The 55426-nt window shown below is 50.0% G+C and carries 61 protein-coding genes, 3 pseudogenes and 1 other annotated feature (2 of these 65 only partly in view); of the genes and pseudogenes, 48 read left to right on the top strand and 16 right to left on the bottom strand.

The window, feature by feature from the left end; genetic code table 11:
- The 9 genes and pseudogenes from ACFVVF_RS14655 to ACFVVF_RS14695 form a co-directional block, all read left to right on the top strand.
- Positions 1-158: the 3' end of an ABC transporter substrate-binding protein gene (locus tag ACFVVF_RS14655; RefSeq protein WP_387810605.1), read on the top strand. It extends 1447 nt beyond the left edge of the window; only the last 158 of its 1605 coding nucleotides appear in the window; the start codon falls outside the window, past its left edge; the stop codon is at positions 156-158.
- Positions 159-176: 18 nt separating this feature from the next.
- Positions 177-1118 (top strand): ABC transporter permease, encoded by a 942-nt coding sequence (locus ACFVVF_RS14660; RefSeq protein ID WP_387810608.1) that lies wholly within the window; start codon positions 177-179, stop codon positions 1116-1118.
- A 10-nt stretch (positions 1119-1128) separates the two neighbouring features.
- Entirely contained in the window at positions 1129-1938 is an 810-nt protein-coding gene (locus ACFVVF_RS14665; RefSeq protein ID WP_387810611.1) for an ABC transporter permease, read from the top strand.
- Between the two features lie 26 nt (positions 1939-1964).
- On the top strand, positions 1965-2969 hold the full coding sequence (locus ACFVVF_RS14670) for an ABC transporter ATP-binding protein (RefSeq protein ID WP_387810613.1): 1005 nt from the start codon (positions 1965-1967) through the stop codon (positions 2967-2969).
- Positions 2953-3930, top strand: a complete 978-nt coding sequence (locus ACFVVF_RS14675; RefSeq protein WP_387810616.1) for an ABC transporter ATP-binding protein — start codon at positions 2953-2955, stop codon at positions 3928-3930. The genes ACFVVF_RS14670 and ACFVVF_RS14675 overlap by 17 nt, the downstream gene beginning before the upstream one ends.
- A 128-nt stretch (positions 3931-4058) precedes the next feature.
- Positions 4059-5729, top strand: a complete 1671-nt coding sequence (locus ACFVVF_RS14680) for a GAF domain-containing sensor histidine kinase (protein WP_387810619.1) — start codon at positions 4059-4061, stop codon at positions 5727-5729.
- Positions 5726-6149 (top strand): annotated as a pseudogene (locus ACFVVF_RS14685) (response regulator); the annotation flags it as partial. The gene ACFVVF_RS14680 and the pseudogene ACFVVF_RS14685, both read left to right, overlap by 4 nt.
- Positions 6150-6217: 68 nt before the next feature.
- Positions 6218-6415: pseudogene (locus ACFVVF_RS14690) on the top strand (response regulator transcription factor); the annotation flags it as partial.
- Positions 6416-6636: 221 nt separating this feature from the next.
- Positions 6637-7263: an FMN-dependent NADH-azoreductase gene (locus ACFVVF_RS14695; protein WP_387810622.1), complete on the top strand. Its 627-nt coding sequence runs from the start codon at positions 6637-6639 to the stop codon at positions 7261-7263.
- 93 nt (positions 7264-7356) lie between these two features.
- Here ACFVVF_RS14695 and ACFVVF_RS14700 read toward each other — a convergent pair whose 3' ends face one another.
- The gene (locus ACFVVF_RS14700) at positions 7357-8238 is read right to left on the bottom strand and encodes a LysR family transcriptional regulator (RefSeq protein ID WP_387810625.1); all 882 of its coding nucleotides are present in this window, start codon (positions 8236-8238) and stop codon (positions 7357-7359) included.
- A 144-nt stretch (positions 8239-8382) separates the two neighbouring features.
- Here ACFVVF_RS14700 and ACFVVF_RS14705 point away from each other — a divergent pair, with 144 nt between their 5' ends.
- The 8 genes from ACFVVF_RS14705 to ACFVVF_RS14740 all read left to right on the top strand — a co-directional run bounded on the left by ACFVVF_RS14705 (position 8383) and on the right by ACFVVF_RS14740 (position 16242).
- Positions 8383-9684, top strand: coding sequence for a purine/pyrimidine permease (locus tag ACFVVF_RS14705; protein WP_387810628.1), 1302 nt, complete (start codon positions 8383-8385; stop codon positions 9682-9684).
- Between the two features lie 124 nt (positions 9685-9808).
- A complete protein-coding gene (locus ACFVVF_RS14710) occupies positions 9809-10000 on the top strand; it encodes a hypothetical protein (RefSeq protein ID WP_387810631.1) in 192 nt (63 codons plus the stop codon).
- A gap of 86 nt (positions 10001-10086) precedes the next feature.
- The gene (gene hflK / locus ACFVVF_RS14715; RefSeq protein ID WP_387810634.1) at positions 10087-11127 is read left to right on the top strand and encodes an FtsH protease activity modulator HflK; all 1041 of its coding nucleotides are present in this window, start codon (positions 10087-10089) and stop codon (positions 11125-11127) included.
- Positions 11124-11990, top strand: coding sequence for a protease modulator HflC (hflC, locus tag ACFVVF_RS14720; RefSeq protein ID WP_387810636.1), 867 nt, complete (start codon positions 11124-11126; stop codon positions 11988-11990). The genes hflK and hflC overlap by 4 nt, the downstream gene beginning before the upstream one ends.
- A 234-nt stretch (positions 11991-12224) precedes the next feature.
- Positions 12225-13388, top strand: a complete 1164-nt coding sequence (locus ACFVVF_RS14725) for a Gfo/Idh/MocA family protein (protein WP_387810639.1) — start codon at positions 12225-12227, stop codon at positions 13386-13388.
- A gap of 53 nt (positions 13389-13441) precedes the next feature.
- The gene (locus tag ACFVVF_RS14730) at positions 13442-14515 is read left to right on the top strand and encodes a Gfo/Idh/MocA family protein (protein WP_387810641.1); all 1074 of its coding nucleotides are present in this window, start codon (positions 13442-13444) and stop codon (positions 14513-14515) included.
- A 31-nt stretch (positions 14516-14546) separates the two neighbouring features.
- Positions 14547-15410, top strand: a complete 864-nt coding sequence (locus ACFVVF_RS14735) for a sugar phosphate isomerase/epimerase family protein (protein ID WP_387810643.1) — start codon at positions 14547-14549, stop codon at positions 15408-15410.
- Positions 15411-15414: 4 nt separating this feature from the next.
- A complete protein-coding gene (locus ACFVVF_RS14740; protein WP_387810646.1) occupies positions 15415-16242 on the top strand; it encodes a helix-turn-helix transcriptional regulator in 828 nt (275 codons plus the stop codon).
- Between the two features lie 117 nt (positions 16243-16359).
- On the opposite strand, the gene ACFVVF_RS14745 is transcribed toward ACFVVF_RS14740, so the two are convergent.
- A complete protein-coding gene (locus ACFVVF_RS14745) occupies positions 16360-16506 on the bottom strand; it encodes a hypothetical protein (RefSeq protein WP_188888474.1) in 147 nt (48 codons plus the stop codon).
- A gap of 132 nt (positions 16507-16638) precedes the next feature.
- Here ACFVVF_RS14745 and ACFVVF_RS14750 point away from each other — a divergent pair, with 132 nt between their 5' ends.
- The 6 genes from ACFVVF_RS14750 (at position 16639) to ACFVVF_RS14775 (ending at position 20768) form a co-directional block, all read left to right on the top strand.
- Positions 16639-16851 (top strand): helix-turn-helix domain-containing protein, encoded by a 213-nt coding sequence (locus tag ACFVVF_RS14750; RefSeq protein WP_387810649.1) that lies wholly within the window; start codon positions 16639-16641, stop codon positions 16849-16851.
- A gap of 80 nt (positions 16852-16931) precedes the next feature.
- On the top strand, positions 16932-17645 hold the full coding sequence (locus ACFVVF_RS14755; protein ID WP_387810652.1) for an MBL fold metallo-hydrolase: 714 nt from the start codon (positions 16932-16934) through the stop codon (positions 17643-17645).
- A 36-nt stretch (positions 17646-17681) separates the two neighbouring features.
- Positions 17682-18254 (top strand): TetR/AcrR family transcriptional regulator, encoded by a 573-nt coding sequence (locus tag ACFVVF_RS14760; protein ID WP_387810655.1) that lies wholly within the window; start codon positions 17682-17684, stop codon positions 18252-18254.
- 95 nt (positions 18255-18349) lie between these two features.
- A complete protein-coding gene (locus ACFVVF_RS14765) occupies positions 18350-18676 on the top strand; it encodes a hypothetical protein (protein ID WP_387810658.1) in 327 nt (108 codons plus the stop codon).
- 109 nt (positions 18677-18785) lie between these two features.
- Positions 18786-20030: an MFS transporter gene (locus ACFVVF_RS14770; protein ID WP_387810660.1), complete on the top strand. Its 1245-nt coding sequence runs from the start codon at positions 18786-18788 to the stop codon at positions 20028-20030.
- 114 nt (positions 20031-20144) lie between these two features.
- Entirely contained in the window at positions 20145-20768 is a 624-nt protein-coding gene (locus ACFVVF_RS14775) for a hypothetical protein (protein ID WP_387810663.1), read from the top strand.
- A 90-nt stretch (positions 20769-20858) separates the two neighbouring features.
- Here ACFVVF_RS14775 and ACFVVF_RS14780 read toward each other — a convergent pair whose 3' ends face one another.
- Complete coding sequence (locus ACFVVF_RS14780; protein WP_042165606.1) at positions 20859-21086, bottom strand: hypothetical protein; 228 nt, start codon at positions 21084-21086, stop codon at positions 20859-20861.
- Between the two features lie 646 nt (positions 21087-21732).
- Here ACFVVF_RS14780 and ACFVVF_RS14785 point away from each other — a divergent pair.
- From ACFVVF_RS14785 to ACFVVF_RS14815, 7 genes are all read left to right on the top strand, one after another.
- The gene (locus tag ACFVVF_RS14785; RefSeq protein ID WP_387810666.1) at positions 21733-22497 is read left to right on the top strand and encodes a sugar phosphate isomerase/epimerase family protein; all 765 of its coding nucleotides are present in this window, start codon (positions 21733-21735) and stop codon (positions 22495-22497) included.
- 27 nt (positions 22498-22524) lie between these two features.
- Positions 22525-23544 carry a Gfo/Idh/MocA family protein gene (locus tag ACFVVF_RS14790; protein ID WP_387810669.1) on the top strand — a complete coding sequence of 340 codons (1020 nt, stop codon included), beginning with the start codon at positions 22525-22527 and terminating at the stop codon, positions 23542-23544.
- Between the two features lie 117 nt (positions 23545-23661).
- A complete protein-coding gene (locus ACFVVF_RS14795; protein ID WP_387810671.1) occupies positions 23662-23982 on the top strand; it encodes a PadR family transcriptional regulator in 321 nt (106 codons plus the stop codon).
- Positions 23983-24005: 23 nt separating this feature from the next.
- Complete coding sequence (locus ACFVVF_RS14800; RefSeq protein WP_387810674.1) at positions 24006-24542, top strand: HAAS signaling domain-containing protein; 537 nt, start codon at positions 24006-24008, stop codon at positions 24540-24542.
- Complete coding sequence (locus ACFVVF_RS14805; protein WP_387810676.1) at positions 24539-25375, top strand: DUF4097 family beta strand repeat-containing protein; 837 nt, start codon at positions 24539-24541, stop codon at positions 25373-25375. Before ACFVVF_RS14800 ends, ACFVVF_RS14805 begins: the two co-directional genes overlap by 4 nt.
- 418 nt (positions 25376-25793) lie before the next feature.
- Positions 25794-26696, top strand: coding sequence for a CAP domain-containing protein (locus ACFVVF_RS14810; protein WP_387810679.1), 903 nt, complete (start codon positions 25794-25796; stop codon positions 26694-26696).
- A 125-nt stretch (positions 26697-26821) separates the two neighbouring features.
- Positions 26822-27490, top strand: coding sequence for a 3D domain-containing protein (locus tag ACFVVF_RS14815; RefSeq protein WP_387810682.1), 669 nt, complete (start codon positions 26822-26824; stop codon positions 27488-27490).
- 59 nt (positions 27491-27549) lie between these two features.
- Here the strand turns inward: ACFVVF_RS14815 and ACFVVF_RS14820 are convergent, their stop codons facing one another.
- Together ACFVVF_RS14820 and ACFVVF_RS14825 are read right to left on the bottom strand one after the other, a co-directional pair.
- The gene (locus tag ACFVVF_RS14820; protein WP_387810685.1) at positions 27550-28413 is read right to left on the bottom strand and encodes a polysaccharide deacetylase family protein; all 864 of its coding nucleotides are present in this window, start codon (positions 28411-28413) and stop codon (positions 27550-27552) included.
- A 127-nt stretch (positions 28414-28540) separates the two neighbouring features.
- On the bottom strand, positions 28541-29800 hold the full coding sequence (locus ACFVVF_RS14825; protein ID WP_387811504.1) for a methyl-accepting chemotaxis protein: 1260 nt from the start codon (positions 29798-29800) through the stop codon (positions 28541-28543).
- A gap of 260 nt (positions 29801-30060) precedes the next feature.
- Between ACFVVF_RS14825 and ACFVVF_RS14830 the strand changes: the two genes are divergently transcribed.
- Complete coding sequence (locus ACFVVF_RS14830; protein ID WP_387810687.1) at positions 30061-30483, top strand: O-methyltransferase; 423 nt, start codon at positions 30061-30063, stop codon at positions 30481-30483.
- Positions 30484-30517: 34 nt separating this feature from the next.
- On the opposite strand, the gene ACFVVF_RS14835 is transcribed toward ACFVVF_RS14830, so the two are convergent.
- Complete coding sequence (locus ACFVVF_RS14835; protein ID WP_387810690.1) at positions 30518-30979, bottom strand: DUF1980 domain-containing protein; 462 nt, start codon at positions 30977-30979, stop codon at positions 30518-30520.
- Positions 30976-32004: a permease gene (locus ACFVVF_RS14840; RefSeq protein ID WP_387810693.1), complete on the bottom strand. Its 1029-nt coding sequence runs from the start codon at positions 32002-32004 to the stop codon at positions 30976-30978. Before ACFVVF_RS14840 ends, ACFVVF_RS14835 begins: the two co-directional genes overlap by 4 nt.
- 142 nt (positions 32005-32146) lie before the next feature.
- Positions 32147-32408 (top strand) — a binding site (T-box leader).
- A gap of 62 nt (positions 32409-32470) precedes the next feature.
- Here ACFVVF_RS14840 and trpS point away from each other — a divergent pair.
- On the top strand, positions 32471-33457 hold the full coding sequence (gene trpS / locus ACFVVF_RS14845) for a tryptophan--tRNA ligase (RefSeq protein WP_387810696.1): 987 nt from the start codon (positions 32471-32473) through the stop codon (positions 33455-33457).
- Positions 33458-33514: 57 nt separating this feature from the next.
- Here trpS and ACFVVF_RS14850 read toward each other — a convergent pair whose 3' ends face one another.
- Positions 33515-33685: a DUF5325 family protein gene (locus ACFVVF_RS14850; RefSeq protein WP_387810698.1), complete on the bottom strand. Its 171-nt coding sequence runs from the start codon at positions 33683-33685 to the stop codon at positions 33515-33517.
- A 130-nt stretch (positions 33686-33815) separates the two neighbouring features.
- Between ACFVVF_RS14850 and ACFVVF_RS14855 the strand changes: the two genes are divergently transcribed.
- Entirely contained in the window at positions 33816-34043 is a 228-nt protein-coding gene (locus tag ACFVVF_RS14855; protein WP_387810701.1) for an alpha/beta-type small acid-soluble spore protein, read from the top strand.
- 143 nt (positions 34044-34186) lie between these two features.
- On the opposite strand, the gene ACFVVF_RS14860 is transcribed toward ACFVVF_RS14855, so the two are convergent.
- Positions 34187-35173: a metal-dependent hydrolase gene (locus ACFVVF_RS14860; RefSeq protein WP_387810704.1), complete on the bottom strand. Its 987-nt coding sequence runs from the start codon at positions 35171-35173 to the stop codon at positions 34187-34189.
- Positions 35174-35300: 127 nt separating this feature from the next.
- On the opposite strand from ACFVVF_RS14860, the gene ACFVVF_RS14865 reads away from it, so the two are divergent.
- Entirely contained in the window at positions 35301-35597 is a 297-nt protein-coding gene (locus ACFVVF_RS14865) for a hypothetical protein (RefSeq protein WP_387810707.1), read from the top strand.
- On the opposite strand, the gene gerQ is transcribed toward ACFVVF_RS14865, so the two are convergent.
- Together gerQ and ACFVVF_RS14875 are read right to left on the bottom strand one after the other, a co-directional pair.
- Positions 35594-36073, bottom strand: a complete 480-nt coding sequence (gene gerQ / locus ACFVVF_RS14870; protein ID WP_387811507.1) for a spore coat protein GerQ — start codon at positions 36071-36073, stop codon at positions 35594-35596. The genes ACFVVF_RS14865 and gerQ overlap by 4 nt on opposite strands.
- A gap of 350 nt (positions 36074-36423) precedes the next feature.
- Positions 36424-36631 (bottom strand): annotated as a pseudogene (locus ACFVVF_RS14875) (cell wall hydrolase); the annotation flags it as partial.
- Positions 36632-36890: 259 nt separating this feature from the next.
- Here ACFVVF_RS14875 and cyoE point away from each other — a divergent pair.
- Genes cyoE through ACFVVF_RS14890 form a run of 3 tightly spaced genes read left to right on the top strand, consistent with a single transcriptional unit; the run spans position 36891 to position 39335 of the window.
- Positions 36891-37745 carry a heme o synthase gene (gene cyoE, locus ACFVVF_RS14880; protein ID WP_387810709.1) on the top strand — a complete coding sequence of 285 codons (855 nt, stop codon included), beginning with the start codon at positions 36891-36893 and terminating at the stop codon, positions 37743-37745.
- A 30-nt stretch (positions 37746-37775) separates the two neighbouring features.
- Positions 37776-38393, top strand: coding sequence for an SCO family protein (locus ACFVVF_RS14885; protein WP_387810712.1), 618 nt, complete (start codon positions 37776-37778; stop codon positions 38391-38393).
- Between the two features lie 3 nt (positions 38394-38396).
- Positions 38397-39335 carry an AEC family transporter gene (locus ACFVVF_RS14890; protein WP_387810715.1) on the top strand — a complete coding sequence of 313 codons (939 nt, stop codon included), beginning with the start codon at positions 38397-38399 and terminating at the stop codon, positions 39333-39335.
- On the opposite strand, the gene ACFVVF_RS14895 is transcribed toward ACFVVF_RS14890, so the two are convergent.
- The 3 genes from ACFVVF_RS14895 to ACFVVF_RS14905 form a co-directional block, all read right to left on the bottom strand.
- Complete coding sequence (locus ACFVVF_RS14895) at positions 39326-39694, bottom strand: toprim domain-containing protein (RefSeq protein ID WP_387810718.1); 369 nt, start codon at positions 39692-39694, stop codon at positions 39326-39328. The two genes, ACFVVF_RS14890 and ACFVVF_RS14895, sit on opposite strands and share 10 nt — an antisense overlap.
- 133 nt (positions 39695-39827) lie before the next feature.
- Positions 39828-39968 (bottom strand): hypothetical protein, encoded by a 141-nt coding sequence (locus ACFVVF_RS14900; RefSeq protein ID WP_387810721.1) that lies wholly within the window; start codon positions 39966-39968, stop codon positions 39828-39830.
- Between the two features lie 105 nt (positions 39969-40073).
- Positions 40074-41240 (bottom strand): MFS transporter, encoded by a 1167-nt coding sequence (locus ACFVVF_RS14905; protein ID WP_387810723.1) that lies wholly within the window; start codon positions 41238-41240, stop codon positions 40074-40076.
- Between the two features lie 161 nt (positions 41241-41401).
- Here ACFVVF_RS14905 and ACFVVF_RS14910 point away from each other — a divergent pair, with 161 nt between their 5' ends.
- The 9 genes from ACFVVF_RS14910 to ACFVVF_RS14950 all read left to right on the top strand — a co-directional run bounded on the left by ACFVVF_RS14910 (position 41402) and on the right by ACFVVF_RS14950 (position 50963).
- Positions 41402-41857 carry a hypothetical protein gene (locus ACFVVF_RS14910; protein WP_052350570.1) on the top strand — a complete coding sequence of 152 codons (456 nt, stop codon included), beginning with the start codon at positions 41402-41404 and terminating at the stop codon, positions 41855-41857.
- Positions 41858-41902: 45 nt separating this feature from the next.
- A complete protein-coding gene (locus tag ACFVVF_RS14915; protein ID WP_387810727.1) occupies positions 41903-43063 on the top strand; it encodes a transglutaminase domain-containing protein in 1161 nt (386 codons plus the stop codon).
- Between the two features lie 24 nt (positions 43064-43087).
- Positions 43088-45178, top strand: a complete 2091-nt coding sequence (locus tag ACFVVF_RS14920; protein ID WP_387810730.1) for a peptidoglycan D,D-transpeptidase FtsI family protein — start codon at positions 43088-43090, stop codon at positions 45176-45178.
- A gap of 519 nt (positions 45179-45697) precedes the next feature.
- Entirely contained in the window at positions 45698-46390 is a 693-nt protein-coding gene (locus tag ACFVVF_RS14925; RefSeq protein ID WP_387810732.1) for a PDDEXK family nuclease, read from the top strand.
- A gap of 189 nt (positions 46391-46579) precedes the next feature.
- A complete protein-coding gene (locus ACFVVF_RS14930) occupies positions 46580-47119 on the top strand; it encodes a GNAT family N-acetyltransferase (protein WP_387810735.1) in 540 nt (179 codons plus the stop codon).
- A 240-nt stretch (positions 47120-47359) separates the two neighbouring features.
- Complete coding sequence (locus tag ACFVVF_RS14935) at positions 47360-48316, top strand: metal ABC transporter solute-binding protein, Zn/Mn family (protein ID WP_387811509.1); 957 nt, start codon at positions 47360-47362, stop codon at positions 48314-48316.
- Between the two features lie 17 nt (positions 48317-48333).
- Complete coding sequence (locus ACFVVF_RS14940; RefSeq protein ID WP_387810738.1) at positions 48334-49122, top strand: metal ABC transporter ATP-binding protein; 789 nt, start codon at positions 48334-48336, stop codon at positions 49120-49122.
- 6 nt (positions 49123-49128) lie between these two features.
- On the top strand, positions 49129-50088 hold the full coding sequence (locus ACFVVF_RS14945; protein WP_387810741.1) for a metal ABC transporter permease: 960 nt from the start codon (positions 49129-49131) through the stop codon (positions 50086-50088).
- Positions 50085-50963 (top strand): metal ABC transporter permease, encoded by an 879-nt coding sequence (locus ACFVVF_RS14950; RefSeq protein ID WP_387810744.1) that lies wholly within the window; start codon positions 50085-50087, stop codon positions 50961-50963. The genes ACFVVF_RS14945 and ACFVVF_RS14950 overlap by 4 nt, the downstream gene beginning before the upstream one ends.
- A gap of 64 nt (positions 50964-51027) precedes the next feature.
- Here the strand turns inward: ACFVVF_RS14950 and ACFVVF_RS14955 are convergent, their stop codons facing one another.
- Both ACFVVF_RS14955 and ACFVVF_RS14960 read right to left on the bottom strand, forming a co-directional pair.
- Complete coding sequence (locus tag ACFVVF_RS14955) at positions 51028-51627, bottom strand: acyl-CoA-like ligand-binding transcription factor (RefSeq protein WP_387810746.1); 600 nt, start codon at positions 51625-51627, stop codon at positions 51028-51030.
- A gap of 69 nt (positions 51628-51696) precedes the next feature.
- Positions 51697-53208 carry an MFS transporter gene (locus ACFVVF_RS14960; protein WP_387810749.1) on the bottom strand — a complete coding sequence of 504 codons (1512 nt, stop codon included), beginning with the start codon at positions 53206-53208 and terminating at the stop codon, positions 51697-51699.
- A 246-nt stretch (positions 53209-53454) separates the two neighbouring features.
- On the opposite strand from ACFVVF_RS14960, the gene ACFVVF_RS14965 reads away from it, so the two are divergent.
- Together ACFVVF_RS14965 and ACFVVF_RS14970 are read left to right on the top strand one after the other, a co-directional pair.
- Positions 53455-54903, top strand: a complete 1449-nt coding sequence (locus ACFVVF_RS14965) for an ABC transporter substrate-binding protein (protein ID WP_387810752.1) — start codon at positions 53455-53457, stop codon at positions 54901-54903.
- Between the two features lie 97 nt (positions 54904-55000).
- A protein-coding gene (locus ACFVVF_RS14970) for a Cof-type HAD-IIB family hydrolase (protein ID WP_387810755.1) crosses the window boundary here: on the top strand, positions 55001-55426 show its 5' portion. The gene runs 321 nt beyond the window's last position; 426 of the gene's 747 nt are visible here — the first part of the coding sequence; it begins with the start codon at positions 55001-55003; its stop codon lies beyond the right edge, outside the window.

Raw genomic sequence — 55426 nt, forward strand, 5'->3', positions numbered from 1 at the left:
CGCTGTACAAAAAAGCGCAAACGATACTCGCCCAGGATGCGGCAGCTGTATACATTATGGACCCGAATTTGAATGTCGCGATTAACAAGAAGCTGGCTGGCTATAAGCAATATCCGCTATATGTACAGGATTTGTCGACCGTTTACTTTACGAACTAACGGGAAGGGAAGCTAAGGATGAATTACTATGTGCGGCGGCTTCTAACGCTTCTGTTGACGGTGTTTTTTGTCGTGACGCTAACCTTTGCAGCTTTTCGGATCATACCGGGCAATCCGGCGCTTACCATACTGGGCACGGAAGCCTCCGATGAGCAAATTGCACTGCTGGAGGCGAAGCTTGGCATCGACCGGCCGCTGCCTGAGCAATTTGTTGCTTGGCTGAAGGGAGCGGTGGCGCTTGATTTCGGACAATCGCTCCGTTTCTCTGAACCCGTACTGAAGCTGATTCAGGACCGGTTTCCCGTCACGATCAGCTTGGCGGTGCTCGCTCTGGCGATTACCGTTGCAGTTGCCGTGCCGCTCGGCATTGCAGCGGCACGCTCGAAGGGCAAGGCGGCGGACATGATCATTTCAATCGGCACGCAGCTTGGCCTTGCGATTCCATCCTTTTGGATGGGGATTGCGCTTATTCTCGTGTTCGGCCTGGCGCTTCGCTGGTTTTCCGTCAGCACTTACGTGCCATGGTCGGAGAGTCCATATTTGGCCTTGAAGTCGCTGCTGCTGCCTGCCATAGCGCTTGCTGTACCCCAAATAGCCATTGTTGTCCGTTATTTGCGCACGGCGCTGCTGGAGCAATTGAATCTGGATTATGTAAGAACGGCGCGAAGCAAAGGGTTGAAGGATCATTCGGTGCTGTTCAGGCATGTGCTGCGCAACGCCTTGCTTCCCGTTATTACAGTCGTCGGAATCAACTTTGGAGAGCTGCTTGCCGGCAGTCTCGTCGTCGAGCAAGTGTTCACGCTGCCCGGGTTCGGCAGCCTGCTCATTACGGCAATCGGCAACCGCGACTATCCGCTGGTGCAGGGGATGGTTCTTCTCATCGCTTTTATCGTCGTGACGGTGAACTTTGTCGTCGATCTGTCATATCGGGTGCTTGATCCAAAAATCAGAATGAAATAGGGGCTATGCAATGAACAAAAAAGCGAGCTTCAGCCTGCTGCTCGGCATAGCTTTCGTCGCGCTGCTGCTGGCCGTTATGCTGATCAGTTTGTTTTATACGCCATATGACGCCAATGAAATGAGTCTTACCGAACGGCTGCAGGCGCCCAGCGCCAAACATTGGCTGGGCACCGACAATTTCGGCCGCGACGTGCTCAGCCGGGTTATGGTAGGGGCACAGACGGCGTTTTTGGTCGGCTTGCTGTCTGCTGGCATCGGGCTGGTGTTCGGCTTCATTATCGGAACGGCAGCCGGGTATACCGGCAAATGGCTGGATGAGCTGCTGATGCGCGGTATCGACGGGCTGTTAGCTTTTCCCGGCATTTTGCTGGCCCTGCTGCTTGTGTCTATCTTTAAGCCAAGCATGTCGCAAACGATATTGGCAATAGGCGTCTTATCGATTCCGTCGTTCGCCCGTGTCGTACGCAGCGGCGTGCTTCAGCAGAAGGAAGCGGAGTATGTGAAGGCAGCCAAGGGGCTGGGCGCAGGCCACTTGCATCTTATTTTCAAGCAAATACTACCGAATATCATCTCGTCGATACTGACGACGGCGGCGCTCAGCTTCTCGGCCGCTATTTTAATTGAAGCCGCGCTCAGCTATCTGGGCTTAGGCGTACAGCCTCCTGATCCAAGCTGGGGGCGCATGCTGAATGAAGCGCAAAGCTTTATCCGCAAAGCGCCGTGGTTTACGCTGGCGCCGGGCCTATTTATTATGCTGACGGTGCTTGGCTTTAATCTGTTAAGCGACGGTATTCGCGATTTAAGGGATACCCGGCAATGATCGTTAAAAGGGAGAGAGGTGAAGCTGTGAATTCGCTGCTCGACATTCGCGGTCTGCATCTGGAGCTGCAGCGTACGCGCAAGGAAAGCGTGGCTGTTCTGGACGGTGTATCGCTTTCGGTCGGAAAAGGAGAAACGGTTGGCATCGTTGGTGAATCCGGATGCGGCAAAAGCGTGCTGTCGTTGTCCATCCTTGGCCTGCAGCCGAATGCGATGCGCATTACCAGCGGTGAGATGTGGTATAAGGAGGAGCATCCGCTGCATGGGCTGAAGCCTCGTGATATAAGGCGTTACCGGGGAAGCGAGATCGCGATGGTGTTCCAGGATCCGATGAGCTCCCTCAACAATGGCTTGACGGTGGGCGCTCAAGTAACGGAGATGTTCCGGCTTCATGCCGGCTGCTCCCGCGCGGAAGCAAAAGAAAGGGCCGTTGCGCTATTTCGCAGAGTTGGCTTGGCCCGTCCCGAAGCGCTGCTGAAGGAATACCCTCATCAGCTGTCGGGCGGCATGCGGCAGCGGATTATGATTGCGATCGCAATCAGCTGCAATCCGGGCTTGCTCATAGCCGATGAACCGACGACAGCGCTGGATGTTACGATTCAAGCGCAAATTCTGGATCTGATGCGGCAGATTCGGGAAGAGAATGATACGGCTATTATGCTCATCTCTCATGATCTGGGTGTCATTGCAGATATGTGCGACCGTATCGCCGTCATGTATGCTGGACAGATTGTAGAAGAAGGACCGGTCGATACGATCTTCGAGGAGCCGCGGCATCCGTACACGATTGGCTTGCTGCAGTCGCTCCCTGCGCCGTCCAAGAAGCAGGAGAAGCTGTTTTCGATTCCCGGCACCGTGCCTGGGCTTGCGGAACGACAGAGCTTGGGATGCCGTTTCGCGCCCCGCTGCGGAATGGCTGTGAAGCATTGTTACACAGAGGCCCCGCCATTGTTCGGAGCATCGCCAGGCCATGCGGCAAGATGCTGGCTGCTGGCCGAAAGAGGAGGGCAAGCCGATGCTGTCGTCAGTTGAGCCGCCGATTATGGAATTAATCGATATTCGTAAGCAATACGGAAGCAGCGTTCTGCGCCGCAAGCATGCGGTCCGCGCCGTAGACGGCGTATCGCTGGCGATTAAGCCGGGGGAAACGCTGGGGCTTGTCGGGGAAAGCGGCTGCGGCAAATCGACGGTTGGTCAAATCGCCGCAAGACTGCTGGAGCCAAACGGCGGCAAGCTGCATTTTAAAGGCCGGACGCTAGCTGGGCGGCAGAAGGAAGCGAAGCGGCTTCGCCAGCAAATTCAATATGTATTCCAAGATCCGTATACTTCGCTGAATCCGAGCCATACGATCGGCAAGATACTGGAGCAGCCTCTCCTTATTAACCGTCTGGGAGACGGCAGCAAGGAAAGAAAACACCTTGTTACAGAGATGCTTCGCAAAATCGGCCTGGATGACTGGCATGCCGGCAGCTATCCGCATCAGCTCAGCGGCGGACAAAGACAGCGGGTCGGCATTGCCCGGGCGCTGATGCTGAATCCGGAGTTCATTGTGCTGGATGAGCCGGTATCTGCGCTTGACGTATCGGTGCAGGCGCAAATATTGAACTTGTTGAAAGAGCTGCAGCAGGAATTGTCATTGACTTATTTGTTCATCTCGCATGATCTTAATGTCGTTCATTATATGAGCGATCGGGTAGCGGTCATGTATTTGGGTCAAATCGTTGAGCTGGCGGACGTTCAGCAATTGTATGAGCGTCCCCTGCATCCTTATGCGCAAGCGCTTGTATCGGCGATTCCAGCGGAGAACAGACAGGCTAAGCGAGAGCGTATTGTCCTGCATGGCGAGCTTCCTGCCGCTGCTGAGCGGCTGAGCGGCTGTTCATTCCGAACGAGATGTCTTCATGCACATGAGCGCTGCGTTTCCGAGCAGCCGAATCTGGCCGAGGTGGAGCCGGGCCACTGGGTCCGCTGCCATTTGCATTCCCTTGCTTGAATCGCTGGAGCCAACAAGGCTGAGATTCCCGTTTTATAGCGGAATCTCAGCCTTGTTTTCCTCTTTTGTACAAGCGGTGTATAATGGGGAACGAATAGCCAGATCGGTATAGAAAAGGAGTCGATGGGATGTCCCGGGAAATTCGCTCGAATGAGCTCACGGCGCTGAAGGAAATTGCAGAAATGCTCAATACGTCGAATGAGATGGATCTCATCCTTAATGATGTGCTCGTGAAGCTGCTGGATGTAACCGGCTTTTCGACGGGCTGGATTTTTTTGCTTGATGATGACACGCCCGGCAACGAGTGCGCGGCGTCGCATAATTTGCCGGAGGCGCTGACCGTCGGCAACTATGCGCTTATGTGCGGTGAGGACTGCTGGTGTGTAGAGCGCTACCGCGAACGCCAGCTGCATCAAGCCGTCAACATTATTGAATGCCGGCGGATTAATTATGCCGTCGCCCATCAAATAGGAAGCACAGAGGGCATTTCACATCATGCGACAGTGCCGCTGACGGCAGGCAAAGACCGGTTCGGCTTGCTGAATGTAGCCCAAGCAGGCAAGGATCATTTCAATGAAGAGGAGCTTGCGCTGCTGCAAGCGGTCGCGTTCCAGATCGGAACGGCGATCAAGCGGATACGCTTATATCAGGCGCAGGAGAAAAATGCGATGCTGTACGCCAAGCTTGGCGACGTCATCCAGGCGTTGAATGCGATTCAGAATGGCGATCAGCTGCCGCTTCAGGCTGTTAAGCTAATAGGAGAGGCATTCAATTGGCCGCATGTCTCCTTCTTTATATATGAAAGAGGATTGTCGCTGCGCGCCCATTATACGAATGGACGGACGAACAAGGACTGGCGCTCGCTGGAGCTTCATGAGGCGGGGCCGGTCAGCACTGCCTTTCACGAAAATAGTCTTGTGATTGAATCAAACGGTACATTGGAATCCTGTCATTCGCTGGCGGCCATTGGCATTCCGCCTTATGTTTCAGCGGCAGCTATTCCGCTGCGGATTCGGAACCGGACGATTGGGGTGCTGTTTGTCAGCAGTCCAAGCAGCCAGCAATTTGATGAGCTTCATGAGGACTTCATGTATTCGCTTGGCGATCATTTCACTTTGAGTATGGAAAACCTGAGGGTTTATGAGCAAAGGCGCGAGCTTGCCCGTATGGAGGAGAGGAACCGGATGGCGCGGGATTTGCATGATTCGGTCATCCAGAAAGTATTTTCTCTCTCTTTTCTCGCGAAAGGTGCGGAGACGGTGCTGTCCGGCTCTGGCGGAGCGCCTGTCGTGAAGGAATCTCTGCAGGAGATTCAGCAATTGGCTCAAGAGGCGCTGAAGGAGATGCGAGGCCTGATCTGGCAGCTTCATCCTCCCGGCCTTGAGAACGGTCTGCTTCCTGCCTTGAAGCAATACGGGCAAGGAATGAACCTTGACGTATATGCTCAGGTGGACGGGGTGAAGGAGCTGCCCCGCGCTGTCGAGGAAGCATTATGGCGAATTGGTCAAGAGGCGCTTAATAATGTAAGAAAGCATGCCGGAACCACTGAAGCCTATGTTCGTCTTGTGAAGACGGATTTGATGGCGAGTCTGGAAATTATGGACAAAGGCCGCGGATTTTCGATGGAACGCAAAAAGCCGGACTTGACGATGGGCATGATGTCGATGAGGGAACGTGCGGAATCGCTTAATGGCCAATTAACGATCAACAGCGGCAAGGGAAAACCGACAATTGTGCGAGCGGAAATTCCGATTACGGCAGCGGAAGAAATATGCAGCGAGAATGAGGGCTTAGTGTGAAAATAAAAATACTTCTGGTCGACGACCATCAAATTGTGCTGAAAGGCATCTCCTTTTTTCTAAGCATGCAGCCTGATTTTGAATTGGTTGGCGAGGCGCAGAACGGCAAGGAAGCAGTGGAAAAAGCAGGAGAGCTGCAGCCGGATATCGTATTGATGGACCTGAACATGCCGGTTATGGATGGCATCGAAGCTAGCGCGCAAATTGCGGAGCAGCATCCTCATATTAAAGTGCTCGTATTGACGAGCTTCTCCGACCGCGGCCACATCCTGCCTGCACTCCAGACGGGAGCTATCGGCTATATGCTGAAGGATGTGGAGCCCGAGCAGCTGGCGGAGGCGATCCGCAGCGCTTATATGGGTAATATTCAGCTGCATCCCGATATATCGGCTGCACTGCTCCATCAATTGCAGCCGCAGCCCGCGCAGCATCCGAACAGTGGCGGAGCCCCTGTTATGCCGATGCCGCCTACAGGAGCGGAGGCGATTGAATCGTTAACGCCGCGGGAGCAGGAAGTGCTGCAGCTGCTCACGAAAGGGCTGAGCAACAAAGAAATTGCGCAAACGCTGGTCGTCGCCGAGAAAACGGTGAAAACGCATGTGAGCAATATATTAAGCAAATTGCGATTGTCCGACCGGACGCAGGCGGCGCTTTATGCCGTACATGCCCTTCATCCGCAAGAGTGAACAGCTTGCCCGCACCGGTCTTACGTCTATAGTCTTACGACTGGTCCTCCGTCTTCGGAGGGCTTTTTTATGCGATATTTCCGCCTAATTGCCGATGTGCGGCTGCTATTTTCGTACTAAACTACAGGTAGTTACAAAAAGTTAGTGCAACTATCGCTAACTACAATAATTGCTTGATGCAATTAAAATTAAAATCACATTATGTGGAGGGAATTACTATCATGAGTACTGTACTGTTCGTCAAAGCAAACGATCGTGACATCGAGCAAGCGGTTAGCGTTAAATTGTATCACGCATTTTTGGATAGCTACAAAAAGAGCCATCCTGAAGATACAGTAATCGAGCTTGACCTGTTCCAGCAAGAGCTTCCTTACATGAATGCCGACATGATCAACGGCAACTTCAAAGCAGCTCGCGGTTATGACCTGACGCCTGCTGAGCAAGCGCAAGTTGAAGTGGCTGGCAAATATATCGATCAATTTCTGGCGGCAGACAAAGTCGTATTCGGCTTCCCGCTCTGGAACCTGACGATCCCTGCAGTACTGCACACTTATATCGACTACATCTACCAAGCAGGCAAAACGTTCAAATATACCGAGCAAGGTCCAGTAGGCCTTATTCCGGACAAGAAAGTCGCATTGCTTAACGCACGCGGCGGTATCTATTCCGAGGGTCCAGCCGCTGCTGCGGAAATGTCCCACAACTACGTAAAAAATATCATGAGCTTCTTCGGCGTAACGCAATTTACTGACGTTATCGCAGAAGGTCATAACCAACTGCCGGCTCAAGCGGCTGAAATTGTAGCTAACGGTGTTGCTGCTGCTGAGAAAGCTGCAGTAAGCTTCTAATTGGCTGTTCACGAACGGATAATAGCGAGGGGACAAGCGGGTGTCTTTAGACATCCTGCTTGTCCTTTTTCCTCTTTGGAGGAATGGAGATGATCAGTGGAGCTCGGAGACGAGGCTGATGAAATGGCGCCCTGCCTGGGACAGGTAATGATCCTTGAGCCAAATGAGGCCGGACGTGGAGACATGCGGTGATACTTCGATCTCAAAAGCATGGATGCGGGGCGTGTGGTGCAGCTTAAGAACGGTAGCGGGCACAATCGACGAAGCGAAGCCGGTGGAGACGAATTCCATCAGCAGGGCGATATCGGAGCATTCGCCGAGCAGGCGCGGCGTAATTTTGACACTGGCGAACTGTTCAACGATGCGATGGTAAATGCCCAGTCCCTCCGTGCTTGGCAGCATGAGCGGATAAGGCTCGATCGTCTGGTAGTTTACCGGTTTGCCCTCCAGCCCGCTTGGATCGGAGGTGACGAAGTAAAACGGCTCACCTTGCAGATGCAGTACAGAGAACTCGCTCAGCTCCAGCGGCAGCCGGACGATAGCCAGTTCGATTTCTCTGGACCGGACGAGTCTGCACAGCTGGGAAGATTCATTTTGCTGAATTTTGTATGTAATGTTGGGAAACTGCTGTTTATAGCGGAGCATCAGCTCGGGAAGCCGGGCATCCGACAGCGTATTAATTCCAATCGTCAGCTTGCCCCGGACGCCTTGTCCCGTTTCTTGCACTTCCTTCTGGCATTCTTCCATTTCCTTCGTGATCTTAAGTGCTTGCCGGTACAGCGTTTTGCCGGCGTCGGTCAGCTCGATTGTCTTGCCGATACGATGAATGAGCTGTACGCCAAGCTCGTTTTCCATTTTTTTGAGCTGCTGGCTTAGCGGAGGCTGTGCCATATGCAGCTTTTTGGCAGCGGCGGTAATGCCGCCCTCTTCTGTAATCGCAATGAAATAACGCAGCTGGCGAAGATCAAGTCCCATTTTACCCGGCCTCCAATTGGTGTGAATCCATATGTTAAAAGTATTGTACTTCAATTTTAATAATATTTTTCATATTGGTATGCCTATGGTAGCATGGTTGCAGCATAAAAACAAAAGGAGCGCTGCACCAGTATGAGGCATCTTATGAATAACAGCTTAAGCACGTTGCAATGGTTTATATTTATGATTACCAGCTCCATTGCGCTTCCGATCGTGATCGGCAGCGCATTTCATTTGTCTGCGGGAGAAATCGAAGGGCTTGTGCAAAGAACGCTGTTCATCGTTGGCCTGAGCTCGTTTCTGCAAGGCTGGATCGGCCATCGCATGCCGCTGATGGACGGGCCCGCAGGCTCCTGGGTTAGCGTATTTGTATTGTTCGCGGATGTTGCTGTCAGGCATGGCCAGCAGCCCTCGCAGTCGCTGCAACTGCTGGAGGGAGGCTTGCTCGTAGCCGGACTGCTGCTTATATTGCTTGGTGCAACCGGAGCGATCTATAAAATATTGCCCTTGTTTACACCGCTTGTTACCGGCACCTTCCTGCTGCTGCTCGTCGTACAGCTTAGCGGCGTGTTTTTGAAAGGGATGCTTGGCATCCATAATGATACAGACGTTCCGAATTACGGCGCCTCGCTCGTCGCTTTCGGCATTTTTGGCCTCGTCGTCTGGCTGTCGGCAAAAGGGAAGGGCTGGCGTAAAACGTATGCGATTCTCATCGGCATAGCGGGAGGCTGGATTCTCTTCGCTTTAATGGGCAAGGCGCCATTTTCGCTTTCGAACGGACATACGCCATTCGTTAAGCTGCCGGAGGCTTTCGCCTGGGGAGCGCCTGAATTTAATGCCGGCATCATTACAACGGCAGTGTTATTTACAATTACACTCGTATCGAATACAATAGCGGCCGTAACGGCGGTTAGTGAGCAGCTTCCCGAGGCAAGCAAGGATACGATGAAGAAAAGAATGAACCGGGCAAGCTTGCTTGGCGGTGTCTCGCATATGCTGACGGCTTCGGCCTCTACAGTAGGCGTCGTGCCGCTTCCGGTATCTGCCGGTTTCATCCGGATGACCGGGCAGCGGTCAAGAGGGCCTTTCCTCGCCGCATGTCTGCTGCTAGCAGGAATCGGGATGCTGCCTGTCGTGCTGCGCATCCTTTCACAGATTCCAGGACAGGTGGCAAGCGCTGTGCTGCTCGCTTCGTTCGTGCAGCTGGCAGGAATATCGTTCGCAAGCTTGTCCAAGGAAACAAACAGCCAGCGCGGGTTGACGATTCTAGGCGTCGCCGTGCTTGTCGGCATCGGCATTATGTTTCTGCCGTCCAATGCGCTGGCCGGACTGCCGCCTACTTTACAGGATGTTGTCGGGAACGGGCTGCTCGTTGGCACGCTAATCGTAATTGCCTTGGAACGGCTTTGGAAAAAGCCATCCGACGTCTTTAAAGAAGCGTCATGAGGCAGAGAATGTGTGAAGAACGACAAATTTTGACAACAGTAGTTCTTAAGTAGTACGATAGTAGTCTAATCAACCTAGACGGCTAACGGAGATGATAGGGATGGACAAGCAGTTTTTTGAAGAGATGAGAAAAATTAGCCATGAGGACGAAATGCGCTCCAAGCTGATGATGCATGGCATGAAAAGGCTGCTGGAGGAGAGGCAGGAGAAGAAAGTGTACCGCGGGCCGCTCGCTTTTTGGGCTCGCCGAAAGGCGCTGCGACAAGCTGAAACCTATGTCGCCCCGTGGAATTCGAACGACTCTATGACCCCTTAAAATACGGCAACACAAAAAAGTTGTGACTTTATGCCCGTGAATACGTATACAATCCTATAATATCCAATCGAGGGGAGATATGCGTATTGAGCAACTTTGGGTCACAGCCAGATTTGGAAGTCGTCAAGCCAAACCCTAAGACAGGCGGGAACGGGCCGATGAAGCCGGCAACGGTCGTTAAAATCGTCGTTGGCATCGCCGCTGCCATCATTATTGTAATGGCATTGTTCACATCATTTTACACGGTACAGGAACAGGAGAGGGCAGCGATTTTAACCTTCGGCACTTACACGGAGGAGAAAACCGCCGGTCTTCATTTCAAATGGCCTTATCCGATTCAAGACGTCGTCATCGTACCGGCAGAGCTTATCCAAAGTATTACGATCGGCTATCGTCAGCAGGGCGACAAAGTCGTACCGATTGATGAGGAAGCCATGATGATTACGGGGGACGAAAATCTCGTATCTGCAGATGCCGTCGTTCAGTGGAAAATAAGCAACATTGAAAAATACTTATTCAATATGGACAAACCCGAGCAGTTTCTGCGTAACTCGGCTTCGGCTTCCATTCGCTCTGTAATTGGCTCCGAGAAGCTGGATTACGCCATTACGGACGGCAAAACCGTCATTCAGGAGAAAGTGCGTGAACGGCTGGTGGAGCTTCAGGCGAAATACGATACGGGCATTCAAATACTCGGCGTGAAATTCCAGGATATTGAGCCTCCAAGCGGCCAAGTCGAGGAAGCGTTCCGTGAAGTAACGAATGCACGCGAAGAGAAGAATACAAAGATCAACAATGCTGCTAAGTATGAAAACGACCGGATTCCGAAAGCAAGGGGCGAAGCCCAAGCGCTTATCGAGAATGCGGAGGCGGAGAAAAAATCACGGATTTTGAACGCGCAGGGCGATGTGGCCAAATTTAATGCCATTTACAGCGAGTACGCGAAAAATCCTTCTGTAACAGAAAGCCGGCTAGTGCTGGAGACGCTGGAGAAAATTTTGCCGAACGCGCAAATTTTCATCACCAATACGAACAGCGATACGGTCAGCTATTTGCCATTGAATGAATTGATGAAGTCGAAATCTTCAAGCTCGCCATCCTCCACACAGGGAGGTGCGGCGCAATGAAGAATAAACAATGGATAATTATAGCAGGTGTTATTATAGTAGCGGTTCTGTTGTCCGGCTCGATGTTTGTCGTGAAGGAAGGCCAGTACAAGGTCGTCCTGAAGTTCGGCGAAGCCGTCCGCTATGCCGAAACGCCTGGGCTCAAATTCAAGCTGCCGTTCATTGAGAACGTCGTTGAATTGCCGAAGTACCAAATGACGTACGAGAGCAGCCCGACGAACATGCTGACGAAAGATAAGAAGCCGATCATTGTCGACAATTACACCGTATGGAGAATCAACAATCCGAAGCAGTTCAATCAGAAGGTGAAATCGGTTGGCGTCGGCATCCAGCGGATTGACGAAGCCGTCTACAACTCGGTGCGCCGTAAGCTGGCGGAGATCAACTTCGATGCTATTATTAGCGAGAACACAGCCCGCGGCAACATTAATGACGAGATCACGAAGGATGTAGCGGATGCGCTCACCCGTGATGAATACGGAATTGAGATTATCGACGTCCGGATTAAGCGTACCGACTTGCCGGAGAGCAACAAGCAAAGCGTATTCAACCGGATGATATCCGACCGTCAGTCGATCGCTGCGCGCTACTTGTCCGAAGGTGATGAGGAGTCGCGTAAAATTACTTCCAAGGCTGACCGCTCAGCGACGGAAATTTTAGCGCAGGCGGAAGCGGACGCGAAGAAAATTATCGCGGAAGGCGAGAACGAGGCAGCGAAGATCTATAATAACGCCTACGGTAAAAATCCGGAGTTCTACAGTCTGTACCGGACACTGGAGAGCTATGTGACGACGCTGCAAAATGAACCGGTCATTATGCTGCCGATCGATTCGCCATATGCAAAAATATTGTTAGGCAAGTAACAGCTATTAACCAGCAGTTGGCTTATCGCCAATAACAGGCGGTCTGCCCCGAATACAATCGGGAGCAGGCCGTCTTTTTATGTACACTCCTAGTTAAATGGAAGAGATTTAGAACAACCACAGTTAAATGGAGCGTATAATTGGCTCATTTCAATCAAGCGCTTACAAAGGCTGCATGATACAATAATACATAAGATAACAGATTAAATTCGAAACAGGAGAGGGTGTTCGAGTTTGGCTACATTTAGAATCGGCTTAGTCGGCTTAGGAAATATGGGTACGGGACATGCGAATTATTTGATTGAGGGCGGCATTAAAGGAGCTGAATTGACAGCAGTTACCGACGTTCGTCCGGAACGTCTGGAAGAAATTGCTGAGCAATGGGGCGAGCATATCCACCGCTTTGAATCGCCGGAGGAAATGTTCCGTTCCGGAACGGTAGACGGCGTTATCATTTGTACTCCACATTACGATCACCCGGCACAGGCGATTGCAGCATTCGAGCATGGGCTGCATGTGCTGATTGAAAAGCCAGCCGGCGTCTATACGCGCCAAGTGCGCGAGATGAACGAAGCTGCTGCCAAGAGCGGCAAAGTGTTCGGCATTATGTACAATCAGCGGACGAATCCGCTTTATGCGAAGCTGAAGGATCTGATTTCTTCGGGCGAGCTGGGCGAGGTGCGCCGTACGAACTGGATCATTACGGACTGGTACCGGACGCAAAGCTATTACAATTCCGGCGGCTGGCGTGCGACTTGGGCCGGCGAAGGCGGCGGCGTTCTGATCAATCAGGACCCTCACCAGCTTGATCTGTGGCAGTGGACGACCGGCATGATGCCGACCCGCGTACGCGCATTTTGCCAATTCGGCAAGCATCGCGACATTGAGGTGGAGAATGACGTTACTGCCTACGTGGAGTACGAGAACGGTGCAACGGGCGTATTCGTTACCTCTACGTTTGAATCGCCGGGCACGAACCGCTTTGAAGTATCGGGTGACCGCGGCAAGATCGTCATTGAGAACGGCAAGCTGACCTTCTGGCGCTTGCGCACACCGGAGTCTGAATTCAATGCTAATTTCAAGAGCGGCTTTGGTCAGCCGGAATGCTGGAAGTTTGATATTCCGGTACAGCATGGCGGCGGACAGCATAAGGAGATTACAGAAAACTGGGTAAGTGCAATCGTGAACGGTACGCCGCTTCTTGCCCCGGGTGAAGAGGGAATCAAAGGGCTGACGCTGTCGAATGCGATGCTGCTGTCCACTTGGACCGACAACTGGGTTGACCTGCCGATCGATGAAGATTTGTTCTATGAGAAGCTTCAAGAGCAGATCGCCAAATCGGAGTCGGCGAAAAAAGCTGATCATTATGAGACGTTAAGCGTGAAGGGCACGCATTAATATAACTTAACTTGCTGACGGACTCGTGTCGGCACCGGGAGGAGATTCAAGCAATGTCCACAGCAAACGGAATGAACTATGCGCCGCAAGGCAAGCCCCGTCCTGTCGTAAAGGCAGGTGAGTTCCCGTTCGCCGCCATGTCGCTTGACCATGGCCATATTTACGGCATGGTCAATGGCTTGCGGGAAGCGGGGGGCACGCTGAAATGGGTTTATGACCCGGACCCTGCAAAGCTTAAGGCCTTCCGGGACGTCTATCCGGAAGCGCAAGCGGCCGAGTCGCAGCAGCAGATTTTGCAGGATGCTGAAATTCAGCTTGTTGCAGCGGCGGCAGTGCCTAATGAGAGAGGTCCGCTTGGCATTAAAGTGATGGAGAGCGGCAAGCATTATTTTACCGACAAAACGCCGTTTACGACGCTGGAGCAGCTGGCTGCAGCTAAGACAGCCGCTAAGGCGACAGGGAAAAAATATGCGGTGTATTATAGCGAGCGGCTTCATGTGGAAAGCGCGGAATTCGCGGGCCAGCTCGTCCATGACGGGGCGATTGGCCGTGTAATTCACGTCATGGGGCTTGGCCCTCATCGGCTGAATGCGGCGATGCGCCCGGACTGGTTTTTCCAAAAGGAGAAATACGGCGGCATTCTATGCGATATCGGCAGTCATCAAATCGAGCAATTTCTATACTATGCAGGCTGTAAGGATGCAGTTGTACAGCACAGCAAGGTAGCCAACTACAACAATAAACAGTACCCGGAGCTTGAGGATTACGGTGATGCAACGCTGGTCGGCGACAATGGCGCGAACAATTATTTCCGCGTGGACTGGTTCACGCCGGACGGGCTGTCGGCATGGGGCGACGGGCGGACGATGATTGTCGGCACAAACGGTTATATCGAGCTGCGTAAATATGTGGATATCGCCCGCAGCGCATCGAAGGATCATCTGTTTCTCGTGAACGGGGAAGGCGAATTTAAAATCGATGTGCAGGATAAGGTCGGATTTCCGTATTTCGGAGCGCTTATTCTGGACTGCTTGAACGGTACGGAGCTGGCGATGACGCAGGAGCATACGTTCAAGGCGGCAGAGCTGTGCCTGCAGGCGCAGAAGCAAGCGATTCGGGTGGAATAGCGAAGCGATGACGAGAAGAGGAGAATGCACAATGAAGCTATCCGTATTTACAGTAGCGACTCCGGAATTGACGCCGGAAGAGCTGGCGGTTGCAGCACGCGAAGCCGGTCTGCATGCGATCGAGTGGCGGTACAAGGAAGCGCCGGAAGGTGCGGAAGGCATGCAGCCCTCGTATTGGGGGCATAATCGGAGTACGCTGCTGCCATCGGGCGGCGATGCGATGATCGACAGGCTGCGTCAGGCTGCGGAAGCACACGGGCTGAAATCGATCAGCGTCACTCCTTACCTGCAAGCGGGTGATCTGGAAGCGACGGAGGAAGTGTTGAAGGCGGCAAGCCGGATGGGCGCGTTGTATATCCGTCTCGGCGTGCCGGGCTATGACCGGAGCCGGCCGTTTGGCGAGCTGTTTGAGCTGGCCCGCCGCTATTTGCGCGAATCGGAGCAGCTTTGCAAGAAATACGGCGTCAAAGGGCTCGTGGAGACGCATCATCAGACGATCGCAGCCAGCGCATCCGCTGCATACCGTCTGGTCGAGGGGCTAGATCCGAACCATATCGGCGTTCTGTATGATCCGGGCAACATGGTTCATGAAGGCTATGAAAACTACCGGATGGGCATGGAGCTGTTAGGGCCTTATTTGGCACATGTTCATGTGAAGAACGCCGGTTGGCGGGAAGACGGCATCTCAGAAGAGGATGGCAGCGTTCGCTGGAAGTCGGAGTGGATCGGCTTGAAGAATGGCGTAGTGCCGTGGAAGCAGGTCATTGATGATTTGAAAGCGATTGGTTATGACGGATATCTTGGCGTTGAGGATTTCAGCGGCCAATTCCAGCAGTCTCCCACCATGCTGCAGCATTTCACTGAATATGTGAACGGATTGCTTCAGGAGAGCTAATCGTATGATGGATTACGGATATCGCTCGGAAGGGCCGATTGAACCGGTCTTTCATTCCCACACCAACTACGAGGTGTATTACTTTCATGAAGGCCAATGCAACTATTTGATTGGCGACAACATTTATCATATGGCTCCTGGAGATTTGATCATTATGTATGGCATGACGCTGCATTGTGCCAAAATCGATCCGTCCTTTCCCTACGTCAGGTCGATCATTCATTTCGATCCCGGAATTGTAAGGCCCTATGCGGAATTGCCGCATGGGGTCAATCTGCTGGAGCCCTTCGAGCAGTTGAGAAATTACCGCCTTCGCCTTCGCGGCGAAGATAAGGCGGAGGTTGAACGAATATTGGAGCTGATGCGCAGCTATCAGCTTCGTCAGGATGCAATCGGCGAGAACAGGCTTCGGCTTGCTTTCGTCGATTTGCTCTATTTTATTTTCGATTTATGCGCGCAGCCTCTGAAGGATCGTCAGGAGTACTCTTCCGATAAGGAAGCTTCAGTACAACGAATTATTTCGCTTTTGGAGCAAAGCTACAAGGATGATCTCCATATGGAGCAGCTTGAGGAGCAGCTGCATATGAGCAAATCCTATCTCTCGAAGCTGTTCAAGGAAGTAACGGGGGTTACGATTTTCCATTATATTTACCGGCGGCGGATTAACGAGGCCAAGATCCTGTTTCTGATGGAGCCGGAGCTGTCGGTTACAGAAGTGGCTTTCCGATTGGGCTTTAAACATCTGGCCCATTTCAGCCGGTTGTTCAAGCAGTTCGCCGGGATCACGCCAGAGCAGTTCAGACGCGGCGGCGAAGCACGGACTTTTGAATAAGCCGGCTGCCCTAGTCAGACGACAGGACCCTTTTTCCTGTAAAGGAGAGGGTCCTATTCGTGCTGCCTTGGTCAAGCGATTGCTTCAGTTTGCATAAATGCAGGGATCTCAGTCCGTCTAGCCCGTGGACGGGTTGTTCGGGGTATGGCCCTTCTGGTTCCGGTTGACAGCGGCTGAAGCGGCGACATTATTTTCGGCTTCGGCCGAGTTGACGCGGAACGCATGCATCTTGCCTTGGAAAGAACGTTTTTTGTTATGAGACATGGACGTTTCCTCCTTATGAAGCGATTGCCCGGACGAGCCGGGACAATTATAGAATGGCCTTTATGGACAGTTAATATCGGGGGTAAAATAAGTATGGACCGCCATCTGAACGGAAACAGGAAGTGATACTGAATGAAATATGAACTTGGCCCTTGCTTGCTGGCTCTCCGATTGTCGGAAGCCGGCATGACGGCAGAGCAACTGGCACAATTGCTGCAGTATAAGCCGGAGAGGCTTGTTGATTACATAGATAACAAAAGAATAATGCCTCTAAAAACGGCGATTGCCATTGCTGACACCTTAGGCTGCCGTGAACGTGATCTGTATGAGTTAAAACCACTTTAAAAAATCAGTTGCAAAAACTAATGTCATTAGTTATTATAAAACTAACGATATTAGTTTATAAGAGAAGGTGGTTAGCTATCATGCGAATGACAAAGTCCAATCAGGTTTATCAGCTCACCTACTTGCCGCATATATTTCCTGTAAATTGCTACCTCATTGAAGAAGAGGATGGTCTTACACTAGTGGATGCTGCACTCCCCAACAATACGGAGGCGATTATGAAAGCTGCTGAAGCCATTGGCAAGCCGATTGTCCGAATCGTGTTAACCCATGCGCACAGTGATCATATCGGCGCTTTGGACCCGCTCAAGGCCCGTCTTCCAGATGCGAAGGTCTATATTTCGGCAAGAGACGCCCGCCTATTGGCGGGAGATGCTTCGCTTGAACCGGGTGAAGAGCAGCTTCCGGTCAGAGGCGGTGTGCCAAAGCCGGGAGCCATTAAGACCGTGCCCGATGTGCAGCTGCTGGAAGGAGACCGGATCGGGTCGCTGCTGGCGATAGCAACTCCGGGTCATACACCAGGCTCGATGTCTTTTCTGGATACGCGCAGCCACACGCTAATAGCAGGAGATGCGTTTCAGCTTCGGGGAGGACTCGCTGTAAGCGGACAGCTTAGACCATGGTTTCCGTTCCCCGCCTTGGCAACCTGGAATAAACGGGCTTCATTGGAGAGCGCTCGCAAGCTGCTGGCTTACAAGCCTGCGGTTTTAGCAGTCGGGCATGGCAATTTGCTTCAGCAGCCTAGCGCTGCTTTGGTAAAGGCGATTGCGGAGGCCGAGCGAATACTGAAATAATGAAGATGAAATATCTAATGAATAGAGGGAATATAGATGTCGCCACGACAAGGACTGGATTTGCAGACAATATTGCAGGCAGCGGCAGAAATAGCCGACGAACGGGGGCTGCAGGAAGTAACGATGGCGCTGCTGTCGCAGAAGCTGGGCATCCGCTCGCCGTCGCTGTACAATCATGTGGAAAGTTTGAGCGGCTTGCGATTCAAGCTGACGCTGCACGGTTTGAAAAGCTTGAACGAGAAGATGCTGCGTTCGGCATTTGGCCGGTCGGGCGATGATGCCGTATTCGCTTGCGCCAAAGCATATATTGAATTTGCAAGGGAGCATCCCGGATTATATGAAGCGACGCTTGCCTCGCAAATCCATACCGATGATCCCGAGTGGAAAGCTTTAAGCAGTGAGCTGGTTCAGCAAATGATCGACCTGCTTCGGGCTTATGATTTGGAGCGGGAGGAAGCGATTCATCTCGTCCGCGGCTTGCGCAGCATTTTGCACGGCTTCGCTTCGTTAGAAAGAGCCGGCGGCTTCGGTATGCCGATCCAGCTCGATGACAGTATTAACCGGGTGCTTAGCGTTTATTTGCGCGGCATTCACCATCCGACCAAATAAATGCCTCTCTTTTCCGTCATATAACGTCAGTCCTCTGCAGTAAGTATAAGAAGCAGAATGGCGTTATAACGACTGGAAAAGGGAGGCGTTTTGCCGTGAACAATTTGCCGCGAAATTCATTGCTTTCGCTTGGAGGGCTGCTTTTCCCGATTATCGTGCATGGCATTCATATGCTGCTGCCGCTTATCGCAACAAGCGGAGCGACGCTTACGAGCAGCATACATAAACACCAGAACGGGGGACAAAGCTTGCAGGATCCGTTCATGGACGGTTTAATTCTCGGCATCACTATCGTATCTACCCTGTTTACCATATGGTACTTATACCGGATTTGGACGCGCAAAGATTGCAGCCGCACTGCCGCATGGAGCTACACGGCCATATCCGTGCTCTGCTTTGGCCTTATTTTATTCCTGATGTAAGAGCTGACCAGGCTCCTTCCTAACCGAATAAAATCGTTGTTGCAAGTCCTGCTTTTCTCTGTTCTAATGGAGTCAAATACATCATCTGACGAACGGAAGGATTAGCAGGATGGAGACCAAGGGCAGCATTCACAGATTCGGCATGAACATGACGCCGCGTGTCTGGCACAACTCCAAAATCGATTTTGGAGCCTCAATTATTTTCAGCCTTTTCAATGTCGTTTTCAATCAGTTTTTCAGTGCTTTTGCCCTTCAACAGGGGGCAAGCTCGCTCCAAGTCGGGGTGCTGTCAGCGGCTCCAGCCATCGGATTGCTATTTTCTCCTTTCTGGGCAAGCTGGATCGAGAGAACCGGCAACCCCAAACCCTTCGTGATGATACCGAATGCGATCGGCAGGCTGCTGCTTTTGCTGCCGGCCTTTTTCGCTTTTCCTTCCGTATACGTAGCGACAGCTGTAACCATTCAATTGCTGATGGGCATACAAGCCCCCGCTTACGCATCACTTGTGTCCAGCATGTATCCTGCTGAGGTAAGAGGACGGCTGATGGGCTATGTTCGTGTCGCTATGGGCATGCTGATGATTCCGCTGGCTTATCTGGTTGGAAGCTGGGCGGACGCTGCCGGCCCGCGTTTCCCGTTAATTTGCGCGGCTGCTGCCGGCTTCGCTTCCATTCTGCTGTTCAATACGGTGAAGATGCCGAAGAAGGCAGCGGCTAAGCCTGTTGGCCCGCCAAAGCGATTTTCATTCAAGGAGCAATGGACGCTTGTGAAAGGCAACCGGCTGCTTGCCGTTATGCTTGGCGCAACGATGCTGGCAGGCTTCGGCAATATGCTGTCCAATCCGCTTTATCAGATCATTCAGGTCGAGGTGCTGTCGCTTAGCAATTCGCAGATCGGCTTTGCCCGCGTCTCCTATTTTACGGCGCTGCTGCTGACATACTTAATCGCGGGCTGGGCTATCGATCGTTTTAATATGAAATACGTGCTGCTATGCGGTATTGCTGCATACGCCATCGTCCCGATGCTTTACGGCTTCTGGGGCACATATCCGGCTGTACTGCTCGGCAACGGCATACAAGGAATCGGCGAGGCGATTTGGGATATCGGCATCCTCTCCTTTATTTTTCGGCTGGCGCCGGGAAGAGAGGCGACAGTATTCGGCATTCATCTGATGCTGTTCGGCATTCGCGGCTCTATCGGACCGCTGCTCGGCGCAGGCTTGTACGATAGTCTGGAGCTACCGGTGCTTCTCGGAGCTGCATCAGCTTGCGGTTGGATTGGCACCATGATCTTTATTATTGGCAACTGGAATAAGGCCTCGGCCGCTATTGCCGTTAAGGAATCATCGCTATAGCTAAGCACATTTATCCGTTCATATGTCATTCATATTGCTTTGGTACAATCACTCCGCGATACCACTCGGTACGACAGAACGATGTCGTTCAATAATGAGGAAGGCGGTAGTGAAATGCAAATGAATAAATGGAAGATGGCGCTTGGCGCGGCGGTAATTGCAATGGCTTTGAGCGGCTGCGGGGCAAATGCGCAGACGGACGAGCCTGTAACCGCTAATGTCGGCGAGCTGCCGGACCAGCAGCGTCCCGGAGGGATGATGATGGGCGGGACGTTAGGCAAGATTAAATCGATTGACGGGCAGACGATTACGATGTTTGTCTCCTCATTCCAGCCAGGCAATCGAAATGGCGGCGAAGGCGGCCCTGACGGGAACGGTGCTGGAGGAGGCAGAGGCAATCAGGGAGAAAGGCCGCAGCGTCCAGAAGGGCAGGCTCCTCCCGAGGGCGGTATGAATTACGAGGATATGTTTACTGACGAGACGACAACTGTAACGGTTACGGATGAGACAAAGATCGTATCCACGACTTTCGAGAACAATGAGCGGCAGGAGACGGAGCAGTCGTTATCGGATTTGAAGGCGGACGATGTCATTACGGTAACGCTGAAGGAAGGAACGCAGGAGGCTGAGACGATTCGGATCGGAGGCTTCGGCGGTTTTGGCGGCGGAGGCATGATGGGAGGCGGCCGCCCGCAAGGACAGCAAGGTGACGGAGCGGCTGAGCAGACCGCGCAGTAGCAGCAGTAAAAGGCCTAGATTTGCATAGCAGCGGTTCAGTTACCGCTTCTTGCAGGTCTAGGCCTTTCTCTCCTTATAAGGGTCCATGGATTAATACAACGAGATCGTCAAAGTGTCTTTTTCGTACAAGGAATGAAGCGTAGCCTCACTGCCGTTAATCTCGACGCTGATCAGCGAGAGAATACAGTTCTTCAGCGCGTTTTTCCCTGTTACAAGTTTGCGGGTAAGCACGTCCGCCAGCTTGTCTATCGCTTTTTTGTTCGTATCGGTCAGGTAGACAGGAATCGTTTTGTTGTTGAACATAAGCATCGTTTTCATCATTGTTCCTCCACTCTATAATTGGGATTATGTTTTACGCCGTCTGGCGCAAGATGGCTTTAGAAACGGTTTTACTTCTATACGGACCTAATAGCAAAAAAGTTTCGCAGCCTATGACAAACTTTTATGTGATTGTGATTATTCAAATTGCAGTTTATCTGATTGTATTGTACACGATAAAGATTAATCATTTCTTAAAAATAAATTAGATTTTGGTTACAAAATGATGTCTGGGCCAGTCTCAGCCCTATTTTTATGCAGATTTGGACGTATTGTCTCTCTTTTATTAGGAAGAAAGCCGCTATAGGATGCTGAATTGCGGCGGCTATGAAGATGAAATACCCGTTGATGACCATCTTGAAACAGCCGGCAAATAAAATATTTAGCGGCTCTGTATGAGCTGGAAATGTATAACGATTGCGCTGCTTTGTATACTAATGAAGGCTGTTTCCCCAGCCCCTTGCCCGTTATTTGCGGACATTTGGAGCCGCCCGGCTTCAAATATTCTCTTTAAAATTGGCAAATGACAAAATCGCATATAAAAAGAGTAATAAATCACCTATTTTTTGCAGGAATAGAGTTTTATAATGAAAGACGAAAGCAAAAACAAACAGATTTTCAATCGAAGTAAGGAGTGTATATACGCATGGGTAAATTTCCAATCGGTCTGCAATTGTATACGCTGCGCGATGCGACAAGCGAAGATTTCGAAGGAACGCTGCGCAAAGTAGCGGCATTGGGCTATCAAGGTGTTGAGTTTGCAGGCTACGGTGATATCGAGGCAGAAAAAATGCGCGACCTGTTGCAAGAGCTTGAACTAACTGCAATTGGCAGCCATGTCGGTCTTCAACTGCTCGAGGAGCGGATCGATGAAGAAATCGCTTATCTGAAAACGATCGGCGCTAAGTATGCGAGCATTCCTTGGCTGACGGAAGACCAACGGAGCGCGGAGGCTTGGGCAACTCATTTCGTTAAATTCGAGGAGTATGGTAAGCGTTTCCGTGATGCCGGCATTCAATTGCTGTATCATAACCATGAATTTGAATTCGAAGTGTCGATTGACGGCCAATTCGTGTTTGACGCGCTGTATGAGCGCATTGGTTCCGATTTGCTGAAGGTTGAAATGGACATCGGCTGGGTTCAGTATGCAGGTCAGGACCCTCTCGAATATATCGCAAAATATGCAGGAAAACTGCCGCTTCTTCACTTGAAGGACTATCGCAAAGCAGCAGCGGGCATCGATACGGTTGAGCTTGGCCGCGGCGAGCTTCCGCTCTTGCCAATTATCGATAAAGCGTCGGTATCCGGCGTAGAGTGGATTATCGTGGAGCAGGACAACTGCGCGAATCCGCCGCTTGAAGCTGTAGCCGAAAGCATGCAGTGGCTGAAAGACAACTATTTGAGCAAATAATTTTAATTAAAGGGGCAGGGGAAAATTATGAGTAAAGTAAGAGTAGCGGTTATTGGCTGCGGTTCGATTTCGAAGCACCGTCACATTCCAGAGTATGTTTCCAATGAAAATGTTGAGCTTGTAGCGTTCGTTGATCCTGTAATTGAACGGGCTCAAGGTTATGCTGAGCAGCATGGCGGCAAAGCATTCGCTGATTATGAAACGATGCTGGCTGAAATTAAGCCGGATGCAGTAAGCGTATGTACGCCAAATGCAACTCACGCTGAAATTTCGATCGCAGCTGCAAAAGCTGGCGCGCATGTACTGGTTGAAAAACCGATGGCATCGACGGACGAAGAAGCAGCAGCTATGATTGAAGCGGCAGCAAGCAACGGCGTGAAGCTGATGGTCGGACATAACCAGCGCTTTATCCCTGCTCACGTAAAAGCAAAGCAAATTTTGAAATCCGGCGTGCTGGGCAAAGTGCTGACGTTCAGAACTTCCTTCGGCCACCCGGGTCCGGACGGCTGGAGCATCGACGGTGCAGGCAGCTGGTTCTTCCGTAAAAATGAAGCGATCATGGGCGCAATGGGTGACCTTGGCGTACACAAATCCGACTTGATCCGCTGGTTGCTTGATGACGAAGCGTCTGAAGTTGCTGCATTCATCGCAACGTTGGACAAACCGGGCGATGTGGATGACAACGCATCCGTACTCGTTCGTATGAAAGGCGGCTCCATCGGCACTTTGGTTGCCAGCTGGACGTACTACAAAGGCGAAGACAACAGCACAGTTCTGTGGTGCGAGAAGGGCGTAATGAAGATCGGTACAGATCCGGAAGATCAAGTTATCGTCGAGCTGCGCAACGGAACGGTTGAGAAGCATAAAGTAGGCGCGATCTCCACGAACGAGAAGCAGCTTGCGAGCGGCGTAATCGATGCTTTCGTCGATGCGATCGTTAACGACACTACGCCTGAAGTAACTGGCGAAGAAGGCCGCAAATCGCTGGCTGTCATTTTGAGCGCATTTGAATCGCAAGCTTCGGGCAAATTTGTCGAAGTGAAGTAAATAGGTTATTGTCTCTCATACCTGCGACGGAGTGAAAATTCCATCGCAGGTATTATTTTTAATTTAGTATTATATATTGTATAATAGTAATCAGTAGAGCATAGAGGGGCGATACGGATGAACGTGCAATTCAAGAAAGGCGTGCTTGAGGTATGCGTACTCGTTCTTGCCTCAAGCGAGGACCGGTACGGCTACGAGCTTGCGGTGAAAATTTCGGAGAAATTCGAAGTAGCCGTAGGCAGCGTATACCCGCTGCTCAACCGGCTGACGCAGGAAGGATATTTCTCCACGTATTTGAAGGAGTCGACAGAAGGACCTCCGCGCAAATATTATCGGTTGACGGAGCAGGGCTGGCATCATATGCGCTTACTCATCAAGGAATGGTCCGCTTTCACCAGTGCTGTAAATGAAATTATTGAGGAAGGAATGAGACTGTGAGCAGCATAACAAGAGACAGTTATATGAAGGAATTGGAGAGTCTGCTGCAGAAAGTGCCAGAGCCGCTGCGCAAGGAATGGCTGTATGACTATTACATTCATTTTCAACAGGCTTACGAGAACGGACAAACGGAACAGGAGGCAGCGGCTGAGCTAGGAGATCCTCGGCTGATTGCCAATGAGCTGCTGCTCAGCTACCGGGTGGCACAGGCTGAGTCCAAAAACAACGTCGGCAATTTGTCTAGAGCGGTATTTGCAACGGCAGGAATGGGACTTTTTAATTTAATATTCGTGCTAGGGCCTTATATCGGAATAGCAGGCGTATTGTTCTCGTTATGGGGAACCACAGCGGCACTTGCTCTGGCAGGTGTAGCTGCCGTTATCGACAGCCTCTGGAACGGAACGTTCTCCATCGGGCAGGCGGTATCACTAGGCCTCATCTGCCTGTCGTTATCGATGCTGATGGCCATTGGAGTGCTCAAGCTGACGAGAATGTTTTTCACGGCTACGTTAAAATATTTGCAATTCAATACGCGTGTTATTAGGGGGGCAGGCAAATGAGGAAATGGGTCGCCAGCGCTTTAATCATTTTAGGAATAGGCATTATCGGCGTTCTTCTGACGTTTGATCGCGACGAGATATGGAACTTTGGCACAGAGCCGTATTCAAAGAGTGAGACGATCGATGCCAGCTCAGCCCAAAATATCGCAATCGAGACAAAATCGATCAACGTCAACGTCATTCGAGGCACCGGAAAAGAGGTTGTTGCCCGTCTGGAGGGCCGGGCCAGTGCGAATTATGCTGACCGCTTCGATATGGATGTTGAACAGTCGGGCGATACGCTGCACATTACAGGCAAGTATAAGGACGGCTTTATGATCGGGTTTAACTTCGAGAACATTAAGCTTGTCGTCGAGCTGCCGGAGAAGGCATGGAAGCAGTTCGAAGTGAAATCTGCCAGCGGCAATATTCGTTTAGCGGATATTCAAGCGGATAAGCTCGATTTGTCGAGCAATTCCGGCAATGTTAAGGTAGAGGACTATACGGTAAATCAGCTTGAGTTTGCTATGGCGAGCGGCAATATTGTATTAGAAGAGGGTAAAGGCGAAATCAAAGGAAATACGAATAGCGGCAATGTGCGTATTAATTCGGAGCAAATTTTGCATCCTATTACAGTGAAGGTCCGCACAGGCAATGTCGTCATTGCAAGTGAGAATGAGCCGGAATCGGCTAAAGTCCAATTCCGCACAGGCTCCGGGAATAGTAAGGTGAAATGGAACCATTTCAACACAGTAAATGACAACGAGGATGCGATGGACGGGATTGTCGGCTCTGGCAGCGGCAATATCGTAATCGATGTTGAAACGCGTACCGGCAATTTGCGGATTCAATAAATAACGTGCCAGCAAGAAATAAGCGGTTCCTATGGTCATCATGGATGATCGGGAATCGCTTTTTTGTGATAGATGCCAGATACATACGGAAAAATGCTGAACTTATGAGGTTGAATCGCATGAAAACGCATTCTGAACGGATTCTAATCTTGCTTCTGTGATATACGCTGCGTATAGCAGGATGGGATGCGTTTCGTTCAAGCTAGACGCAATAATAAGCTTGAATGATAAAAATGAGCGCATTCTCATAAAGGTGCTGAACTGCCTATTAAGCCTATGAAAACGCGCTTTTTACCAGTTTTTGAGCCGTGAAACCCCCTTGAGGCCATGTTACGATAGGTTGCGTCAGGAAGCACAGCAATCCACAATTTGCAAATCCATTGCAAAAAAACATACAACCTTGAGGAGGATGATTTACATGAAGATGCAAACATTACGAGTAGGTGTCGCGAGCTTAGCAGCAGCAGCTTTGATCAGCGTAGGGGTAACGGCTCCAACTGCAGGTGCAGCACCAGCTGTGAAGACAAACTCCAATGTATTGACGCTTAACCAAGATCTTATTAATCAAATTGCTCAGCAATACGGTATTGATTTGAACAAAATTTCGTTCGGCGGCATTACAATTAAGCTTCCTATTAATATCGGCGATGTGAACGGCGGCAACAGCGGTACAGGCACGACGACGAAGCCGGAAACAGGCAATAACGGTTCGGGTTCGACAACGAAACCTGGAACAGGCAATAGCGGTTCGGGTTCGACAACGAAGCCTGGAACGGGCAACAGCGGTTCGGGTTCGACAACGAAACCTGGAACAGGCAACAGCGGTTCGGGTTCGACAACGAAACCTGGAACGGGCAACAGCGGTTCGGGTTCGACAACGAAACCTGGAACAGGCAACAGCGGTTCGGGTTCGACAACACAACCTGGAACAGGCAATAACGGCTCGGCATCGATGTCCCAGTTCCAACAGCAAGTCGTGGATCTGGTTAACCAGGAACGTGCTAAAGCGGGATTGTCCCCGCTGGCCGTAGACAGCTTGCTGACTAAAGTTGCAACGGAAAAAGCAAGAGACATGGATGTTAACCACTACTTTAGCCATACGTCGCCGACTTATGGATCTCCATTTGATATGATGAAACAATTTGGCGTAACTTATTCCTATGCTGGTGAGAACATTGCTGCCGGTCAAAGAACGCCGCAAGAAGTAATGACAGCATGGATGAACAGCCCGGGTCACAAAGCGAATATTTTGAACGTTAACTTCAAAAAAATCGGTGTTGGCTATGTTAACAACCAATGGGTACAAGAGTTCACTGGCTAATTAAATTGAGCATGGCGTCATGCTGAATGCATGGCGCCTTTTCTTTTATACGACATATAACGGTTTTGGGAATACCCCGTACTTAAATCTAAGTCTGGCTATTATTGAGGCTGGACGCAAGGAGGATGTTTGACTTGAAAAAATCCGCCATTACAGCAGCAGTTCTAGGCTTATCCCTTATGCTCACCGCAGCCCCAGCTTTTGCAGCCACAGATGCAGCTCCGGCTTCGCATACGATTAAAGAGGGCGATACGTTCTGGAAGCTGTCCCAGCAATATAAAGTCAACTTCGAACAATTGGTGAAAGCTAATGAGAAGCTTGATCCGCAAAATCTGACTATCGGTTCTAAAGTGGTTATTTCAGCCCCGACAGAGAAGAAGGAAAGCAAGCCAAGCGCCAAATCTGATGCGTCAGCGAGTCAGAAGACGGTTCAAGCGCAATCGGTTACGGCAAGCAATGGCACTGTACATGCCTTTAGCGACAAGCTGCAAGTAAAAGCGACAGCTTATAGTGCTGCGGCGTCAGAGAACGGCAAATGGGGAGCAGTCGATTACTTCGGCAATCCGTTGAAGGTCGGGACAATTGCCGTGGATCCGAACCTGATTCCGCTTGGAACGAAAGTATACGTTACCGGGTACAGCCATGACGGCTTGCCAAGCGGGGGCATGATTGCAACTGCTTCCGATATGGGCGGAGCGATTAAAGGGAACCGTATCGACATCTTTGTTCCTGGCAGCACGACACAAGCCAGCACATTTGGCATACAAGATGTAAGTGTCTATATTTTAAAATAGTTGATCGAATAGAAAAGGCGCGGTAGTTCTTGCTGGACAAGGACTACCGCGTCTTTTTCTTATTTTTGATTTTTGTAGGCGGGTTTGCCAAGCAGCTCGGGCAGGGTGACGAATTCATAACCTTTTTGCCTGAGTGAAGAGATTAGCCTCGGAAGCGCATTAACCGTTCCCGACAAATCTTGGCTGGAGCCGCCTCCGGCATGCTGTAAGATAATCGATCCCGGCTGGAGTGTTCTTCTGATGTTGCGCAGTACCGTTTCCGTTGAAGGGTTGTTGCGCCAGTCTACAGAATCGACATCCCAGTTCACGACTACGAATTGGTTCTTCTTGGCCCAAGCCACCTGAGCAGGAAGGATTTCGCCATAGGGAGGCCGTATGTAGCGCGGATGATAACCAATAATGCCGTTTACGATGGCATCGGTCCGGCTTATTTGTTTACGAAAGGCTTCTTTAGACAGCTTGGACATAACCGCGTGGTTGTAAGAATGATTGCCGACGGCATGGCACTCACGGCTCATCCGCCGTACAAGGTCCGGTTTTTGCGCCGCTCTAGAGCCAACTACGAAGAATGTTGCGCAAACATCGTATTTGGCCAATACATCCAATACAGCTGGTGTAAACCTTGAATCGGGCGCATCATCAAAGGTCAACGCTACCCTTTTCTTATTTCGCGGGCCATGGATTACAAAGGTGCCGGGAAATTGCTTTTGCAGCTTGCTCCATGACATATCCGGCTTGCGCGCCTTCGCTTTTTCTTTCTTTTTTGTTGTTTCTCCATGTGCTGCTTCGATCTTTGTATGTTCGAAGACGGAGGCTGCTGCTGCGCTTCCGGGACTCCATAATTGAATAGGAATGAGGATTGCCGCTGTCAATAGGACTGCTCGCGAGTATTTTTGCAAGTTGGAGACAAGGTCCAACGCCATCGTATGTATGTACCTCCCTTTATAGTTGCTGTCCGGCTATTGTTCCACCGTGTCATTCTTTCATGCATAAAAGCAACAAGAAAGGCCATCGTCTTGGGAAGACGATGGCCTTTCTTATGTGGAAGCTTTATTTCATCTTGAATACTTGAATTGTACGCTGCAGCTGGGTTGCCATTTGCAGCATGCGCTCCGTCTCAACGACAACATCCTGTACGGAGGAAATTTGCTCGTTCATGGATGCAGATACTTGCTCCGTTCCAGCAGCGGACTGCTGCGTAATGGAAGAAATATTTTGAATCGCGTCGGAAATTTTTCTTGCACTGTCCAGCATCGCATCGCTTTCACTTGCAAAAGCAGCAATCTGTTTCGTAATAAACTGTACGCTTTGTACAATTTCTACAAATACTTGCTCCGATTCACGAATGCGTTCGGTTTGCAGCTGTACGACTTCTTCATTGATTTTCATATTCTCGATCGTATGTTTAATGCCTTGGTCTATGCTCTTAACTAAGTTGAATACTTGCTTGGTGGAAGATGTCGATTCCTCGGCAAGCTTGCGGACTTCTTGTGCGACGATCGCAAACCCCCGGCCGTGCTCGCCTGCACGGGCCGCTTCAATGGAAGCATTCAAGGAAAGAAGGTTCGTCTGCTCGGCAATATCCGAGATCGTCTTCGTAATGGCGGAGATGCCTTGCGCCTTGCGCGCGAGCTCAGTAATCGTCTCCGATACATTGGCTGTAGCTTCAACGTTGCGGCGCATCCCTTCGGATTGAACTTCCAGAGCCTCGCGGCCTTTATCGACTAGCTGAAGCGTCAGCTCGGACCGCTCGTTCATTTCCTTTGTGGATTGCGCGTAGCCTGCAACCATCTTCTCAATCTCTACAATCGAGTCGCTCATATCGGAGACATCTTCGGAAATTTCATTAGCTCCGGTAGCAAGCTCATTGGAAGAGGCAGCCACCTGTTCCATCGCTTCTTTAATATGTGTGTTGCGCTCGAAGATGCTTCTGCTTGTCTCCGAGACATGCTTGGTAATGCTGGACGTTTCAGTTAAGATGTCGCGCAGCTTGTCGATCATGCTGTTGAAGGCATGGCCGAGTTCGCCTAATGCGGCATTGGACGTATCAATCTTTTGTGTAAAGTCGCCTTTGGAAATACGGAATGCGGCGGTGGACATTTCCTCGTAAGCGCCGCTTAAGGAGCGCTCAATGAAGGCGACAAGCGGATAAGCAGCTGCAGCCAATATGACCGCAACGATTATTCCCGCTACTACAGATCCGCCGGTAAACGAAAGCACTAGGACCATAGCAATGGTGAACAGCGCCAAAGTAAAGTAAGTCGAAATCAATAGCTTATTACGTACCGATAACGAATAGTACCATTGGATCATTATGTAAGCGCTCCTTTAAATTTAATATCCATATTATAGCACCGGCATGTCGATTGGTCTATAAAAATGAATGCCGTCAAATTATCAATAATAATGATGAATTCTGACGAGAAATGCTGTAAGACGATAACGTATTTTATCGAATTATGGAATTTTTATTATTTACTATATTGTAAATTAATTGAAGTGGACATATAATCATACTTGAGAACTAGTTGTAAACATACGGTTTAATTATAGAAAGGAGGAAAATAAGTATGAATATGGATGCTATGCCGTTGGCAAGGCAAGTTGATTTCGTGTTTAAACAGCTGGAGGAAGAGCTGGTAAATTCACCTGCGGGTACCGTAATGATACATATCCGCAACAATGCTATTGGGAAATTTGGCCTCAGGCAAAACCCGATCGAGAGTAAAAATGGGAGTTTCGAAAAGCTGGAGCGAGGGATGACGCCGCTGCAAGTACAAGCTTTTCGCAAAATGGCCATTGATGCTTTACAGTTCAGACGCAATTGGACGCATGGTGAAATTATGTATGATTTCGCTGTCAGGCCAAGCTCGGGGACTTGGTCGGCTAGCATCTGTTACGAGTCCAATTACAATACGTCGAATTGGAGCTATCGTTATCAGCCCAAAGCCCCATCTATGCGCGAGAGTTACCGGGATAACATGGAATCTTAATGGAAGAGAAGGCAAAAAGGGCCGCTGATCGGGATCAGCGGTCCTTTTTGCTGTTATTTGGTTCTCTTATATGGTCTTGGCTATGATCATGCGTATGCGGGTGAAACGCGTGACCGGTGGCTGAGCTGGAGCCAGGCAGCAGAAAGCCCAAAAGCAAAGGCAGCAGAAACAATGTGTATATGAGCAGGCTTTTGACCATGCGGCTTGTATGGGAATGCACGTTATGCTCATGATTATGATCGTGATTATGGGCATGATCATGATCGTGATGATGACCGTGCCCGCATTCGCAATCGATGGCGGATTGTGATTGCGCCGGCTTAAGCGCTTCATAGGCCTGGTGAATGGCAGCGGCCAGCAGGCCAAGTGAGGAAAGCTTTACGTAAAACTCCATACTGGGCTCGACGAATGAGGAAAGCTGTCCCGTATGATTAAAGTAGGCAATTAACATTGCAAAGCCCGACAACAATGCGGCCCTTATCCAGCGGTCATTCATAGAAAAGCCTCCATGAGCCAAGCACCAGCCAACACCAAAGCAAAGGTCAAGGCAATGAGCGCGGCTACGATTTTCAGTTTAAAGGCCGACAGCATCATCATCGTATTTTTCAAATCGATCATCGGTCCGAAGACAAGGAAAGCAAGCAGCGGACCTGTACCGAATATGCCATTGAATGAAGCTGCGATAAAGGCATCGGATGTCGAGCAAAGGGACAGCAGAAAGGCGAAGCCCATCATGAACAGGTAGGAGAATAGAGGTTGATCCGAAACGGCGGTCAGAACGCTTTTATCAATAAAAGTCTGAATGATCGCCGTCAGCATGGCACCGAAAATTAAATATTTGCCCATCTCAAAAAACTCGTCTGCAGCATGTCCAAGCGTCGCTGACAATCGGGATCCCCAGCTTGCGCGGCCTGCAGACGGTGTTGACGATGACCCGTAATGACCGGCTCCTTCATGGATAAATACCGTTGGATGCTCCTCTTTAAGCGGATTGGCACGCATGAAACGATAAAATAACAATCCGATGATGACGGCAATAACAAATGCCAGTCCGATTCGAGAGTAGGCGATTATTGGGGCTGAACGAAAGGCTGAGTACGTCGAAGTGAAAACGATGGGATTGACGACGGGCCCAGCTATTAAGTAGACAATCCCGATATAGGCTGGCATTCCTTTCCGGATCAGCCGGCGGACGACAGGAATCATGCCGCATTCGCATAATGGAAACAGCAAGCCGAGAAGAGCGCCGAACAGCACGCCAATAACAGGATTCCGGGGTGTAAATCGTTGAATTATAGCATCGGTTACGAAGACTTGCAGCAGTGCAGAGAATAGCACGCCAAGCAGAATAAAAGGGAAAGTTTCTAATATAAGGGATAGAAACAAGGTTTTAAACGTTTGCAAGTTGGGGTCATTCAGCAGCGCTCCGGACCAAGGCTGGTTAGTAATCAAGAGCGACAGCATAATGAGGCAGCCTGCGCCAAGCAGCGGAGGACCGAATTTTAAAATAAGCTTAGTCATAGCACGACTCCTCTGAGCCAAGGCAAATTTATTATTAATCAGTCTATGCGCAACCAGGCGGGTTAGGACAACTTTATTGCATGTTGAATTTGGATAATATTTCATATCCCTTGACTTTCCGTCTTAGGAGGGTATAATCGTTGTAAATGCGATGATGGGAACAAGTAAGTTTAGGTGTTGATGCGTCCAGAGAGCCGGTGGGTGGTGCGAACCGGTGCAAGCCTAATGCTGAATGGATCCCGGAGCGGAGAGCGGAAAGCGGTATGATCGGTGCCGTCTATGCTTATCCGGCTGTTCTCCGTTACGGAACAAATGAAGGCTGTTGCCGATAGACGCTGACCAACGATTAGGCGGCGATACGGGAACAGCGAATTAGGGTGGCACCACGGTCCCTCGTCCCTTGCGGCGGGGGATTTTCTGCGTTTATAAACAGGTATGTACGTGATTACCAAAGGAGTCGATAACGATGGGTAGAGTATTGTCAGGCATTCAGCCAAGCGGCCAGCTGACGCTGGGGAATTATATCGGAGCGATGCAAAATTTCGTCAAGCTGCAGCATACAGAGGAATGCTTCTTCATGGTCGTGGATCTTCATGCGATCACGGTGCCGCAGGAGCCGGCTAATTTGCGGGAGCAGACGGAGGCGGTAGCTGCATTGTTTATCGCAGCAGGAATTGATCCGTCCAAAGCAAATGTATTCGTACAATCGCATGTTCCGGCACATGCGGAGCTGGGATGGTTGTTGACGACGCTTACGAATATGGGCGAGCTTGAGCGGATGACGCAGTTCAAGGACAAGTCTGCAGGCAAAGATTCCGTTGGCGCCGGGCTGTTCGTCTATCCTTCGTTGATGGCGGCCGATATTCTTGTCTATAATTCGAATCTTGTGCCGGTAGGCGAAGACCAGAAGCAGCATCTGGAGCTCACGCGCGACTTGGCGCAGCGCTTTAACTTCCGATTCGGCGAATATTTCACGATTCCGGAGCCTTACATGCCGAAAGTCGGCGCGCGTATTATGTCATTGGATGATGCGAGCAAGAAGATGAGCAAAAGCAACCCGAACGCGGGAAGCTTCATCGCCTTGCTGGATCCGCCGGATGTCGTTCGTAAAAAAATTAGCCGTGCCACGACAGATTCGGGACGCGAGATTAAATATGACCCGGCGAATAAGCCGGAGATTAGCAATCTGATGAGCATCTACTCGCATTGCGCAAATCTGTCGATGCAGGAAATTGAAGCCCGTTATGAAGGACAAGGCTATGGTCCGTTCAAAAAAGATTTGGCGGAGCATGTCGTAGCAGTGCTGGAGCCGCTGCAAGCGAGATACAATGAAATCCGGAGCTCTGGCGAAATTCATAACATTCTGAAGCAAGGCGCCGAGCGGGCAGCGGTTATTGCAAACCGTACGGTAGCTGAAGTGAAAGAAAGAATGGGCTTTATCGCTCCAAAATAGTTCATTAACAGTGAAAAGGGCCTATGCGATTATCTTATCGCATAGGCCCTTTTCCCGCTATCCGCGCCGCCGCAATCTCGCTTTGACGATAAAGCCGCTTCCGATCATAAATAGCGTGAGAACGCTCATTAACAGTGCCAGCCAGCCGTTGACGGAAATGGATACAGCCGTTGCAAGCATAAATAAGACGGACAGGACGGCGAACAACAGAGACATCGGTTTGGACATGTTCAAACTCTCCTTCATAGCGAAATAAAATAATTTTAGAATGTAGCATAGTTTGCGAATGGGTGAGCATAATAAGTTTGCAAGCTTGCAAAACACACAAAAGTTCCTATACTGAAAGGAGAAATTCCGCATGGCTAGCAACAAAAGCAGCAATCAATTGGTGGTACCTCAAGCTCAACAAGCTCTCAATCAAATGAAAATTGAAGCAGCACAAGAGCTGGGTGTACAAATTCCAGCGGACGGTTACTATGGTAACGTTACATCACGCGATGCAGGTTCATTGGGCGGATACATTACTAAAAAGCTTGTGCAACTTGCCGAGCAACAACTGTCCGGCGGTTCCAGCAACCTTCGCTAAACTTTTCTATACACATGAGTTTTACCTCAAGCTCAAGGGAAACCTTGAGCTTTTTTGCAATTTACGTTGTTAACACAATAATAAGAAAGCCCCTTTATTGTCCATCAGGGGCTTTCCTAAAGTCAATACCAATCATTTCTTCATTAATAGGAGTTCATCCGAAGCCGCTTCATCAGCCGCTCGTCGCTTAACCAGCCTACATAGGAGCCGACCGTCTGATAATCACGGTCCATAAGAAGAACGCCGACGAACGGGTATTGCTTGCGGTGCCTGTAACGTACATCAGACCAGCGCACCTCGTATCCCCAATTATGCTCCTTTACTTCGGCACATGCAAATTTAGTGAAGTAGAGGAAGGAGCGTATTGCAGGATCATTTCTTGATTTGGAAACAGCAGGATGGTCGGAGCACTTGACCTGGTCCACCCAATTTAAGTTTCCGCCTCTAAGCTCGCCTATCTTGTAGCTGCCGTCTTCAATATGCTTCACAACGTTCCAGCCGGTTAGAGATATGGTCGGGATGACGATATGGAAGTCAGTATCAAGCTTTTGCGTATCAAGCTTCTGTACCGTTCGAAGCGTGGACCGCTGGGCAATCGTCCGCCAAACGAAATAAACGGCCGTAAGGGCATAGAGTGAGGAGAAGATCGCTGCCGCACTCCATAATCCGATTGCCCAAAGCGCGATAGCGATGATATGGGTAATAAAAATAAACGGATCAAAAATATGGATGATATTCCAGGAGATCCATTTATCTGTAAAGGGACGCATGGCCTGCGTGCCGTAAGCATTGAACAGGTCGGTAAATACGTGAACACATACCGCAAGCAGTATCCAGGAGCCGATATGAAGCCAAGGGAGGCTTCCGCGGTAGACCAGTTGAAGAATGCCCGTAATAAGCACAGTCCAGATTGCGATAGCGGGCAAGGAATGGGAAACGCCGCGATGGTTGCGGATGTAGCTGGCATTGCCTTTGAGACGTAATATGGTATCGAAGTCAGGCGCTTGCGAGCCAACTACGGTGCCGATTAAGACGGCAGTATGAATTGAGGGACTGGATGCAATAACCGGGTCTACGGTTGCCAAGCCGGCCAAACCGATTCCCATGACGAGATGCGTGCCTGTATCCACGGTGTGGTCCTCCTTCTTAGGTTGCGCTGCAATAATTCCGCGAGTTAAATGTAGTATCAACGGAGAGAACCGACTTTATCAATGGAACGGAAGCCAGTATAATTTGGAAAGGAAGGAGCTGGTTCAAGTGCAAGCGATATGTTTTGCAGAATATAAGATTGAAGAAGGCAGCCGGGCAGATTATTTAGCTTATACCGGGCAGCTGCTTAACGAGCAGAAAAATGTATATTTATATGAAGGAACAGATCAAATCAATCTATTCGTAGAAATCTGGTATGCCGAAAATGAGGCGGAAGCCGAGCAAATAAAAAAAGAACGCTGCAGTGAGCGTTCTCCTTGGTATCGCGTATCCGAATGGATTATCGGCGGAGCGGACAAGATGCATGTGTGGAGCTTCAAGCCCGCTCTTCCGCATAACGGCTAGATTTCCTCTTCGCGGTTATTCATAGGCGTCGTGTTTGTGACGACGCCTCCCTGGAACGGATACTCATATTGGATAGGTCCGTCAAAGGTTACATAATCCAGGTTCAGCATCAGAAGCAAATAGCGCATTCCTGTCGACGGGTCGCTGATGACGATATGATCACGTCCGGCAGCTTCGATAATGCCGCGGAAAATTTTAGCGTTCCATTCCCGGTTGTTCTCGTAGGTCATGTAGAAGCTTGCCATTTTGCCGCGGTTCAGACGCAAAATGTTTTCTACATAAGATTCTTCCGCAACAGGAACCGCAACGATATTTCCTCCTTGAGGAGTAATGACGGAGCCGCTTGGCACCATAGGCGGAGCAGCTTGAGCTCCGGCCATTGGAGCGTTTTTACCCATCATCATTGGCATCATATTCGGCATAGCATTAGGTCCCATGGCACTCGGCATCATGTTCGGCATGACATTAGGTCCCATAGCGTTTGGCATCATGTTCGGCATGACATTCGGTCCCATAGCATTCGGCATCATGTTCGGCATCATGTTTGGCCCCCAGGAAGCGGGGAGGGTAGTTGGTGTTGGTGCATTCGGGCTTTTGGCAGCCGGCAGAACAGCGGAGGCGTTAGCTTCTTTGGAAGCCGGCAGTGTAGCGGTCTGAGCGCTAGGGTAGCCATAGCCCTGAGTTGCTCCTCCGACATTTCCATATACGCCGTATCCGTCTGTGTGAACTGGACTTACTCCGCCTTTGTAATCATAACCTTTAGACATTCTGTTGTTCCTCGCTTTCGATCTTGGAAATAAAAATTGCTGGTTAACGCTTGAATGGGTGTTGGGGTAAAGAAGCAGTGCGCTTTATAGCGTCCACTGTTCGCTTGGTCATGCCATGTACCCGGGCAGCCTCCGGCCGGACGGAAAAACCAAAGCGCATTCGATGCCGGATGTTGGCGCTCGCCGCTAATGCCCCGCTGGGCCTAACGGATATCGCTTTTACTCGCTTTTTTGATAAAAGTATCCTTTCTAAGTCGCTTCGAAACCCTCGCCTCCGCTTAAGCGCGTACGAGACAGTACCGCTGCTCAAGCTGGATTTTATAGGCGTTAAACTACATACACAGTGTATTGAGCGCCCAGCAAAAGGGTTCCAAATTATTTGTCACAATTTGAGTGGCGAATTGATGAACAATAAGCATGAACGTTGTCATTACCATCTTTTTTCGGTATGATTAAGAACGATTCATCAATGAAATGTTTAGGCGCAAAACTTGCGTCTTGCGGCATACCTTAGGAGGCTCGCTTCGTGTTTAAAGACTTGATTGCATTAACAAAACCGCGGCTGCTCAGAATGAACGTTTTCGCCGCTATTGGCGGTTTTTGGGTAGCATCGAAATGGAATATCGACTGGCTGGCGCTGTTATGGGTCGTGATCGGATCGACGATTACAATCGCTTCTGCATGCGTCATTAATAATTACTGGGACCGGGAACTGGATCAGAAGATGGAACGGACGAAAAACCGTGCGCTTCCAACAGGGCGATTAACGCCAGGATTTGTACTCTCTTACGGCATCGTGCTTGGTATCATTGGACTAGCCGTACTGTTTCTGCTCGTTAATCCTTTAACCGGCTGGCTAGGATTCCTGGGCTGGTTCGTCTATATCTTCATCTACACCATTTGGCTCAAAAGATCGTCGACTTGGAGCACTTCAATCGGCGGCATTTCCGGAGCTATGCCTCCGGTGCTCGGCTATTGCGCTGTAACTTCGGAAGTGGATGCAGGAGCTTGGCTGCTGTTTGCCTTCCTGTTCCTGTGGCAGCCGCCGCACTTCTGGTCGCTTGGCATTCGCCGTGTAGAGGAGTACCGGGCGGCACAATATCCGCTTCTTCCAGTCGTCAAAGGCATCAAGCGTACAAAGCTGCAAATGATTCCGTATACGGTACTGCTCATTCCAACTTGTATCTTGCTTTACACCTACGGTTATGCGGGTATTGTATTCCTGATTATTTCCGTATTGGCGAGCGTGATTTGGGCCGTACACACGATAATGGGATTGAAAGCTGCCGACGATGAGAAATGGGCGAAAGTCAATTTTCTAATTTCGGTCAACTACTTAATGGTCGTATTTATCGCTATGATTGCCAATACGATCAAATAATGGTCTTACTGTGGGGAGGATTAACGAGGCATGTTGTTTTTGAAAAAGCACAGCTTCAAAATCGCCGTGTTGGCATTATGCGCGGCTATGGGCATTTATTTGTTAGTAACCTATTTCGGGAATCAGAAAGACTCAATGCCTGTCCTTCAAGCAGCACCTTCATTTACGCTGAATGATATCGACGGCAATGAGGTATCGCTGGAATCGACAAACGGCAAGGCAAGACTGGTCTATTTCTATTTCGCCAACTGTCCGGACGTGTGTCCGCCTACGACATTCCTGTTGTCTGAGACGCAGGACTTGCTTCAAAAGGACGGCGTACTAGGCAAGACGGCGGAGATGATGTCGATCACGTTTGACCCTGAGCGGGATACGCCGGAAGTCATTCGCGCATTCGCGGAACGTAATTTCGCGGAGCCGGGCGCAGGCTGGCTGTTTTTACGAGGGGAAGAAGCTTCGACGATGAAGCTTGCCCAAGATTTTGGCGTTGGCGTCAAAAAGGATGAAGCGAACAACTCCTTTATTCACTTTAATGTCATTACGCTCGTAGACAAGAAGGGTCAGATCCGCAAATGGATTAGCGGCAATGACGAAGAGTTGACGCCGGAGCAGCTGGCGGCCGATCTGAAGCAGCTGGCGAAGGAATAGTAAATGGACATATTGCTTCATATATTATGGACAAATGTATTGCCGCTCACATTGATGATAGCTGTTGGCTTCACAATGCAGCGGCTTTTTTCTTTGGATATTAAGACGTTGTCGAAGCTTAACTTCTACGTATTTTCGCCGGCCGTTATTTTTAATCTGCTGTATACGACGAAGATTTCTGCTGAACTGATCGGCAAAGTGCTGCTGTTCGCCGTTATTTTTCTCGTGCTGCAAGGAGCCGTCGTTGAGCTGGCTGTTAGGCTTCGAGGCTTGAAGGGCGGTATGAGAGGGGCGATGCGCAACAGCGTTCTGTTCTATAACAGCGCCAACTATGGCATACCGCTCAATCAATTGGCCTTTGCAGCCAATCCGTATACATTATCCGTCCAGATTATCGTCATGGTCACACAATCCTTGCTTCCCAATACATACGGGATATACAGTGTCAACGCCCATAAGCTTGACCTGCGATCGACGATGCGGACGATTCTATCCCAGCCGATCATTTATGTTATTCCGCTTGCTTTTCTATTTAACGGCTTTGGCATCAAGCTCCCGCAGCCGGTAGAAACGCCAATCGTCTATTTGGCCAATGCCTTTATTGGAACGGCGCTTCTTACGCTCGGCGTTCAGCTTGGCAGTATGAAATGGAGATTTGACCGGAAGCTGTTCGCTAATGTCATTCTCTCTAACTTTTTAAGGCTGATCATTGGCCCGGCCTTGGCCGCGCTCATTATTTGGGGAATAAATGCCTTTATCGAGATTGATAAAATGATGGCTGCTGCATTAATCGTGTCCTCTGCAGTTCCGACTTCCTTAAGCAGCGTGCTGCTGGCCGTCGAGTTCGACAATGAGGCGGAATTTGCTTCTCAAGCTGTCTTTCTGTCAACTGTATTAAGTATTGTGACGGTAGCCTTCGTTATCTATATTCTTCATATTTGATCTTCCTTGGTCCATCCAGGGGCAGGCTCGGGGTACAGAATATGTTCCTCCAGGCCTGCCTTTTCTAATTGCTCGATTAAATAATCTTCCGGCGTATGCTCGACGCCTGGATAGCCGCGGCGGGTGTAAATATGCTCGGCATCGGGAAACAGATCGCGAAGCATGCCCCGGATTCGTTTGCCGGAGCTGTCATTATCGGTGAACAGGTATACCTGTTTGCTGCCTACCTGCTTGCGAAGACGCTCTAATTGGTCAGGGCCTGGCGTTCCAAAAGTGCAATAGATCGGGACGTCTTCATGCAGCACTTTGCGTACCCGGCTCTTATCGTTTTTCCCTTCCACAATAATCGCGATATCCATGACGCGTACACTCCTTTGCTCGGGAAATTGATTATGTAATTATAGTTTACCATTTTCACTCAAAAAAAAGCGTCCCTGCCGCTCCAATGAATGGAGCAGCCTGGGACGCTTTTTTAATTCCAGGCATGTCGAATTAGCAGAACGTGCAGAAGATGATGACCAGCAGGATGAACAATACGAGTATGAGTCCGATGTTCGCTCCATGATTGTGATGATGGTGGCCGCCGCGATCGCTGCGGTCTTGATGATGGTTTGAAACGCCAGCTTGGGACATTAAAAACTTCACCCCTCTTTCTCATAGTCAGGGTCATTAGGCATTAGCTGCCGTTTGACATACCTCATTGTATGTAGGGGAGTGACATTAGCCGTGTGCGTTTACCTAGTTTTGCGAAAAATGGGTGCGGGACGTGTAATGCCGTCTGCTATGGAACGGCAATACCATTACGGCGATCATGAGAGCAAGGAAGGCGATATAGTAGGGCGACAGATTGTCCCGCAGCTGCCCTGCAAGCAGCGGGCCGATGAAAGCGCCGATAGAGTAGGCGATCGCAAGTACCGAGAACGTACGGCCATATCGGGCTCCGCCGCTTAGTTCAATCAACAGCATAGGGATTGCCGGAATGATAATTCCTTTGGCCATGCCGACGAATAACAGCATCAGGGCAAAAGGAAGGGGCGTGCCTGCCGCAATTAGAAAATAAATGAGCGCCAGAATGAGCGAGCCCCATAACGTTCGGTGAAAGGCTGGAATCCGGTTCAGGAACAGCATGCTTAGCGTAATGAGCGCCCCGATGCTAACGACCGAGAATAGCAGGCCTGTCGTCATCATGCCCTCCTTCGTGCTGGACATTAACGGCAGCTCGAAGGACAGGATGCCTTGCGCGCAGCTGGTTGCGATAGGCAGGATGAAGACAAGCCATGGAATAGGGGCTGCCTCGATTCGCGTTACAATTTTGGATTTGTTGTTGTTGTTCTCCTGCTGAGCTTCCACCGCTGCGGCTTTAATGTCCCGGATGAAAATAAGCGCGCATATAGAGGTAGCGATCAGCACCCAGCCCAGCAGGTAAAAAGCCGTTGTGAAGCCGATCTTGGCGACCATGTATGCTCCTGCTGCCGGCGAGACGACGGTAGCCAGCGTATGGACGAAGCCGTTGCCGGCCATCAGCTTGCCCTGCTCCGCCCGGTTTGTGGTGAGCTTGGCAAGAAGAGCAAGGCAGGCCGGGGATAAAAAAGCGAGAACAAAGCCGCTGATGGAACGAAGCAGCAGCAGCTGCCAAGGGTCGGTTACTTGCGATTGGAACAACAGGATAACGCCTGCACCCATAAGGCTGAACACGATAAACAGCCGGCTGCCAAGCCGGTCGACGCCATAGCCTGCGATGATGTTGCCGGGAAGATGGGTAATCGAATACATGCCCATCATCAATCCGATAAAGGACGGGGCGGCCCCAAGCGAGATCGCGAAAGGGGTAAGAATCGGATATTGCGCATGCAAATCGAAAAAGGCGACGAACAGAAACAAGTAGAGCCATACAGCGGTTTTCACGGGGCAGATCCTCCTTGCGCTAACGTTCATAATCTACTTGTACGTCAAAGCTGGACAGGATATGTCTGCTAGATCAATGTGCTGGCGTTTACGGTAGATTCTGGGTGGGGTATAATGTTTGATAATGGGGGTTCGCCCGCGTTATAATAGGGGGGATAAGGTTGGATTTTCTGAATTTTTCAAGCTATGACTGGAACACTTGGAGCACGTTTCTGAAAGAGCACTGGCTGTTGCTTGCCGTTGCGCTCGTCGTGCTGCTGCTTATCGTCCGTATCGTCAAAACGGTTGTCAAATGGGCGCTTGTTGCCGTCATCGTTGTCGGCATCGTCATTTACAGCGGATACAGCATGGACGACTTGAAGGCAATCGGCACGAAGGTTGCCGATAGTGTGAAGCAAGAAGCCGTAACGGCTATGGTCGGAGAAGTGGAGAAAGCGACCTTCACGACGAATTCCGACGGAAGCTTCACTGTAAAAACAGACAACTTAGTACTGACAGGCGAGCCGGGAAGCGGAGAAGTAACGGTATCCTTCCGCAACACGCCGCTAGGCACCTGGAAAATTGACAATACGGTTCAAACCTTGATTGACCAAGCGAAACAAAACAGCAAAGCGTAACCTGACGGAAGAGCCGTCTGCTTAAGCAAGGAGGATGTAATTAGAATGGATTGGGTTCGTACGCTATGGTCTTGGGAACCGGTCTCTCTCATCGTCCTCCTGCTGCTTGTTGTTTCTCTTGCGCAAGGGATGAGGAGGGGCGCATCGGGTTCTGCGAGGCGTCTTTTCTATTTTGTATGGGATGGAATATGGATGATTGCCTGCTTGCTGGCAGCGGCTAAGCTTGCAGAAAGCCTCTCTCCGCTGCTGGCGGAATGGCTGGCCGGGCGCGTCGAAGTGCCGAAGGAGGAGCTTAGCTCTTTATCGCGGATTTGGTATACATGGCTGACAAGCTTGAAAGATTTTGCGCTGCTGCGGTTTGGGGTATTGTTCTTGGCGGGGTATATGCTTCTTCGGCTGATCGTATCCTTCCTGCTTACTCCTATTCTCGGCATGCTGCTCTCGGGTATGGAACGACAGGAACAAGGACGTCATGCAGCCTCGGGAATTCCTGGGGGAAGAGCGGCCAGCAGAACGGCAGGCGCTTTAATTGGCGCTCTGCACGGTGCAGGCCGGGCTTTCGTATTTATTGCCGCACTATTTATTTATGTATCTCTTGTGCCAAACGGCGTGCTGACCGATGAGATTAAGCGGTCGCCGCTCTACAATGAAGCCGCCGCTGTATTGGAGCCGGTAGCCGGCGATATGCTGGCAGGACAAGGGCCCGTGCTCGCAAAAGCGGTGCAAGCGGAATTTCAGAACATTTTACAACGTAAATATGAAATCATTGATTACGCAATTCCCGCCGATATCGAGCAGGCAGCGCTTCAGGTTACGAAGTCTGCCGACGGTGATGAAGCGAAAGCGCGAGCTCTGTATGAATGGCTCGGCACACGGATTGCGTATGATTGGGATAAAGCCCGGAATTATGAAGAGAAGGGCATTTGGAAGGAGCAGACGCCGCAAAACACGTTCGATACAAGAACGGGAGTCTGTATTGATGTCGCGAGATTATATGCCGTTATGGCGCGCGCTTCAGGGCTGGAGGTCAGAGTAGTAACGGGACTCGGTGCCGACGGGCGAGGCGGCTTTGGGCCGCATGCCTGGAACGAGGTCCGGATTGGCGGAGAGCAGGGCAAATGGATTCCGCTCGATGCGACATGGGCATCATCCGGCGATTGGTTTAATTCGCCGGGCTTCGAACAGACACATATTCGCGAAGCATAATAAAAAATTGGTTAAAGGCAAGAGGTGAGCGCATTGCACGACGATCCGCAAAAGCGGGAGATTACGAATCGCCGTCATTTTTCGTTTCGGTTAAACTTTTTTTTCTTTGTTGTTTTTGCTCTTTTCAGTGTACTTATTATTCAACTAGCCATTCTTCAATTCGTAGACGGTCCGAAGCTTAGCGCTGAGGGCAGCAAGAAAAGTACGCGAAGCGTAAAGATTGCTCCAATCCGAGGTAATATCTATGCATCTGACGGTACGCCGATCGCTTATTCGACATCGACACAATCGTTGTACTTCACAATTTCGCCGGATTTCAAAACGAAAAACAATACTGAAGCTTTGGAATTTGCCAATAAACTTGTGAAAGTTTTTGATGAAAAAGGCGACCCGGAAAAGGCCATGACTGTCGACGATGTCATTCGCCAAATGGATCTTGATTTCCGCCGTAATACGATTTCCACGCCACGCAGGATTAAGTCTGGCTTAACCTTGATGGAAATCGCTTATTTTATGGAGCATCGCGATGAGTTTAAAGGCATTGACATCGTAGAGGAAAGCGTACGTAACTATAGTACCGATACGGTAGCCGTTCAACTGGTCGGCTATCTGAAGAAATATAAGGGCGTACGGGAAACACTGTCCTTTTACAAAGAAAAAAATGAAGAAAAAGATCCGCTTTATCAGTACACGGAGGATGAGGATGTCGGCTTCGATGGCCTGGAATATATGTACCAGGATGTCCTTCGCGGCACGAATGGCTTGAAGCAGTATCCGGTCAACAATGCTGAGCGTATTATTGGTCCGATGGAAATTACGAACCCGACCAAAGGCTCGGATCTTTATTTGACCATCAACCAGCAGGTTCAAATGAAGACCGAGGAAGCGGTTGTGAATCAAATTAAAAAAATCAGCACCTCGGGATCTAGAAGCGAACGGGCGGAGTTCGCCAAAATCGGCTATGCTGTAGCTATGGAAGTCGATACCGGCAAAGTTATAGCGATGGCGAGTATGCCGGATTATGATCCGAATATTTGGTCAGGCGGCCGTATTAGTCCTGAGGATTACGATAACTTCAAAACCGTACTAAGCAATGGAACGATCCGCGAGGTATATGCGAAATACGATACGGAGAAAGAGCGGAATCGACATCCTTCCTCGCTTGTACCACCGGGATCGACACTGAAGCCGCTATCGGTTCTGATCGGATTGAATGAGAAATTATTTACAACTTCAACCATTTATAACGATAACGGATTATTTACATTCGGTAAGGAAGGCCATAAGGTACCGATTAAAAATGCCGGCAATCATGCCTACGGTCCTCTTGACCCGGCCAAGGCGATCGCTAAGTCCTCCAACCCGTTTATGGCAGCTATGGTCGGTAATAAATTGTATGAGAAGTATAAAGGCAAAGCCGGTGTAGATATTTGGGACAACTACATGAAGCAGTTTGGTCTTGGTGTATTGACTGGCAGCGGTCTGCCGGGCGAGATTGCTGGTACGGTCGACTACTATCATGAAGCCGAAACTGCGAGCTCGCAATCGGCGCTTGTGCGTGCAGCCTTCGGTCAGCAGGCACGATATACGCCGTTGCAATTGGCGCAATACACAGCGATGCTGGCAAACCACGGCAAACGAATGAAGCCGCAGTTTGTTAATGAGATCAAAACGTCTGACGGCAAGCTGGTGCAAGGCTTTAAACCGGAAGTGCTCAATACCGTAGATCTTCCGGATGCTTACTGGAAGGAAATTGAGACCGGCATGTCGCAGGTTAGTGTACAGGGATTCAATGGCGTTTCCTATACATTTAACCGGAAGACGGGTACGGCACAATCAAGCGTAGCGGGACGGATGGCGGACAACGCCGTATTTATCGCTTACGCTCCAGCCGACAAACCAAAGCTTGCAGTTGCGGTTGTTATTCCGGACGGCGGATTCGGCGGCTGGGGTGCAGCCCCGATTGCCCGTCAAATTTTCGACGCGTATGATTATGAAATTGGCCTGAAAGGTGTACCAGGCAAAGGCAAAGACACTGCAAACAACGCAGATGCCGGTACAAACGGCACTGACGGCAACAGCGCTGATGGCGCTAACGGCAATGCTGCGCAATAAAATGATGTAAAAGAATAGAGTCAAGAGTGTCAAGCCCGCCGGTCGCTATACGCGTCCGGCGGGCTTTTTTGTACGGAAATGTGGATCCGTCGGCTCCTTGAGAAACTTGAGCAACTTGAGAAACACCCATCGGCTGATCAAAATGTAAAAGTACATTTTGTTTGGCCTGAAATAGCCCCAAATCCCCTTCAAAATGCAAAAATACATTTGAAATCGATGATTTTGGCTCAAATGGGGCTTTTTTGGCGTATCAACCTGCACTTTTACATTTTGAAGCGATAAATCACCGGAATCATGGCAAACAAAATGCAGATTTGCATTCTGATTAGCTGAGATGGGGTGTTGGAGGCCTAGTTGGTTCAGATATTTTGAAAATATAGGTTGTGGAGCCTGTATGGACATGAGATAATGCAGGTAGCTAAGCGTAATAGGCAAGACTTGGACGAAGAACGTCCCTTTTCATCTCTCGATGAAATAGGGGCGTTTTTTTCATTTTTACAAAAGTTGGAGGGGAATCGGATGGCCGTAAATTTTGAGGAAGCACATGCGAAATGGATGGATTATCATTTGAACGGGAGAAGCGGTGAGCGGAGAGGGCGGCTGGAGCGGGGACATCAGCATGCGGAGCAGCTTTTTTTGCGGCAGGTATGGTGGCCTATAGTCGGGACTTTGGAGCAGCTGCATCCAGAGTACGAAATTATCGACTGGAGAGGGAAGTCGTACTTTGCGGATTTTGTGTGGGTGTCCGGCCATATCAAGCTGGCGATTGAAATCAAAGGTTTTGGTCCTCATGTGGCGGAGATGGATCGAAGGAAATATGCCGAGGAATTGAACCGTGAAATTTTTTTTCAGGGGCTGGGCTATCATGTGGTTTCATTCCCTTACGATGACGTCGCGGGGCGGGCAGAAGTATGTGCAACGCTGCTTAGGCTGCTGCTGAGCCGTTTTCAGGCTTTGGAATCACCGGTTAAGCTGGATGATCTGATTCAAAAAGAGATGATTCGTTTTGCCTGCAAACAAGGCGGATGGCTTCGTCCGCTTGATGCGAGCCGTCATTTGATGCTTAATCACCGGACAACGATACGACAGCTGCAGGCGTTATGCGATCAGGGTTATCTACGGCCAGAGATTACGGTGAGCAAAGCAGATAAAGAAGGCAAGGTGCTTCGATACGAGCTGGTGCGCCATAAGCTGGAAAAATATCAGTGGTAGTGTGGAATCGTGCTTGCTGCAAAGGATATAAATTTCTTAAAACAACTAAAAAATCATAATGACGATGCAGTAGTTAGAAAAATGATTATTATTTAGTTGTTTATATTCAACGGTAGTAACCTATGATACATTTAAATTATAAAAAATTACCATATAAAAAGTTAGTAACAGGAGATAAGGAGGAATAAAATGTATAAAGCGGTGATGGACGAAGAAAATTATCTCACAGTTTTAGAACCAAGACATGCAAATGAGTTGTATCAATTAATCGATGGTAGTCGTGAAAGTATAGGCAGATGGCTTGCTTTTCCGAATCAAACTAAAAAGGTTGAGGATTCTCTTACGTTTATAGAAAAGTCTTTGAAGAGATTATCCGATAATAACGGGTATTGGGCGGGAATTTGGCATAAAGGAAAAATTGCAGGCTCTATCGGATTTATATATATGGATTGGAGTGCAAGAAAAACTGAGATCGGATATTGGCTAGGAGATGAATACTTAGGGAAGGGATTAGTTACAAAAGCAACCACGCTATTCATTAACCATTCGTTTAAAGAACTAGACCTAAGAAAAGTTGAAATCAACGTTGCAAGCGAAAACTTAAAAAGTAGAGCGATACCTGAACGATTAGGATTTACGGCAGAAGGAACTATTCGAAATTATGAATATTTGAACGGAGAATATCACGATAGGATTATTTATGGCTTGCTCAAGGAAGAATGGAAATAGAGAGCTTAGTTAATTGTCGCTATTGTAAGAAAGGGAACTCTTGTTTAGGAGTTCCCTTTCTTATTTAATAAAACAACTAAAATAGACTTTTCAAAAAAATCCAGCCTAATTTTGCGAAAAATGTTGCATTAGAGAAACTTTTTTGTATAATATAAACAAAGAGTCTCTGAGTAAACTAATGTTCGTCCATGCAAAATATTTGGGAGAGGGAGAGTTTAAATGAATAAAAAGACAGCCCGCATGAACTCCGCCTTTCGGCGATTTATTATGACGATTTTATTTTTGACGGTGTTCGTAATATTGACGACAGCCTGTGGGGGAAACACAAAAGAGAAACAAACGGGTGCAGCAGATGCAGGGAAGCTGAAAGTAACGACGACGATCGGCATGATTGCAGACGTAGCTAGAGAAGTTGGCGGCGATGAGGTTGCCGTGACCGGACTTATGGGATCGGGAATCGATCCCCACTTGTACAAGGCTTCGCACGGAGATATTGAAAAGCTGGATAAAGCAGACATCATTTTTTATAACGGATTGCATCTGGAAGGCAAAATGGCGGAAATGTTCGAGAAGCTGGAGAAGACAAAGCCGACAGTTGCTGTCTCCTCCAATCTGAAAGAAGAGCAGCTTCGTGCTAATCCGCAAGGCGGCAGCGGCTCGCATGACCCGCATATCTGGTTTAACGTGAAGCTGTGGATGTCTGCAACGGAGGTCATTCGCGATACGCTGTCGGAGAAGGACCCTGCTCATGCAGAAGGCTACCAAGAAAGGGCGGCCGCTTACTTGGCGAAGCTCGAGGAGCTTGACAAATACGTTCGGGATCAGGTTGCGAAGCTGCCGGAGACGAGCCGGATTCTCGTTACGGCGCATGATGCGTTCGGCTACTTTGGAGACGAATACGGCGTGGAAGTAACAGGGCTTCAAGGAATGAATACGATGTCGGAATACGGCTCCAAGGATGTAAGCGAGCTGCGTGATTTTCTAGTGGAAAAGCAAATCAAGGCGGTGTTCATCGAGTCCAGCGTTCCCCGTAAATCAATTGAGTCTGTTATCGAAGGGGCTAAAAAGCTCGGACATGAGGTTGTGATTGGCGGCGAGCTATTCTCTGACGCCATGGGGGACGAGGGCACGGTTGAAGGAACTTACATCGGCATGGTTAAGCATAATGTGGATACCATCGTTAACGCTCTGAAGTGAAGAGGGAGATGACCGGAATGGAACAGAAACAACGTAAAGAAGTGAAAGCTCCGCTCACGATACATGGCTTAAGCGCGGCCTATCAGAAAAAGCCGGTACTGCGCAACGTATCGTTTTCCGTACAAGAGGGTGAGCTTGTGGGCGTCATCGGCCCAAATGGCGCAGGCAAATCGACGATGATGAAAGCGGCACTTGGCCTCATACCTCGATTAAGCGGTGAGGTGCTCGTCTATGGCAAGCCCTACAAACAGCAGCGTAAGCTGGTTGGATATGTGCCGCAGCGGGAATCGGTCGATTGGGATTTTCCGACAAATGCGCTGGATGTCGTGACCATGGGCCGTTACGGCCATCTCGGCTGGTTCGGCCGGCCGGGAGCCAAGGAGCGGACGATCGCGATGGAAAGTCTGGCGAAGGTCGGCATGGCGGATTTCGCAACGAGACAGATCAGCCAGCTGTCCGGCGGGCAGCAGCAGCGCGTCTTTCTTGCCAGAGCGCTTGCTCAGGACGCCAGCCTGTACTTCATGGATGAGCCGTTTGCCGGCGTTGACGCCGCTACGGAGAAAGCGATTATTACGCTGCTGCAGGAGCTGAAGCGGCAAGGGAAGACCGTTATCGTCGTTCATCACGACCTTGCAACGGTTCAAGAATATTTCGACTCCGTGCTGCTATTAAATGTTGAGCTGCAGGCATACGGGCCGACGGACGAAGTGTTCACGCAGGAGCTGCTGCAGCAAACCTATGGCGGCAGACTTGCTTTTCTCGACCGCAGCCGCAATCATTCCGATATGTTTGCAGCGAAAGGGTGACCCGGCATGCAGAGCTTATGGACCCTTCTGAATGATCCGAACATGCAATGGATCTTTATCAGCTGTACATTACTAGGCTTAAGCAGCGGTATTATCGGTTGTTTCTCATACTTAAGAAAACAAAGCCTCATGGGCGATACGCTTGCCCATGCGGCATTGCCGGGAATATGTATCGCGTTCATGCTGACAGGAACGAAGTCGCTGCTGGTCTTTCTGATCGGAGCGGCAATAGCCGGGATTATCGCAACCTTTGGCATTGGCTTCGTCACCCGTCACTCCCGCATTAAGCATGATGCGGCAATGGGAATTGTATTGTCCGGCTTTTTCGGATTAGGCATCGTATTGCTGACGGTCATCCAGCATGGCAGCTACGGCAATCAGGCAGGCTTGGACAAATTTCTTTTCGGGCAAGCGGCAGCGATGATCGGCTCTGACGTGCTCACCATGTCGATCGTTAGCGTCATTCTCATTGCAGTCTGTTTCTTGCTTTTCAAACAGTTCAAGCTCATTTCCTTTGATCCTGGCTTTGCCCGCGGCATCGGCTATCCGGTCGCTTTTCTGGAGCAGTTCTTGATGCTGCTTATGGTAGTGTCGGTTGTAGTCGGTATTCAAGCGGTAGGCGTCGTACTTGTGGCAGCACTATTAATCACCCCGGCCGTGTCAGCCCGGTATTGGACACACCGCCTGGGCGCTATGGTTATTTTATCGGGCTTGTTCGGAGCCATTAGCGGAGCAGCAGGCACATTGATCAGCTCAACAGCAGCGAATCTGCCGACGGGACCATTGACGGTGCTGGCGGCTACTGCACTATTTTTCTTATCGATATTATTCGGTCCGCAAAAAGGTCTGCTCGCCAAGCAATTTATTCGCTTGCGTGTGAAGCGGAAGCTGGAGCAGTCGCAGACTCATGCGAATGCGAAGGCAAGGGTTGCTTCGGCTGAGACGGAGAAGGGGGCGGCGTTATGACCATATTTTGGATATTGCTGACGGGATCGCTGGTTGCAAGCTGCTGCGGCATACTAGGCGCGTTTCTCGTTCTTCGTAAAATGGCGATGATCGGCGATGCGATCAGCCACTCGGTTATGCCCGGCATCGTAATTGCTTTTCTGCTCAGCGGATCACGGGATTCGATGCTGATGCTGTTCGCAGCGATGGTCTGCGGTCTGCTCGCTGTATTCCTTATTCAAACCTTTCAGCAAAGCGGCATACAATCCGATGCGTCTATCGGTGTTGTTTTTACGGCTTTATTCGCTTTAGGTGTGCTGCTCGTCAGCTTATTCGCCCGTCAAGTCCATCTGGATCAGGATGCTATTTTGTACGGTGAAATCGCCTATGTCCACTGGAATGTCTGGGAGGTAAACGGTGTCAATTTGGGGCCGAAGGCGGTATGGCTGCTGGGGGTAACCTTCGTTGTCATCGTGGCGGTAATCGGCTTGTTCTATAAGCAATTCAAGCTTTGTGCCTTCGATCCGGCGCTGGCCGCCGCTTGCGGCATACCGGTTGCACTCTTTCACTACTTGCTGATGGGGCTTGTGTCGATGGCGACTGTCAGTTCATTTGAGAGTGTCGGTGCCATTCTTGTCGTTGGGTTGCTTATTATCCCGGCGGCCACTGCCTATCTGCTTACCGATCGGTTAGGCCGCATGATTGTGCTTAGTGCATTAGTAGGCATTGCTAGCACTTTCCTGGGGTACGGCGCGGCAGTTGTGCTTGACGCCTCGATTGCTGGCTGTATCGTATGCGCAGCCGGACTGCTGTTCATCGCAGCCTTCCTGTTCTCACCGTCTCATGGCTACATTGCGAAGAAGCTTCGCATGCGCAAGCTTATCGAAACGCAATAGCGGCAAGCGAATAGGCATTACAAACAGCGCGCCTGCTCCAATTGGAGCAGGCGCGCTGCAATGTCTATAATGGAAAACCATCCTTCAAACGATTCATGGCATCAAACTGCAATTGCTTGAAGTCAGCTTCCGGGTGCTCGGAATAATAACGCATTACCGAAATATTTACTCCGATTACCGCTCCGGCAAACGTCTGTACCGCCCAGTCATCAGCCGATCGGCCTAAGCGCTCTGCTGCAAGCTCTGCGATTAATTGCAGCGTCAGCATCTGGTTGTTCAACGTTGCCGCGCGAAGCTCAGGGACCGTCATGATGAGCTGAATCCGCTGCCTCACAGTCTCCATTTCATCTGCTGACATGTTATCGATACCTTCTGTCATTGCATTGCGTGTAGCCTCCAGCAGACTAAGCTCGGAGGGTTGTGCACGGAAAGCCTGTATGAGCAGGGGGTCGTAGTTGTCGACGATCAGAACATCCTCTTTGGTAGGGAAGTAGCGGAAAAAAGTGCTGGGCGAGATTTCTGCCGCTGCCGCAATTTGATCCACAGTCGTTTCATGGTAGCCATGCTCGTGGAACAGCCGCAAGGCATGCGCCTGCACCGCAGCTATTGTCTTTGCCTTTTTCCGCTCCCGTAAGCCTGTTGCCTGTTTTTTATCTGAGGACATGCTGACTACCCACTCCTAACCTGTTTCTTCTCCCTGCTTCACATCGCTTCTGCGTTCAGTCAGTCAGGGTTATAACTCAATTCCTTTATCGGAATGCGCTTGTTCCGGTTTCAGCCGCATAAAGACGACAGCCATCAAAATGCCGAGCATCGCTATACCCGCGCAAATCCACAATAAATGGTTCATTCCATATACAAAAGCTTCTTGAACGGTGTGCAGCAGCTCAAATGATTGCTGCTTTATCGCGGCAGACGCGCCCGCTGATGCGCTGCGCGAGACCTCATCCATCATTCCGTCCGGAACACCGGACAACTCCAGTTTACCACGATATGACGTGCTAAGAACAGTTCCTAGCAGAGCAACCCCCAACGTTCCCCCGACATTCCGCATAGCCATAATTAAGGCTGAGCCTACACCGCTTTGCTCCGCTGTCAGGGCAGCCATCGAAATATCCATGGCAGTAGGCAGCACAAATCCAATTCCTAATCCTGCTGCGACAACCCAAATGACGGTCCATGAATAATTGTCTCCGACAGCTGAAAAAGCGCCAATAGCCAAGCCTGCTGCTAAAAATGCAAATCCGATCGCGAATACGGACGAAGCACCAAAGCGTGGAAGCAGCTTTTCGGTTATTTTCGAGCCGATCAGCAAGCCGCCGATGAGCGGCAGCAGCCGCAAGCCTGCTCCTAGCGCATCTGTGCCTTGGGCGATTTGAAAGTATTGGGGCAGGATGAACAGCAGTCCAAACATAGCGAAGGAAATGAGAGTGGCCATTATCGTTCCCCAAGTAAAGCCGCGTGAGCGGAATAAAGCGGAGGAAACGAGCGGATACGTAATGCGGCCCTCCCAATAGATGAATCCGGCAAGCAGAACAACCCCTGCAAGGATCGTCGCCAGGGCAAGGAGATCGCCCCACCCGTTCTCCCCGGCTTTTATAACGCCGTAAGTCAGACTAATCAAGCCCAAGCTGGAGAGCAGAATACCGGCGTAATCAATTCGGGATTGGCTTGTATTTCTTGATTCCTTTAGCAAAATTGTGACGGCAATTAGTGCGATCGCAACAAGAGGGACGTTGATGAGAAAAATCGATCCCCAGGAAAAATGATTGAGCAGCCAGCCGCCTGCTATGGGTCCAAGCGGAATGCCTATCGCATTGGACATCACCCATACGCCGATGGCTTTGGAGCGCTCCTCTTCCTCAAACAATACAGGGATGACGGCCATAGACATTGGCACGATAAGCGCAGCGCCGAGTCCAAGCAGGGCTCTTCCGGCAATGAGCACCGCCGATGAGGGAGCATAGGCACAAATCAGGGAAGCCCCACCGAATAATAACAGCCCAGCAAGTAGCAGCTTTTTCCGTCCCCAGCGGTCACCGAACAGGCCGGCTGGAAGCAAGGCGGCAGCAAATACGAGCGTATAGGCATCGGCATACCATTGCAATTCACTGCTTGTTGAATGAAAATCTGCAGCCAGTGTGGGAAGGGCAAGATTCAAAATCGTCAAATCTAGCCCAACCGCAAGCAATCCAATCGCCAGTGCGATGAGCACCCACCATCTGTAGTTTCTTTTTTCCTGCATGATCAATACCGCCTCTCTTGTCTATAAGGATAAGGATTTCAAATCCAATGCATACGATATAATATTTTGATAGTTACTGTCAAATAAAAGTTACTTTCACAATAGGATCGGTCGAAAATATCTTTTGTGAAAAAATGTATTTATTTGTCTAGTTTTGTCGAACGTGAAACTTCTTCAGCTCTTGCACCGTCTTAACTTTGGGACTTATTGGATTTATAAAAGAATTTTGGGGAGTGTTGTAAAGAAATGAAGAAGTGGATGAAACATTTTGTGCTAGTAATGGCGGTGCTAACGGTACTGTCGGGCTGCAGCCTTGGCGGCGATAAAGGCAAAACCAACGAGCAGCAAACGTTAAGAGTGATGTATTACGAGGAGTCTTCCTTCTATCAGCAGTACGGCATGCTGTTCACCGCTTTGTTCCCGAATATTAACATTGAGGTCATCAGCACTTCGAAAGTCCGTCCTGAAGAGGGACAAGAGCAAGACTATACGAAGCTGATGAATGAGTTCATAGAGAAGGAACAGCCGGACATTCTCATGATTGACTCCACCCAATATGAGAAAATGGCGACGGACGGCAAATTGTATGAGCTCGACGGCTTTATTGAGAAGGACAAGTATGATACCGAAGGGCTGGTGCCCGGCATGCTTGATTACTTGAAGGAAATCGGCGGAGGCAAGCTGTATGGCATGTCTACCAGCTATTCCAGCCAAGCGCTGTACTACAACAAGGATTTGTTTGACAAATTCGGAATCGAGTACCCGAAAGACAAAATGAGCTTTAGTGAGCTTATTCAGTTAGCCAAACGGTTTCCGACAGACGGAAGCGATAAGGAACGGATATACGGGCTCAAAATGGGATACAGCGACAATCTGTTCGATATCGCCTCCACTGTGGCCGGAGCGCAAAACTTAGCATTCTTCAATGCGGCTAAAAAAGAAATGACGATCAATACGCCGGCATGGAAAGGCGTATTTGAAATGGCGCTTGATGCGGTCAATTCCAAAGCGCTGTACTTCGAGAGCAACAACATGATGAACGGCGGCTCCTATGAGGAGTATTTGCTGAGCAATCCTTTCATATCGGGAAGGGCGGCTATGACGCTTGACGGATCTTATGTAATGCAGCAGCTCAAACAAGCGCAAGATTATTTGAAGGAAAAAGATCAGGAAAAACTGATTAAAAACTGGGACTTGGTATCTGTTCCAGTAGATCCGGCTAATCCGGATTACAGCACAATGACTAATTTTTACAATATTTTTGCAATTAATAACTTGGCTGCTAACAAGGAAGCGGCTTGGACGTTCCTTAAATATGTGACGGGCGATGATTTCGCAAGAGTAACCTCCAAAACGACCAACTACGGCGGTTTCCCGATTCGGACCAAGTATATAAACAATGAAGAGAACCGTAATTTAGCAGCGTTTTATGCGCTGAAGCCAAGCATAAACAATATGTATAAAGACTTTGATAAGCTGCCGAAAAATTTCTATGGTGAATTTAATGGAACAGCGCAATCGGAGCTGCAGAAGGTTAAGGAAGGCAAGGCGTCGCTCGATGAGACGCTCGTTAAGCTGCAGACGGTTGGTCAAGGGCTGCTCGACAAAGGCGATAGCGAACAGCCGCCTAGCAATGCGGAAACACAGGAAGGGGTCACCGACGGTTCAATAAGCTCTGAGCCCATAGCGAATTAGAATTGTTTTACGATATCGTTTCGTCCAAAGCGTTTGGAAACTCCCCGGTTTGTGCTAAAATGGCTTTAGTACAGCTATGCACGACAGGAGGAGCACAATGGGAGATTACAAGCTGGTAGCGCTCGATATGGATGGAACGCTGCTGAATGAACAAAGCGAGATCAGCAAGGAGAATGCCGAATGGATTCAGCGTGCGCTGGATGCCGGCATTACGGTCAGCTTCTCGACGGGCAGAGGCTTCCGCAGCGCGCTTCCCTATGCGGAGCAGCTGAAGCTGGAGACGCCGATGATTACCGTCAACGGAAGCGAGGTATGGAGCCGTCCTCATGTTCTACATAAGCGCACCTTGCTTGGTCCGAATTATGTCAGACGCCTTCACGAGCTGGCGATGAAGCATACGGGAACATGGTTCTGGGCTTATACAACCGATGAAGTATACAACTTGGAGAAATGGATTGAACAGGGGACGGCGATCGAGGATTACCATTGGCTGAAATTTGGCTATTATACGGAAGATGCGCCT

Origin of the sequence: Paenibacillus sp. NPDC058174 (assembly GCF_042883865.1) — a bacterium.
Taxonomy (GTDB): Bacteria; Bacillota; Bacilli; order Paenibacillales; family Paenibacillaceae; genus Pristimantibacillus.

What these genes read in the sequence shown, in the direction of transcription:
- ACFVVF_RS14660 (WP_387810608.1), top strand. Translation starts at nt 177, where the DNA reads ATGAATTACTATGTGCGGCGGCTTCTAACGCTTCTGTTGACGGTGTTT.
- ACFVVF_RS14665 (WP_387810611.1), top strand. Translation starts at nt 1,129, where the DNA reads ATGAACAAAAAAGCGAGCTTCAGCCTGCTGCTCGGCATAGCTTTCGTC.
- ACFVVF_RS14675 (WP_387810616.1), top strand. Translation starts at nt 2,953, where the DNA reads ATGCTGTCGTCAGTTGAGCCGCCGATTATGGAATTAATCGATATTCGT.
- ACFVVF_RS14680 (WP_387810619.1), top strand. Translation starts at nt 4,059, where the DNA reads ATGTCCCGGGAAATTCGCTCGAATGAGCTCACGGCGCTGAAGGAAATT.
- ACFVVF_RS14695 (WP_387810622.1), top strand. Translation starts at nt 6,637, where the DNA reads ATGAGTACTGTACTGTTCGTCAAAGCAAACGATCGTGACATCGAGCAA.
- ACFVVF_RS14700 (WP_387810625.1), bottom strand. Translation starts at nt 8,238, where the DNA reads ATGGGACTTGATCTTCGCCAGCTGCGTTATTTCATTGCGATTACAGAA.
- ACFVVF_RS14705 (WP_387810628.1), top strand. Translation starts at nt 8,383, where the DNA reads ATGAATAACAGCTTAAGCACGTTGCAATGGTTTATATTTATGATTACC.
- ACFVVF_RS14710 (WP_387810631.1), top strand. Translation starts at nt 9,809, where the DNA reads ATGAGAAAAATTAGCCATGAGGACGAAATGCGCTCCAAGCTGATGATG.
- hflC (WP_387810636.1), top strand. Translation starts at nt 11,124, where the DNA reads ATGAAGAATAAACAATGGATAATTATAGCAGGTGTTATTATAGTAGCG.
- ACFVVF_RS14730 (WP_387810641.1), top strand. Translation starts at nt 13,442, where the DNA reads ATGTCCACAGCAAACGGAATGAACTATGCGCCGCAAGGCAAGCCCCGT.
- ACFVVF_RS14735 (WP_387810643.1), top strand. Translation starts at nt 14,547, where the DNA reads ATGAAGCTATCCGTATTTACAGTAGCGACTCCGGAATTGACGCCGGAA.
- ACFVVF_RS14740 (WP_387810646.1), top strand. Translation starts at nt 15,415, where the DNA reads ATGATGGATTACGGATATCGCTCGGAAGGGCCGATTGAACCGGTCTTT.
- ACFVVF_RS14745 (WP_188888474.1), bottom strand. Translation starts at nt 16,506, where the DNA reads ATGTCTCATAACAAAAAACGTTCTTTCCAAGGCAAGATGCATGCGTTC.
- ACFVVF_RS14750 (WP_387810649.1), top strand. Translation starts at nt 16,639, where the DNA reads ATGAAATATGAACTTGGCCCTTGCTTGCTGGCTCTCCGATTGTCGGAA.
- ACFVVF_RS14755 (WP_387810652.1), top strand. Translation starts at nt 16,932, where the DNA reads ATGCGAATGACAAAGTCCAATCAGGTTTATCAGCTCACCTACTTGCCG.
- ACFVVF_RS14760 (WP_387810655.1), top strand. Translation starts at nt 17,682, where the DNA reads ATGTCGCCACGACAAGGACTGGATTTGCAGACAATATTGCAGGCAGCG.
- ACFVVF_RS14770 (WP_387810660.1), top strand. Translation starts at nt 18,786, where the DNA reads ATGGAGACCAAGGGCAGCATTCACAGATTCGGCATGAACATGACGCCG.
- ACFVVF_RS14775 (WP_387810663.1), top strand. Translation starts at nt 20,145, where the DNA reads ATGCAAATGAATAAATGGAAGATGGCGCTTGGCGCGGCGGTAATTGCA.
- ACFVVF_RS14780 (WP_042165606.1), bottom strand. Translation starts at nt 21,086, where the DNA reads ATGAAAACGATGCTTATGTTCAACAACAAAACGATTCCTGTCTACCTG.
- ACFVVF_RS14785 (WP_387810666.1), top strand. Translation starts at nt 21,733, where the DNA reads ATGGGTAAATTTCCAATCGGTCTGCAATTGTATACGCTGCGCGATGCG.
- ACFVVF_RS14790 (WP_387810669.1), top strand. Translation starts at nt 22,525, where the DNA reads ATGAGTAAAGTAAGAGTAGCGGTTATTGGCTGCGGTTCGATTTCGAAG.
- ACFVVF_RS14795 (WP_387810671.1), top strand. Translation starts at nt 23,662, where the DNA reads ATGAACGTGCAATTCAAGAAAGGCGTGCTTGAGGTATGCGTACTCGTT.
- ACFVVF_RS14800 (WP_387810674.1), top strand. Translation starts at nt 24,006, where the DNA reads ATGAAGGAATTGGAGAGTCTGCTGCAGAAAGTGCCAGAGCCGCTGCGC.
- ACFVVF_RS14805 (WP_387810676.1), top strand. Translation starts at nt 24,539, where the DNA reads ATGAGGAAATGGGTCGCCAGCGCTTTAATCATTTTAGGAATAGGCATT.
- ACFVVF_RS14810 (WP_387810679.1), top strand. Translation starts at nt 25,794, where the DNA reads ATGAAGATGCAAACATTACGAGTAGGTGTCGCGAGCTTAGCAGCAGCA.
- ACFVVF_RS14815 (WP_387810682.1), top strand. Translation starts at nt 26,822, where the DNA reads ATGTTTGACTTGAAAAAATCCGCCATTACAGCAGCAGTTCTAGGCTTA.
- ACFVVF_RS14820 (WP_387810685.1), bottom strand. Translation starts at nt 28,413, where the DNA reads ATGGCGTTGGACCTTGTCTCCAACTTGCAAAAATACTCGCGAGCAGTC.
- ACFVVF_RS14830 (WP_387810687.1), top strand. Translation starts at nt 30,061, where the DNA reads ATGAATATGGATGCTATGCCGTTGGCAAGGCAAGTTGATTTCGTGTTT.
- ACFVVF_RS14835 (WP_387810690.1), bottom strand. Translation starts at nt 30,979, where the DNA reads ATGAATGACCGCTGGATAAGGGCCGCATTGTTGTCGGGCTTTGCAATG.
- ACFVVF_RS14840 (WP_387810693.1), bottom strand. Translation starts at nt 32,004, where the DNA reads ATGACTAAGCTTATTTTAAAATTCGGTCCTCCGCTGCTTGGCGCAGGC.
- trpS (WP_387810696.1), top strand. Translation starts at nt 32,471, where the DNA reads ATGGGTAGAGTATTGTCAGGCATTCAGCCAAGCGGCCAGCTGACGCTG.
- ACFVVF_RS14850 (WP_387810698.1), bottom strand. Translation starts at nt 33,685, where the DNA reads ATGTCCAAACCGATGTCTCTGTTGTTCGCCGTCCTGTCCGTCTTATTT.
- ACFVVF_RS14855 (WP_387810701.1), top strand. Translation starts at nt 33,816, where the DNA reads ATGGCTAGCAACAAAAGCAGCAATCAATTGGTGGTACCTCAAGCTCAA.
- gerQ (WP_387811507.1), bottom strand. Translation starts at nt 36,073, where the DNA reads ATGGGACCTAATGTCATGCCGAACATGATGCCGAGTGCCATGGGACCT.
- ACFVVF_RS14885 (WP_387810712.1), top strand. Translation starts at nt 37,776, where the DNA reads ATGTTGTTTTTGAAAAAGCACAGCTTCAAAATCGCCGTGTTGGCATTA.
- ACFVVF_RS14890 (WP_387810715.1), top strand. Translation starts at nt 38,397, where the DNA reads ATGGACATATTGCTTCATATATTATGGACAAATGTATTGCCGCTCACA.
- ACFVVF_RS14895 (WP_387810718.1), bottom strand. Translation starts at nt 39,694, where the DNA reads ATGGATATCGCGATTATTGTGGAAGGGAAAAACGATAAGAGCCGGGTA.
- ACFVVF_RS14900 (WP_387810721.1), bottom strand. Translation starts at nt 39,968, where the DNA reads ATGTCCCAAGCTGGCGTTTCAAACCATCATCAAGACCGCAGCGATCGC.
- ACFVVF_RS14915 (WP_387810727.1), top strand. Translation starts at nt 41,903, where the DNA reads ATGGATTGGGTTCGTACGCTATGGTCTTGGGAACCGGTCTCTCTCATC.
- ACFVVF_RS14925 (WP_387810732.1), top strand. Translation starts at nt 45,698, where the DNA reads ATGGCCGTAAATTTTGAGGAAGCACATGCGAAATGGATGGATTATCAT.
- ACFVVF_RS14930 (WP_387810735.1), top strand. Translation starts at nt 46,580, where the DNA reads ATGTATAAAGCGGTGATGGACGAAGAAAATTATCTCACAGTTTTAGAA.
- ACFVVF_RS14935 (WP_387811509.1), top strand. Translation starts at nt 47,360, where the DNA reads ATGAACTCCGCCTTTCGGCGATTTATTATGACGATTTTATTTTTGACG.
- ACFVVF_RS14940 (WP_387810738.1), top strand. Translation starts at nt 48,334, where the DNA reads ATGGAACAGAAACAACGTAAAGAAGTGAAAGCTCCGCTCACGATACAT.
- ACFVVF_RS14945 (WP_387810741.1), top strand. Translation starts at nt 49,129, where the DNA reads ATGCAGAGCTTATGGACCCTTCTGAATGATCCGAACATGCAATGGATC.
- ACFVVF_RS14950 (WP_387810744.1), top strand. Translation starts at nt 50,085, where the DNA reads ATGACCATATTTTGGATATTGCTGACGGGATCGCTGGTTGCAAGCTGC.
- ACFVVF_RS14955 (WP_387810746.1), bottom strand. Translation starts at nt 51,627, where the DNA reads ATGTCCTCAGATAAAAAACAGGCAACAGGCTTACGGGAGCGGAAAAAG.
- ACFVVF_RS14960 (WP_387810749.1), bottom strand. Translation starts at nt 53,208, where the DNA reads ATGCAGGAAAAAAGAAACTACAGATGGTGGGTGCTCATCGCACTGGCG.
- ACFVVF_RS14965 (WP_387810752.1), top strand. Translation starts at nt 53,455, where the DNA reads ATGAAGAAGTGGATGAAACATTTTGTGCTAGTAATGGCGGTGCTAACG.